The sequence below is a fragment of the Pseudoalteromonas luteoviolacea genome (assembly GCF_018100925.1).
GTDB classification, from domain to species: Bacteria; Pseudomonadota; Gammaproteobacteria; order Enterobacterales; family Alteromonadaceae; genus Pseudoalteromonas; species Pseudoalteromonas obscura.
This window is the reverse complement of sequence record NZ_JAGJEH010000001.1, coordinates 1-57,671: the sequence shown is the minus strand read 5'-3', so window position 1 is coordinate 57,671 and position 57,671 is coordinate 1. Positions and strand designations below refer to the sequence as shown.

Sequence of the window (57,671 nt, the reverse complement as noted above, 5' to 3'; positions counted from 1 at the left end):
ATCGCAAAAAGTCCATCTAAACAGGTGTTTTCATCCGCAAACACAGTAAAGCTTGTCGCCAGAGATAAAAGCGCCACCCCAAACTTGCTAAAATATTTGTCTGTTTTTTTCATCAACACACCATCAGTCGTTTCTACTACCTTACTGATACGCAAAAATCGAACCATTAAAATATTTGATTCCACAAACTACTGAAACTAGTAATGTTAAATTTGTCTTATATGTGTTCGTTGCCATCTAGTCATGAATTAGCCACAACAAGCATTTATGTGTCAATTTCACGTCCTTAGTTCGTGAATTCGATATATGGCGACTTTCTGATTTTAAGTTGTTGAATTGGTTGAATAGAAATGTTCAAAAAAAGATCTGACCGTAATATTGGAACAATGAAATCAGTATTTCTAAAATGCGAAAATTCAGTAATTAATTTTCTATTTTGCAATTTGCAATTCGCAAAATAGAAATTTTTCTCAAAATGCAAAATGACCTAGCCTTTAGCTTCAAAACTATTGGCTTGCCCAATTGTGCTTACTTTAATTGGCACCCTGAGTTAATTTTAAACGTCCCTAAATCGTCTACAAATAGAGTTGCTTAGCTACTCTATCTAAGCTGCCTAACTCAATCCAAGATAAATTAAGGACAACCATGAAAAAAATAGCATTGCTCTCAACCTTTCTCGCAGGTTTTACGGTCATTCACTCTGCTCTAGCACTGACTCAGCCTGAATTGAACCAGATAACCCAGCAAATTGAAAATAGGCTATCAGAAGAAAAAATCACTGGAATTTCAATTGCTGTAGTTAAAGACAACACGCCAATTTTGTTGGAAGGGTTTGGGTTCGCCAATACCCAGACACAACAACCTGTGACGTCAGATACCCAGTTTAGGATCGCTTCGATCAGTAAAACCTTTGTTACTCTTGCTGTTTTAAAGCTCGTTAATGAAGGTAAGTTATCTCTTGATGACAGTGTTTACAAATACCTACCGGATTTCAGGCCTAAGGTATTGCCAAACAACAATGGTAAAATAACTGTACGTGACTTGCTTACCCATCAAAGTGGGATCCCTTCGGGGTGGTATCGGGGTGATGAACCAACGACTACGCCAGATCAAGACCTAGATTTACTGGCCGCGTTGCTTAGCGACGAATACTTGGTTTGGGATCGAGGCACAATCTCAGCATACAACAATAATGCGTTTGCCCTTGCAGGTTTGTTGGTCTCAAGAGTTAGTGGGCAAAGTTGGCAAGCATACTTGCAATCAGAGTTTTTTGCTCCACTCGGTATGGACTCTACTTTAAGCCATCTGCCAAACGGGCCGTTACCGACAAAGATGGCTGAAAGTTATAGCGGCACACAAATTGAGCCAAAATATGCGGCACTAACAACCCCAGCAGGTGGCATGATCTCTACTGGTAATGATATGGCGCGCTACATGCAGGCAATATTAGATAGCTGGAATTACAACAGCCATGCAATTTTGCCCGCATCTTTGATTAAAACTGTTCGCGACGTCCAAAATGAACACGTGAAGCTAGATGGCGACCACCAAATGGGGCTGGGCTTCTTCATTGAGCCATTTAACGGCCATATCGCTATCAATCATGATGGTAGTTATCAGGGCTATGAAAGTTCAATGTACATAGTACCTGAATTAAACTTTGGCGTGTTTGTCACAACTAATAACAGAGTAGGTGCAAGTGCGGTTGAAGACATTGCCAAAGCAGTAACGAGCATGGTGGCTCAACAGGCACCAGGCCCGTTTGAGCACACATCAACGCCGCAATTAGATGAGTCCCGTAAAACGCTGGAAGCTGGTGTTTATGTGGGCACAAGCAGTGTATTTATCGAGCAAAATCCAAGTGGCGAGTTTAGTGTTTTCTCTGAAGGGTTCGGCTATAAGCCGCTCAAAAAAGTAGCAGCGCAAACTTATCAAGTTCAGGGAATAGACTACGATATAAAAATAAAGCCGACCGAGGCCATTGAAGGAGTTCGCTTTCTTTATGATGGAAAGGATTACGCACACGTATTTAGCAAGCTCGTAACTACGCAGTTGACCCCAGAGCTTGAGCAGTTACTTGGGTACTATCAAATCCAGTCCGACAACCCGATACTCGGCGATCTTATCTTAGAGTACGCGCCAGAGTTGCAAGCCTTAGTGCTTGTCTCGGTTAAACATGGCTTTACTCGTACAGTAAAGGTAGTGGGTGACAACTTACTACAGGTACAAGGATATGGAAGAGGCATTGGTACTGTGTTTGACTTTAGCCAGCCTGGAAAGTTAAACGGACTTGGCTATCAGTTTAAAAAAGTACCAGCACCAATTGCTACCAAATAAACCAAGCTACCCCATCTAGAAAAGGACCCAAAGGTCCTTTTTTATTCTATGCTTTCAATGGCATCGAAATATTGCGCTATCATCACGTCCGTCAACGCTGGCATTGGCAAATTGAGCTTTTCCAACGACTGCCAAGTTTTAGTAGCATCAATTGGTGCGAAAACACTCGACTCCTCTCTATGATGCTCAGCTGATACTTGCCGCATATCATCAGTAAACAAGTACTCTCCGGTGATTGCTTTTCCTGTTTCTTTGAGTGCAACTAATGCCGCGATAAAGTCCTTATAACTGGTCAGTGTGATAGGTGCTTCAAGTACTTTGTTGCGCGCGCGTACCAAATCGACAAAATAGAGCTCTCGAGAGTTTGATAGATGATACACCGGTAATAGCTTTGATTGGTATATCAAGGTACCAATGGCTTGTGCAACGTAGTTCACAGGTATAATACTCGTTTGAAAACGCTTATCATCAAAACACAGCCCAAGGTGTGAGGTTAATTTCATCAACATGGTTAGCCACTGTTCGTGGTCGCTTAAGCCCGTATTAACACATCCAGATATTAACCCCAATCGAATCACACTGATGTCAAAACCACGTTGCTGGGCTTGCTTAATCAGCAACTCTGATGCCCATTTAGTGGATACATATCCCTCACACGCTGTGTGACTTTGTAGCTCCAAAGGTGTTAGTTCATCTGCAACTTCTCGCTGTTTAAGTACCGCGGTCGTTGAAATGTGCAGTAAGCGCTTAGCCTTTCGGTGCTGCTGCAAGGTGATCAGTTCTATCGTACTATCAACGTTAGCTGGTTTCATTTGCTCAAATTGTGCTAGGTGATCCATGTACGTCGCCGCATGGATAATTAAATCAACTTGTTCGGCAACACGAGTATAACTTTGCTCGCTCATACCCAGCTTTGCTTGTGATAAATCACCCTCAACCGCATTGATCCGACCTGTAAATTCGTCGCGCCACAAATGAGCCTGCTTTAAGCTCTGCTCTATTCTCGCTTTGCCATGTATGCTATCTGATGCTCTCACTAGACAGTAAATTATTGCATCGGGAGCAGTAAGTAACTGTGCCAATAAATAACGTCCAACAAATCCAGTGGCACCCGTTAAGAATATCGTTTGTACACACTCTATATTGCGCTTGAGCGGAGATAAATGTACAGGCAATGCAAATTGCGAAGGCTCAACAAAACGCTTCGTTTTGGGTTTGAACTCTGACAGCTGGCGCACGGTTCTGTGGCTATATAATGACCGTAATGAAAAGGCTTGTCCGGTTAAGTGTTCTATCTTGTGTGCCAATTGCATCGCCAACATAGAGTGTCCACCCAGTTCAAAAAAGTCATCATCTATGCCTACTTTAGGCGCTCCCAATAGCTGCCTAAATAAAGCGCATAGCTGTAATTCAAATTGATCTCTTGGTGCTACGTAATTGCGTTGCGATTCAAAATGGACCTTGGGTAAGCGGTTTTTGTCCAACTTTCCATTTAATGTATAGGGAAGACTATCAATTTGAATATATTCACTGGGGTGCATAAACCTCGGAAGCTGCTGCTCCGCATTGCTGCGAACATCATTGAGTGAGAGCTGTTGATTAGTGCTACAGATATAAGCGACCAAATATGTGTGACCGTGGTGCTCTACATCAACAACCGCAACACTGTTGATGTCCGAATTTTGCAATAAAACGTTTTCTATTTCGCCAAGCTCTATTCTATAACCGTTGATTTTAACTTGATTGTCATTGCGTCCTAAGTATTCAAGGTTTCCATCTAATCGCCAACGTACCAAATCCCCAGTTCTATACATTTTGCCATCTTCACTGTCACTAAACGGATCAGGCAAAAAACGTTCATTTGTAAGTTCAAGGCGATTTAAATACCCGTCAGAAACACCTTCCCCTGCCACATAGAGCTCTCCGATCACCCCTATTGGTACTGGTCTTTTATGCCTATCCAGCACATAGACGTTGCGCGAATTAGCAGGTTTTCCAATAGGTACATTAGTCCCCGTAAACCCATGACAACAGTGCGTCGTCACAATGGTACTTTCAGATGGACCATATCCATTTATTAAGTATTCAGGGCAACTCTCAGATGCCTGCAATTTAGCGACAGTATCACAATTAGCTGCTTCCCCGCCAAAAATCAGATACTTTAGGTTCGCAAAACAACTGGGATCATAGCTATGTAGTCCATCAAATAGCGACGTAGTTAGCCACAATATCGTTATTGATTCACGCCGCAATAATGCGCGGATATCCTCGAAACTGGGTTGCTGTTGCTCGGGAATAACCAAAGTTGCACCATGACATAGCGCGCCCCAAGTCTCAAATAAAGCCATATCAAAATTCGGATTGGCTAGCTGAACTAGTCGATCTTGAGAGGAGAATTCAACATATCCATTATTTTGGATCAGAGACACCACACCACGATGAGATGTTTTCACTCCCTTCGGAGTCCCCGTTGTGCCAGACGTGTAAATCACATAAGCCATGGTATCAAGGTTTACAACTGACGCTAGATTATGAGCTAAGTTTTGCTTACTCATAACTTGCTGGAAAATAACGCAACCGCAACCCAAATCGCGGATCTTATCTACATGATGTTCGTCGGTGATTACACAAAGAGGCTGACAGTCCTGCAACATAGTGTCAATCCTATGTTGTGGGTAGTCTGGTGACACCATAACCACAGCCGCACCTAATTTAAGGACCGCAAGCGCACTGACAACCATGTCGATACCGCGAGTTTTAAATACCGCAATATGTGCCTGCTGTGGTAAATAGCTACGGTTAAAACAAGCCAGTAAGCCGTGTGCAAGCTGGTTTGCCCGGCTATTTAACTGATGATAACTCAGTGACTCACCTTTATACCTCAGTGCCGTTTGTTCTGGATGAATATTGGCTTGTTCTTCAAATAATGCTGGCAACGATAAATGGCGCAGAGGCTTTGAGTTCTGTGGCCTGCCCCATACATCTAAAAGCAACCTCTGTTCTTTTTCATCTATGACAATGAGTTCACTGAGCTTTGTGCTTGGCTGCTCTGTAAACTGCGTCAATACACGCTTATACATTTGTGCAAAACGCGTCACCGATTCACACTTAAACAAGGCACTTGCGTAGTTCCAATCTATTTCGATCTCTGTTTTGCTGTCATCGATAAGAATGGTCATGTCGTACTTAGCGGCCGTATAAGCACGCACATGTTCAAGCGTCATTCCAGAGGGCAGGTCTTTTTGAGCTAAAAATGCTTGTACACTAAATAACACTTGAAATAAGGGCGCGCGAGATGCGTCAAACTCAGTGCCTGTCGCCTGTACAATATCATTGAGTGGCAACGCCTGGTGTTCACGCACTTCAGAAACACTGTTAATTGTCAGTTGAAGCAACTCTCGTAATGAGACATCGTCATTTTGCAATACAACTCGGATTGGTAAGGAGTTAACAAAGAAGCCAATTAATGACTGTGTTTCAGGTTCATATCTATTTTCAAATGGCGTACCAAGGATCAAATCATGTTGCTGAGAAAGTTTGTGGCTCAGAGCAAAAAAGGTGCTTAACATCACATGATACAGCGTTGTGCTATGGGCTTTTGCACTTTGCCGAAGGGCTTGAGAAAGTGACTTATCTAACTTGATGTATTGACTCTTACCTTTGTAATCAAAGCTTTTCCCTCTTGGTGCATCATAGGGCAATAACAAGGTATCATTTCCAGCCAAATACCTTTGCCAAAAAGCGGTTAAATCCGCTTTTGTCGTTCCTTTAAGCTCTTCACGTTGCCAACTGGCATAATCTCTATAGCTGATCTTAAGTGGTAATACCTCCCCTTTACCCGCATAAAAATATGTCAACTCATTGAACAGAATGTTCAACGACCAGCCGTCAATCACAACATGGTGAATATTGAGCAGTAATTGTCGGCTGTCAGTTTTTTCCAATAGCACGAACTTAACAGGTAATTCCTCGCTCAAGTCAAAAGGTTCATTGGCAAAATACTTGAGACGCATTTGCAGCGCTTGTTCTGAATCCACTTTTTCATGGTGCAACGCATACTTAGATTCTGATATTTTCGGGTATACTTGCCGCGCGTCATTCCAACGATATTGGGTTTTTAAAATAGTGTGTCGCGCAGCGACTTGCTCAAACGCAGACAGGAATTTATCACAATCAAACTCGGGGCTTAGTTCAAACAAAAAAGGCGCATTGTAAGCACATTCGGCTTCCTTTATTCCTTGAATAAAAAGCAAACGCTCCTCGGCAAATGACAGCTGTTGCTCACTTGCTTTTGTGATAGAAGGCGTATTTTTACGACGTGCCAAGTGCGAGATCGCTGCAATATTTGGGTTGAGTAATAGCTCATTTAGGGTGATCTCCAGTTGCAACGTTTCTCTGCAAATTGCCAAAATGCGAAGAAACATCAACGAGTTTCCCCCCAGTTGAATCAGATCGTCCGCGATACCGAGGCGTTTGACATGTAATACTTGCGCAAATAACTTGCACAGCTCAATTTGCAAAGGCGTGGTTGGTGCCACGTATTGTGATTGGCTTTGTTGGGTAAACAGCTCAATGAGAGACTGTTTATCCAATTTACCATTTAAGGTCAGTGGAATGTGAGTTATAAAACAAAGACTGCTCGGTACCATATGCGCAGGTAGCTCTGCTTCAAGGTAATGCACCAGCACACTCTCACAATTTGCGTCGTTTTGATGGTGAGGCTCATTAAGCTGAATAAAACTTACCAGCTTATGTCCATTTGCAGCCGCAATGGCAAGTGTATGTGCTTGCTTTATTTCTGGAAGTGCCTCTAGCGTTTGGTCTATCGCCTGCAACTCTACTCGATACCCGTTAATTTTCACTTGCGCATCTCGTCGGCCAATAAACCGTATATCCCCTTGGCTATCAATAAAGCCCAAATCGCCAGTTTTATACACCCGCAGTGGCTTGTCTCCACAGTCCATCGAGACAAACCGCCCCGACTCTTGTGATTTGTTCAAGTATCCTAAAGCCAGTCCAGAACCTGCTGTAACGATCTCACCTACACAACCATGTGGTAAATACGCCCCTTTGTCAGACACGATGGCTACCGCAGTGCCATTAATCGGTAGTCCAATGGGCAATGGCTGGTTGCTCGACCAAGTTTTTGGAATTAAAAAGGTGCTTGTAAATACGGTATTTTCTGTAGGGCCATAGGCATTTACAATCTGTATATCTGAATTGTTTTGGTACACCAGTTTTACCTTTGAGGGTAATACTACGTCCCCCCCGACCAGTAATTGCTTTAATCCAGAAAACAGACAAGGGTCAATGTCGACTAGGGTATGAAATAATGCGGCCGTTAAAAAGCAGGTATTAACCTGCGTGCTAAACAATGTGCCTAGATTTTCAGGTGTTACACACGCCTCTTCCAGCATATAAAGACAACCACCGTTTAGCAGAGCCCCCCATATTTCAAACGCAAACGCATCAAAACTTTGGTTGGCAATACACAGCATATTGGTGTTCTCATCGAGCACAGTAAAGTTTGGATTAATGACTAACCTCGTGATCCCTTGATGTGAACACACGATCCCTTTAGGCTTTCCCGTCGAGCCCGAAGAAAAGTTGATATAAAAAGGGCTGTCAGCAGCTACCTCTGCACCTTGATAAGCTTTATCCGAACGCGAACGCAATTGCTCTAAGGTAAACTGCCGACAAACCAATGTCGATTTGAAATCAAGACAGATCACTGCCTTGGCGCCACTTTGTTCAACAACAGTGTTTACTCTTTCTTCAGACTCTTTTGGAGAAACAGGGATATACACAGCCCCCGTAAATAATATCCCCACTATTGCCAGTAAAAGGTCTATATTGCGGGGCAGGATCACTACAATACGGTCCCCAGCGAGCATTCCAGCTGATTGCAATGAAGCCGCAATACTTTCTGCCTGCTGCTTTAGCTCCCGATATGTTAGCTGCCGCTCTTGGCAGCGCACAGCCACTTTATCGGAATAAAGCGAGGAAACCTGAGCAAATAACTGCAAAGCACTTTTATCTTCTTGATAGCTGTTTTTTATTGCTGAAAATTCCGGGATGCTGGCAGGCGTTCCCACTAGATAAGACGCAAAGATTTCTGAGATAACTTTAACGGACCGTTCACTTATTAGCTGGCCATTCCAGCGCCACGTGAAAACAACTTTTCGATCTAAAAGCCGAATATCAATACCTATTTTTTGTTTTTCTGTGAGGCTCGGTGAGTGATTTTCCGCTTCCTGCAAACCCTGCCATACCACCTCACATTCAGATTCTAGATTGTAGGAATTCAAAGCGCTTGTATCTAAGTATCCAACTTCAATATCTTGACGATATAATTTGGTAAATTGCTCAAGCGTTAATGACTTTCCCTGTGCGGTACTTCGGACAGGACATACTTGAAAGCCATCGGCTGAGTCCTCTGGTAAAAACACTTTAACTAGGTTATCAGCTTGGCCTGAATATGTTGAAAGTGCCTGATTTAACGCGTAAAGAACCCGGCTTTGTAATAGGAACTGTGCTTGTTTTGTGCTGACTTTCGGCTGTTTTAACTCACTATATTGCCAGTATTGAGTAAACACTCCTCGCTGCTCACAAGGCAAGCACATGCTATGCAGAATCATAGGTTCATACCCAGACAACCGCGTTCGCCAATGAGTATCTTGCAACTTAATGTAATCGATTAGCCGCTGTTCATATTGATTTATCAATGTAGCTTGTTTGTCGGTGGGAGGAGTGTTTGACTTAGTGACAAGTCGCTCGTTTTCAAGAATCAACTCAATGCCTGATGCATAGAGTTGCTTTAACACATTTTTAGCTTTCATAATTAATCACTACGTTTTTTCCTTGTTAATTTCTGTCCATTGCCGATTAAGGAATGAACACCTCAATATGCCAACACATTAAAATAATAAAATTTTTGCAACAAAATAATAACTGTAAGATTTCAATTCAATGGAGCAGGTCACTCGATGATTTGCGGATAAATGACTAGTTGATGAGTAAACAAAGCATGTTTAAAGAAGCGAGCATAGACTTGCTCTTAAGCTGGGTTGGCGAGGCAGTGGCTAATTTTGAGGGAGAAAAGAAGATTTGCAATGTAGCGTGCTTGCTACATTGCAAAATTTGTATTTAACCGCGCTGCTCTAACAGGGTAACAACGCTTTGCTTGAGCTGCTTTCGGCTAAGACATATTCCACCCAAAGCAATTGTCATCACTATCGCAACTGACTCAAGGAATAACATAAAGTCGTTAGGTCGATATGCGAGGCCGAAACCCTGCTGATAAATTTGACCAATGAACAGATAAACTGAAGCCAATGCACATGCTACAGGTATCACGGTTAATATTGCCCACTCCGTGATCAGCATGTTTCGCCCCTGCTTTTCTGTCAGGCCAAAACTTAACAGTAAGCCGTTTTTCAGTTTGTCGCGCTGCAAATGTGTCTGTATGGAAGCAACCACAAGCAAGTTGCTCATTATTGCGATGAATATTCCGTATGCTAGCGTCAAGTACATAAATGTCTGAACAGTATTACGTACTCTTGAAATCAATTCTTCGACCCGCAACATACGAATACTAGGATGCGCTTGCCAGATCTTACCTAAGCTATCTAAACCTGATTGAGGTAAATCTACACTGCCCATATATAGAGTCGGCTCACTCGCAACCGGCACAGCATCCTGATGAACCACAAACCAAAATGTGATCATGTCGGAGCCAGAGCGGTAGTGATGCACTGATGCTATATTAAACTTTTGGCTTTGTGTGCCCACTTGCAAGGTCAACACATCTCCTAACGCAAGATTTAACTCATCGAATACCTCTTGCTCCATTGAAATTGACGGTAAACCTTGTTCATTCGATGGTTGCCACTCCCCACTGACAACATTGATATTGTCAGGCTGACTTACTTGCCAATGTAAATTGATATCACGCTCGAGACGCGTTTTAGAGTCACTTGATGGCGCATCTATTTGTGCCAGCAATACGTCATTCACATGGGTTACTCTCGCACTTTGAAATGCTTTAAATTGCTTAACTTCACCACCATGTTGTATAGAGAATTGAGAAATTGCTTGTTTTTGAGTGAAATTAGCTTGTGTGACAAATACATTACCTTGATCTTCAAACAGCGCTCGATCTAGCACCCGATTTACATCTTGACCGACCCTCAGACACAATAGTAAGAGTGTTGCGCTGAGTCCCAGAGCCAGAATTTGGATGATTTTTACACTCATCCGCTGTTTCATCAAAAGCAATACAAATGCAAACACGCCACCCCTACCAACCAGGCAGCGATTTGCAAGACTCAGTATTCCCCAAGTTAGGGTGAGTAACAACACTAAGCAGACCCCAAGCCCAGCCAATAACAAGCCAGTCAAAATCCAATTGTCGGTATTGAGCAAAACAACAGCCAACAGTGATAGCAAAGGACACAAGCCGCTAACAACAAAAGCAACAGCACCATCTTCTCGTTTTTCCAATAGGTCCCGCACAGTGCTTTTAAGTAATTTAATCCAATTGGGAATTGTCAGCAGGCAGTAGAGTAATACACTCATTAGCAGCGCATGACCTATTCCAGTCACTCCCCACATCAGCTCAAAAGTCTCAAATACATTCTGTTGGATTAACTGCTCAATAAAAGTTGCACCAATCATTGCGACCAATAGGGCTGGTACAAAACTGAGCAACAAAATGCCGATCATTAAGACCATCACTAACAGAGGTACGTGCTGGCGTTTCACGCCATTGGCCAACATAACCGCTAACACGCCTTGTATTGGCTCTATATGACTTCTTTGGCTCAACCACAGACACAAACATGTCAGCAGCACGATGACAAAGCTAATAAGACCCATGAAGTTTTGTACTCTTTGCCACGCATGTGCCATTGGATAGTTATTCAGCAGCTTGCTGGTAACCTTTAAGTCGGCGCTACTTGTCTGCAGTTGTTTGAGATGAGTTGATTTAAAATCGCTATCGTGATTGACCAAAACCTGACGCTCTTCTGGCTGCATGTTGAGTGCGACCAAGCTCCGCTCGGACACCAATGCTCGCCTGTCGCTACTATAACCTTGAATGATCCTATCAGGCTCATTCAGTAAAAGTGCGCTCACAATCAAGGTTTCACTTCCTAAACGGATCTCATCGCCAATGCGTACATCAAGCGCTCGCGCTAAATGCGGTTCTAGCCAGATCTCCCCGAGCTCCGGCCCTTTAGATATCTGTGACGTAGTAAGTTGCTCATTGGTTGAGATAGTCACTTGTCCAGTTAATGGGTAAGCACTATCGACCGCTTTTAATTTCGCATGACTATAAGCACCGCCTTGGCTTAGTGTCACTTGGTAACTTTGTATAAATGTCTTTGAGCTAGCATGATTAGTCACCCATTGCGTTTCAGAATCGTGCCAATCACGAGTTACTGAGAGCTGAGTATCTGCACCCAACATGGTTTGCAGATTGTGATTAAGATATTTGTCTACACCTTGTCCAAGCAAACTTGTCAGACTTAGATATAAAAAGAGCAAAGCCAAACTCAATAAAGTAACAAGGTGCTTGCCTTGACGAACCTGCAAAAGAAATATTTTGATAAGCATTATGCTAGAGCGACTCAGGCTAAGTTTGGACTCGCGCTCAGCATCTATGATATGCGCGTCAATCATAGCTTTAAATCTCCACTTTCAAGATGATAGATTTTGTCTAACTTTGCTGCCAAATTCAGATCATGAGTAACCACGACCATGGTGGTGCCTGTCGACCTTGCTCCATTTTGCATATGTGAAAAAACCTGCTCAGCCGTGTTTTTATCTAAGTTGCCGGTCGGCTCATCTGCAAAAATAATTTGAGGCTCGCTGCAAAGTGCACGCGCTATCGCCACGCGCTGTTGCTCTCCGCCACTGAGCTTGGTAACCGGCTGATGTGCTTGCGCTTCCATTTGTACGAGCTTCAATTTCTCAAGAGCTTGTTGCTGTGCACTTTTTTCACCGCGTAATAATAAGGGCAACGCCACATTTTGCAGTGCATTCAACTCTGGTAATAAGTGAAAGTGCTGAAACACAAAGCCCGAAACGCTATTAATTTCAGCCACATCCTGATTTCTTTCTTGATAGCTGATCTCCCCAGTTTGCAGCGTCTCAAGCCCTGCCAGTAAAGAGAGCAATGTTGACTTCCCTGAGCCAGAAGCTCCCACAATAGCAATCTGCTCTCCTGCTTCTACAGACATTGAAACCGCTTTTAGCAAGTGTAATGGCTCACCGTTTACCAACTTAATGGTGTGATCTAATTGACGTACGTCTAACTTAACACCCATGTCCACTCCTTAAATACATTCGTTGTAATTTTGATAAGTGGATTTTGCGTCAGGACATGTGAAATGCCTGTGAAATAACCGTGGCCTTTTTTAACACAAAGATATCGTCCACACTTTGAAAATGAACAGTCAATACATTGAGCTGGCAATATCAAAGCACCTAGTAAAACATTTCTATAACCGCCAAATTAAAATAAATAATTTCATATAGTAATAACTATTTATTGTTACCTCTTGTTACAATTAATTATTTGATTTACTTTCTCTACCTGAGAGAGCTTGAATTGTAAGCCCAGAAAAAACTGCTGCATTCAATGAAATGTGATTGGATATGCCACATTTCACTCTCTTAAATACAAATAAAATATAATTAAGGAACCAAAAATGGAATGGTATATATCCGTGTTGAAGAATTACGTGGTATTTAATGGACGAGCGAGAAGAAAAGAGTATTGGATGTTCTTTTTATTCAACTTTATTTTTTCTATCGTATTTGGCTTTTTAGATGGCGTGCTCGGCACATCATTTTTAAGTATTATTTATGCTCTAGCAGTACTTGTACCTAGTATAGCAGTCTCCATTCGTCGTTTACATGACACAGGTCGCTCGGGATGGTGGATTCTGATAACTCTATTACCACTGATAGGTGCCATTGTGCTAATTATTTTTGCGATTCAAGAAGGCGATCAAGATAGCAACGATTACGGCCCCAACCCTAAAGGTGTTGACCAAGCCTTAGCCTAAAGCTACGCCGCGCCGTTTGCTAAATAGATGCAAGTGGCGCAGTAAAATCGCGCCATGAATAATTTAAGCTAAGTATAAAACGACCTCAGTTCCAACTCATGCCAATACACCTGCCTAAAACTCCAGATAATAAGTTTTCTTCCCCAATTAAAAAATGGCACTCATAGCGCAAATTAAATATTGCGTAAATAAGGACTTTTAGTACTTTCTTGCTATCATGTTGCGTATAAAAATTTGCGTCATACCACTGCGTAAATAATGTCACTTGGAGTTTGGAGCAATACTAGTGTCCTACGATGTAACTTTTCATTGCATTTCGAAAAAAGAAATACAGAGGTATGTTTTTGATATTCTTGAACACCCTGGGTTGCTGCAATCTAGAGCGACAGAAGTGAGTTCAGATAGCAAAGTTCAAGAGCAGTTTCTTGAACTCTTTAATGAGTTCATTATTCCTTGGTATATGGATGAATCGACTCCCTCCGGTGAACCAATAACGGCTGAAAACTTTGCGGCTTATTTCTCATTTGCTATTGCCAGTGTCGCAGGTTTTCTGCATCCATATTGGTATGCTCGAAATTCAGCGATTTGCTTCTTGGCCGAGGAAATACCTTCTATACACACACTTTTCCAAAGCTTTTCTTCTCTCGAAGACTCTCCGCTAGCGAAATTCGATGCCGATACATCGATGCTTATGTCAGGTAATTACAGTGCAAGTGGGGTACTACAAAATGTCGGCGCATTTAAAGGGTGGCTGCTGGAAAATCAGAGCAATATTGCAGAGCTAATTGATGAAGACGGTTTAGACTCTTTATTGAGAGCGCTGAATTATTGTATCGACAATGGCTTATATCTTATTGAAGCAGCAGAAATAATCGAGCCAATATCTGGAGAGTGCCAATCAAACTATGGTAATTTGAGAGCACATTTTTTAAAGAATATAGATTTGCCAGCAGCGCCCAGAACAACTCGCTCAGATGAGCATTCAACGAACACTTGCAAAAAATGTGGCAGTAACATTGGTTTCATCGATGTATTTAAGGCTGGTTTACCCACAATGATTACATGTGGTAAATGTGGAAATTATGTAAAATTCAATATCAATCCGTATATTGATTACCCTATTATCATTTGTCTACTTATTGCTTTCGCAGCCATCACTTTTGTTAGCGGAGACTATTTAATCACCAACCAAGTGCTGCCATTCAAAGAAAAATATATCTTCGCTGGCACAGGCATCACTTTTGCGGTCATTTTTGAGATATTGTTTGGCGTTTGGCTATTGAAGTTCAAAAAAGTTATTGGGTAAACATCACTCATACAGCTGCAAATTTTTTACTAAACACAAACAGGCTAAGGCAAGTGGGGTTTCTCTTATCGCAAACCCCACTGTTTCACCTTGACTGAAAAACAAACGCCACCATGTAAAGATTCTATCGGCACATAGTGCGTGGTATAATCCGCCTTTATTTCAAAATAGATGATACTTGTTTTGTCTCAGCCTCTTTTTTCTAGTTTGTCACTTTCAAACGCCCTATTAGATAACCTAACCTCTCTTGGCTATACAGCCATGACGGAAATTCAAGCTCAAACACTGCCTAAGATCTTGGCAGGCAAAGATCTTATCGGACAAGGAAAGACAGGCTCGGGGAAAACAGCTGCGTTTTCGCTTGGCTTGCTGCATAACCTCAACGTAAAACGTTTTCGTGTACAAGCGCTCGTTGTTTGTCCTACTCGAGAACTGGCAGACCAAGTTGCTGTCGAAATTCGTAAACTCGCCAGAGCTATCCATAACATTAAAGTACTCGCCTTATGCGGTGGTGCACCCATGGGTCCTCAAATAGGTTCATTGGAACATGGCGCTCATATCGTTGTTGGCACTCCAGGTAGAATTGAAGAACATTTACGAAAAGGCAGGCTATCTCTAGAAGAGGTAAATACTTTCGTCTTGGATGAAGCTGATAGAATGCTCGAAATGGGCTTCGAAGATGCCATTAAATGTATCCTAGAGCACTGCCCTACAAAACGACAAAACTTGCTATTTAGTGCGACCTACCCACCTAGAATAGAGCAGCTAGCAAAGCATATTATGCAAAACGCTGAAAAGGTCACTGTTGAAGCAACCCATGATCACAGTTCAATTGAGCAATACTTTTACGAAGTACAAGATAATGATGCACGACTGGTTGCTGCGCAAAAGTTACTACTGCAATTTCAACCAAGTTCTGCTGTCATTTTTTGTAATACTAAGGCCGAATGCCAATCTGTTTGCGATAACCTCAAACAAATAGGGTTTGATAGTGCCGCTCTTCACGGTGACCTTGAGCAAAAAGACCGAGACCGTACCCTAGTACGATTTGCAAACAAAAGCCTGACGATCTTGGTTGCCACAGATGTCGCAGCCCGCGGAATTGACGTTGATCATGTCGACATGGTGCTTAACTATCATATTGCACACGATCCAGAAGTGCATGTTCACCGAGTCGGTCGTACTGGACGCGCAGGGAATTCAGGTGTGGCATGCTCTATAATGAGTTACAAAGAGTCTCACAAAGTCAACGCATTGGAAGACTACTTAGCGCAAACCATTGATCCGATTAACCTACCCAATGACGATGTGTTTGGTAATCAAATTGCACGAGCTCCGATGGTTACATTACAGATTGACGGTGGAAAAAAAGCCAAATTACGACCTGGAGATATCTTAGGAGCTTTGACAGCGGACAAATCAATACAAGGCTCTCAAATCGGTAAAATTAAGGTAACAGCAATCACCTCGTATGTCGCCATTGAGCGTAAACTCGCCAATAAAGCCTTGAAGATTATTTCAGAAGGAAAAATGAAAGGTCGTCAATTTAGAGCAAGGAAAGTGACTCAATAACTCTCATTACTAATAGCGATACGCCGCGGTAATAATACCCATATCGCGCCGTATCTCTATTATTCATAAGTATTTACCACTCAAACTCTTTTATTTATTGCTGATTATTTACTGGGATAAACTGATATTAAACAGAAAATTGAACAAATAAATTATTAAAATCAACCCCTTTTCTTATGCAAGTTTTGCAATTGAAACCAGCTACTCCCAGTCATAAAATAAAAACAAATATGTAGTAGAGAGTTTCATGGTTTTAGATGCCACCACTTTTTTGTTCTTCTTGAGTGCCATCGGCGCAGTCAACTCGTTGGCTTTAAGCATTTACTTATTCAGGTTAAAACCCCTTAATCTAGTTAATAAATTATTGGTCGGTGTGTCCCTCATGGTTTGTATTCGGATGAGCCAACCTTTATTCTTTTATCTAGAGCAAAGCAATACATTCTTGCAACTGGGCTTAACGAGCTATTTTTTAGCAGCTCCCTTATTGTTTGCGTACATAAAGCAAACTTTCAAGCTAAAAACGTCAAAAAATATTAACTGGAAAATTCATCTACTTCCCCCAACTAGCCTTGCTCTTATTATTGGCATCACTTGGCCGTATGACTATTACACCTTGTTATGGAGTGCACACATTTCCACTGTTATTGGGTATATCTGGTTTGGCTATTTATTTGCTTCTCTACTGGCTATTACTCCTGTAGTTATAAATAAATCTTTAGATATCACGGCAGATCAAAATGGTCGAGTTGCAATCGTTGTTTTGTGCTGCACTACTGCACTTTGGCTAGCGTATATTTTTAGCACTTACACATCCATTTATGTAGCCATCGTATGCTTTTTACTCTCTACTTACCTCAGCCTTGAAGTTTTGATGGCAAGAAGACTCAACACAACAAAAGAAAAATACGCCAGTAAAAAAATACCACATGATTTGGCAGCCCCTATATTATCGCGGCTAGAAAAAATGATGGAAGAAGACGAATTGTATAAATGCCCAAACCTTAGTTTGTCTCAAGTCGCAAATAGACTAAAGGTTTCTGTGCCGCACCTTTCGCAAGTTTTAAATGATAACTTGGGCGTTTCATTTACATCCTATATTAATCAGTATCGAATAACACTGGCAAAACAACTTTTACGTAAAGACACGAGCATGAGTTTAAAACAAATATCTGAATTGTGTGGCTATAATAATCAGTCAACATTTTATATCGCATTTAAAAAGTTTTCAGATACAACCCCTGCTAAATACCGAAAAAAAGCCAAACAATCGAGTCCTATCGAATAAATGCTAGGTCGGTTGTTTAAAATCACAATTGAAGTCAGACACCCACAATCAACATTTTACCTTGTGCCATTCCCTCTCTTTCACAACATAGGTCAATACGGCTATCAAGTGGGTAGTTGTAGAGCATTTCAAGTTTTGGATGAAGGCTATTGACACACTTACAACTCCTCACAAACAAACTCATTTTGCTTTGATTATCTAAAAATGCGTAGGCAGTTTTTGCTAACGCCTCTTTGCAGGCATTCATAATTGACTCGTTTATTTGATTCATATGAATCGCTTTTTGCGCTTCCTCTTCTGGGATCACTTCAACACTACTGGCCAAAACGCACGTGGCATATACATCAAGCACGCAGATCACACGCACTTTCTGGCTACCTCGCTCTGCATATACAACCATAACACAAGGTAATTTACTTTCATCCAAAGACTGAGAACGTATGGGTTTCAGTGTCAATGATGCATTGATATTTTTTTGCATCAATCGCTCCAAGAAATCCGTTTTAGGTAAAGCAAGCCCCTCTCGCAGCGGGGTCTCTTGCTCTACCATTAACTCTCGAACTTCAAGTTCCTGGACTATTGGCAGCAAAATTTTCCGCAGCTCACTATCAGCAAAAGGCTTAGATAAGAAAAATGCACAGCCCATCGACTTGGCATAATTAATTTGCTCTTCGTCATCAACCGTTGAGATCATACCCACAGGCAATTCAGGATACGTTGCGCTAACCACCTTAAGTAACTCAATACCTGACTTATCTGGCATATGCCAATCAGTTAAAATAATATGAGGTTGCCACAACTCTATGCGTTCAAGTGCATCATCAACACTATTTTCGCAAGAAATAAATAATTTCCGATACGTAAACTGCTGAAGTGCGCGCCTGATAATTTCGCATGTCGCATGGCTATCATCAACTATCAGAACTTTCACATTCACCTCAAACTTAAAATTTCCTATTCAGTATAGGCAGAATTTCCCAGTAAAACTAAACTTATCTTATTGATAATCAATGAAGCGATGAATAGCTGCCATGCTGCCGATAGAAGTTTACCAATATATAGCCTTAAATTTTGGTCTGCTAATTTTAGCGGCTTGGTTTTATATTTTGTTGTTGATTTTAAGAGAGTTTAGACAATTCGCAGCGGTATTTATGAACGCTAGCTCAAATAACGCCGGATCTGAAGAGGTGGTCGCACTGTGCAAAGATTCTGTGGAGCGCGCCACGCAGTTCAATCAACAACATGAACAAACCATCTCTGAGCTTTTACACGTACAAGCAAATCTAGAGCAACAGCTTGCACAAATTCGCGCCTCTACCGCCGATCATATAACCAAAGAAGAGCAAGCTTCTATCAATGAACTCAATAAAAAACTCTCACGCTCTCACAAACTGATCAAGCGCCTTAAAGGTGACTTAACCATCAGTGGTAAAAAACTAAAATACGCCAAAACAAAATTGGAAGATCAATTCCAGTCTGTGGGTAGCTTGAAGGAAGAGAACAGCAACTTACATAAAGAAATCGCTCAATTGAAAACGGATATGAAATCGGCTCAAGTCAGTGGAGAATCGCCAAATGAACTAGAGATCCAAGCGTTAGTGCAACAGTATGAACGCCAAATTGCCGAACAGAATCAGCTTATTGACCAACTTTCTGTCGATTTACCAGAGCAAAGCGACGGGGTTGACGCCAAGGCCATTGAAGCTGAACTACAACAAGCCAAACAAAAAATTAAACACCTGACTAAGGAAAATAAATTCATTGAAAGTCGTTATCTAGAAGCGGTTAAAAAAGTCGACGACATCAACAATTAATCAAACAGACAAACCGAAAAATACGCATAAGGCAAGCCTACGCTTGCCTAAACTTAGTTATGGTAACATCAAGTACGATTGATGATTACCTCTATATAGAGATCGCATCACCTGACATTACTTTTAATAAGAAAGGTGTAAAGCCCACGATCCCAACCAACATCAATAGTGTCAGCACACATAAACAACCCGCAGCCAACCATTTTACCTTTTGATTTTGCGTCTCACTGGCAAAGAAATACAATTCAGCCATTGCTAACGGGACCACAAAGCAACCAAAAGTCCACATAGGGAAAAACGGGTCGCCAAACGCCGGGGCAAGGCCCATAGTTGTACCAGTGATTAAGTAGCTAAAGACACCGATCCTTAAAATCCACTGCGCATTTGACACCAAAAATAAACGAATTGCCCATTTCTTGTGATTTCGAATATCTTTTTTAATCGCTGTTTTGGCGCAAAAATAAGTAAAAGTAAGAATCAATATACCATTGATACTGGTCCCAATGCCGTCAAGAGTGATTGGGTGCTGATCTCTGATCCATACCAAATAGAATCCTGATATAGACAAAGCAAACACGGTTAACAAATATAGATAACCATTTATTTTGTGAAATTTTGGAAAGTAACGACGCATTTGCGGCATCAATTGCAATGCCCCACCAAACGCCACAACCCCGGCTCCAATAGCATGTGCTGCAAAAGCTGCGTTGCCAGCAAAGTCACCCGCTTTGTATGGTGTTTTACCAAACACTTCCCACACGTTCCATATCTCCATATTGTTGTTGATAACTGAAAACCCGTAAAACGCGATAATGTAGTAAAAGAAAAACCACTGACCCGCTAACACAGCAAGAAACCAAAAAGTCGTTGAGTATTTCAGCCATTGATTAGCCCGTTTTGAGCTTGCTTTACTGCCCTGTACAGTCGGAGATTGCGACGCGTTGCTTGATATATTTAAAGACGTATTTTCCATTGTGTTTGCCCTCATAACGTTGGAACTGAGTGCAATTTTGCACTGGCCATCACGTAAGTGCGCCCAAATGGGCCGATTAATACGTTTTTGTAAAAAAACATCGGAAGACAAAAATTATAAGCTTTAAAAACAAACAGATAAAATTTTGTAAATAGAAAGACATACGACGACCATACTCAATTAAAACTTTTTAATCGCCAAAATTAATCACTAAAAACCATGAAAAGTACAACAATATTGGGGGTACAAGTGGCGTTTTGTAATTAGGGCAAGGTACGAAATTGACTAAAAGAAACAGAGCCAATAAAGCCTCGCCACTAATGTATCCATTATTTTCCAAACGCCTTGTTTGCCACGCCATAAGAGACGCTTAGATTTACGGGAAAAAATGTGTAGTTAGTAAAGTACTAGAGATAACTTGGTCTAATTAAACACCAAAACAATAAAGCACAGTGTCGAGATACCCTATCAAGACTCAAAAACCGGCTTGCTATTGTTTAAGCTTCTTTATAAGGAGGCAGCTTCACGCTGCGCTGTGAAGTTTATAAAGTGCTATCGCGACTCTATATCCATAGCACTGGCGTTTAAGAGGCATACTCAGGTAACTGAACTATCTTAGTTTTCAATTGCTCATAAAAAAGGAGCCGAAGCTCCTTTTTTAGTGTTTATCGCACCCGCTTGTTACTCAGCACACTGACCAGCAGCGCCGGTAAAAACGTCAGGCTAAGCAACATCGAGAACACTATGCCGCACAATACGATAATACCAACACCCCGGTATAACTCAGTGCCATCTCCTGGTATAAACACCAAAGGTGCAAGACCAAATAATGTGGTCGCAGTCGACATTAATATCGGTTTAAGTCGCGTTGCAACCGCCTGTTTGACTGCTGCAACAACTTCCATCCCCTGATCTACAATCAACTTTCGAGTTTGATCTACTATCAAAATAGGGTTATTTACCACAGTCCCCAATAAAATAAGGAAGCCCAACATGGTGATCATATCAAAGGGTTGGTGGAATGGTGTCATTCCAAAATTTGCCAGCAACACATTAACGCCATTTACGGAAATCAACCCCAGTAAGCCCCCTGCCATACCTAATGGCACAGTGGCTAGAATAAACAATGGGTAACTCCAATGCGTAAATATCGCCACTAATAACAAATAACTCAGTACTAAGGCCACAATAAAGTTGCTCGATAACGAGGCTTGTGTCGCTTCCAATTGGTCGGCCGCACCACTGATAGAAACTTTAGTACCTTGCGCAATTTTCCCTTGTTGCCAAAGAGTTGGTAGTAACTCGGTACGCACAATCTCTTCGGCGGTTTCCAATGCCACATCTCGAGGTGGAATGATATATACAGTCACCGTTCGCTTGCCATCTACACGGCGCAAGCTATCACTGTTTTTACTTTCCACTAAATCAGCCAATGCGCTCAGTGGCAACACATCCCCAGATGGCGTAACAATGGGTGAAGTGGCCAGTTGCTCAATGGTTTGCTTTTCCTTTTGATGACTGAAAATAAACATATCTATTTTGTCATCGTTCAAAATAAACTCATCAACATACGCACCGTCACTCAATGACGAAATTGTATAACCAAATTCATTTGGACTGATCCCAAGCTCAGCAAGCCTTTGCCATTTGGGTTTAATCTCAATAAGCGGTTGATCTAGGCTCAGTGCCCGAGGGTCTGAGTTAATTTGTGGGTTTTCAAATGTTACTTGAGCTTGCTCGTATACTGCTTCAGCTGCGCGGTACAAGTCCGTTAAATTGCTCCCAGCAATATCAACCGCTACTGCACGTGTGCCACCATCATTACTTGAAATAATTGACCCCCTAGCAGAGAAAGCACGCATATTTTCATAACTTCTGAACTTAGCCGTGATTGCATCCATCATAGCCTGGATATTATTTGGGTCCGTCGGAGCACTTAAAAACCAAATACGGCCAATAGATACTGACATCGAGTAGTAAGCCAGTGGCGGCATGTCCGTCTCGCCTTTATCAAATGCGTCACTCGATGCATTAATATGGCCATTAAAATAAACACGCAGCTCATCACCTATCTCTTTCATTTCTGACAGGTTATAACTTGGCGGTGCAATCATCATTGAAAACGCTTTAGGTTCTTCACCTTCAGGTAAATATTCAGCAGCGGGCATTAAGGCATATGCAGCACCAAGTGTCACAACCACAAAACTTGCAGTGATGGCTGTTGCTCTGGCTTTTGATGCCACGCAAAACGACACCAGTGCAAGCCAACGCTTTGAAAGTGTGACAGTTTTCATCTCATCTTTACGATTAGGTAAATTTGCCAATGTTGTCGGTACAATAAAAATAGCCACCAGCATAGAGGCAATAATTGCAGACGATACGGCAATCGCAATGTCGGAGTAGAGCTGACCAGCTTCTTGTTGAACAAATAAGATTGGCGCAAATACTAACACTGTTGTCGCAGTCGAAGCCAAAACCGCAGGCCAAACTTCTTTTACACCTTTAATTGCAGCGTGCAATTTACTCGTGCCGCGCCTGTTTGCTTGCACTATGGCTTCAAGTACTACGATGGTATTGTCGACGGTCATACCAATTGCAAAGGCCACTCCGGCAAGCGAAATAACATTAATGGTACGGTCAAATAGCGTTAAGCCTAGGAAGGCTGCAACAGTACAAATTGGTATGCCCATCACGCCAACCAATGTGGCACGCCCTGAGCGTAAAAATAAAAACATCACCAAGGTTGCGAGCAACGCACCTAATGCCAAATTAGTCCACACATTTTTAAGTGAGCTTTCAACATATTGAACATCGTCACTCATTAGGATCAGCTCTAAGCCATTTTGCGCTAACAATTCTTGGTTAATTTGCTCAATCACTGGCAGCATTTGCTGCTTAATATCAATAACATTTGAGCCACTTTCACGACGTACTGACAACCTTAAAGTACGCTCACCATCTGAGTATGAAATACCACGTAATTCAAAATGGTCTAGCGACACAACGGCAACATCTCGGAGCTTGGTGATCACACCATCGCGCTCAGAAATAATCAAATCATCAAGCTCATTCAGCTGCTCAAAACGTCCAACCATACGTAATAAATAACGACTTGGGCCGCTTTCAATGTCGCCTGCCGATGCATCGCGATTGCGCGAACGGATGGCATTTCTTAAATCTGTTACACTTAACCCACGTTGGGCCAAGCGACTAGGATCAACATTAATCTGTACTTGTCTAGCTGCACCACCACCAACACCTACCTCTGACACACCGGGTATACTCTCCATTCGTGGCCTTACGAAATCTTCGGCAAAATCTCTGAGCATATCGACATCTAAATCAAGCGGATTTCCAGTTTGCGGCTTTAGCACAAAATGCATAAAAGCATTGGACGAAAAAGAGCTCGAATACAACCTTGGTTGATCAACGTTTTCCGGATAGCTGGGAACTTGGCTAAGGGCATTGTTGACACGAATCAAGGCGTCATTGACATCAACACCAAACGGAAACTCCAGTTGGATCCGTGCAGATCCCATTTGAGAATAGGACACCATGCGTTTGAGGTTTGGCAAACTGCGTAGATATCGCTCTTGCTCAACGAGGATTTCTTTTTCAACATCTTGTGGCGTTGCACCTGGCCAGCCTGTTTGAACCGTTATGGTTCTGACTTCAAGGTCGGGGATCATCTGTACTGGAATTTTTAACGCTGTCACCAGCCCCAAAATACAGATAATCAAAGAGATAACGGCAACTAAGGTACCGCGTTTAACGGCGCTTTCAATCATATCTGCTAGTCCTTACTCACCGTGATCTCACTGCCATTTTTTAGCAGTTGAACAGCAGTCATAATAATTGGTCCGCTTAGTACAGTGCTATCGCCTGACACAACTGAAATAAGTACTTGTTCACCGCGCTGCTCTAGTACTCTAACCGTATGGCGAGTAGCGGAGTTTCCATTGGCAACAAAGACACTCAAAGCGCCATCTGGATGATACTTAAGTGCCGACTTTGGCACCCATACTGCTTGAGTACCTGTACTAGGCAATTCAAATTGCGCTTGCGCCGACATACCCGCAATAAACGATTCTTGCTTAGGTACTTCAACATGAACAACAAAACTACGAGTTTGCTCATTAATAACCGGCACAATTGCTTGCACTTTTGCCGCTATAAATTTGCTTTGATCGTGATCTGGCTGAATAACTAATTCATTTATATTATTGTTTGAAAAAGCATTTATATATTCTTGAGGTACCGCGACTTTGAGTCGTAAATCTCCTACAGAAACCAGTGTTAAAGTATGCGTCTGCGTTGTAACCCATTCACCTAAATCGACATTACGCTTCATCACAACACCGTCAAAAGGCGCAAACAGAGTTTGCCTTCTTAGTGTTTCCTTATCCATTGCTAAAGCCGCTTTTGCTTTTGCTAATGCTGCTTTTGATGCAGCGACATCAGCACGACGCTCTGCAAGTAAAGTCGGTGCTACAAATTGCTTTTTGGAGAGAGACTCAACCTCATCAAGTTGGCGTTTAGACTCTAAAAGCGCAACATCAGCGGATTCAACTGACGCTTCACTTTGCTCCAATCTCAACTTTGCCAATGTCGGATCTAGTTTTAAAAGGGCTTGACCGCGTTTAACTACATCGCCTACTTCCACCAACAACTCGTTGACAACGCCGGCCTCTAAACTCGCAAGTGTGGCATTTTGTTTCGCTTCAACGGTTCCGCTCAAAGTCAGTTTATTTTTATACTGAAGATCCTTGGCTTGAAAAACCGCAACTTCTACTGGCGTGCTCCATGTTGATGTTGACCAAGCCGCAAGAACGGATAAAGCAACAACGGATATAAACGCAGGAATACAACGCATTTTTGCACCTCAAATGATAATTGTTTTTAAAGAAGATACTATGAAAGCGTTTTACAAACGCTTAAATTGCGACAAACCCACTAATCTAGCAGATGATAGCCTTCAATTTATTCAATCATCGGTATATTAGTGCGCTCACCAATATAGTTGCTCGATGTGTCAATTTCCGTGTCTAAAAGAAAACAATTAAGTTTTAGAAGTGCGATATATCATAAGATGGTTAGCTATTTTCACCACAAAAATAGCTAACTTGCATTTAAAAACACGTAGAGAAATGAGGCGAGGACTTGCCGTGCCTGAGGCGCGGTTAAATCAACTTTTGGCTAATTTCTCCCAACCCATTTTTCAATTTAACATTTGCCAAAGCGCCATTAACCATAGTGAGATTGGGCGCTTGGTGGCTGACATCAACATCATACAGTACAGGAATTTCAAGCTCGCCCAATGATTGCTGCAAAGCGATTAAATCGTCGTACCCTTCTCCACGTGTCACTTGTGCTGCATTTCGGCCGACTAAAATACCCGAGGCATTGTCAAATGCACCTTTGAGTTTCAAACTTTGAAATGCCCTAAAATACTGTGTCGGGGTTAGCTCCCCATTCTCAAAATAGTATATAACTTTATCTTCTCTACTGATTAGATTTTTGTGAGGCAAGAAATAATCAGAGCCATACAGCACCATATGCGTGTCTATGCACCCACCGATTAAACGGCCTGTAAATTCAACTTCATCATGGTACGCATTATTTAATATTTTCCACTGGCTTGGTTCTGATAGATTAAAAGCAGCTGTCGGATCCTTACTATAGTCTGCATGGCGTCGTTCAAAAAATTGCGCAGCCGCTTGCTTGAATTCACCGCCAATGGGGGTGGCCAAATGCTCGAATACTTTAGCTGTTAATTCGTCAGTTTGATTCAGTCCCAACTGCATTAAGTTAGTGCAGTGGCACGTTGCCCAGCCTAGTTTGCAACTGATTGATGTTAGAACTGTACTGATATCTGAAAAGCCCATAAGCCATTTTGGTTTAGCGGTTTTCAATCGTTGCCAATCTAACCTGGGTAATATATCCATCGCAATTTCTCCACCCCAAGGCGCCATAATTGCGTCGATACTATCGTCGCATAAAAATGCCATAAGCTCCGCTACCCGCGCTTCAAGTGGTGCACTGACATGCAGTTTATCTTCTCGCAAACATTGGCCTTCCAGTACTTCAAACCCACGATTTTTCAGATCTTGTAAGACGATATTTAACCTCGGGTGACAAGGTGCAGCAACACCCGACGAAAATGCGGTGACAGCAATTTTGCTGCCTGAAGATAACGGAGATGAATACAACATTTGAATTCCTATTGCTTGTTATTAAAAATGAACACCTAGCTCAAGCTACTTAATAGAGCCAACATACTGAGTTTTAAGAATATACGCAACTTGATATTGTATGTTTCGGCGGCTTTGTGGTCCCCTCCAATTCAACGCTCATTAAAAAGCGTCCTGACAGCCAAGTCGGGTCTGCAACTTCTCACCTGACTTTTGTAAATTAGCGAAACACCGACAACTTTTTCTCCTCATTTTAGCAATTCAACTGTACGAATTTCACCCATTTACTATGCTTATTGAACCCAATACTGATTCAGAAAACCTGCACAGTTTGTATCGTGTGTTTCGGAGGAACAAGAACATGTTTTATTCACGTAAACGGATGCACCTTATACTCACTTGGGTGTTAGGTATATCGATCACCGGATGCGGAGGGGGTGGTTCTGATAGCTCCCCTTCCACACCTTCTACACCAAGTACCCCGCAAAATAGTGCACCAACAGTCACTATCAGTGGTGAAAGTTCTGTACAAGAAAAAAAAGAAGTTACGCTCACAGCCCAAGCCTCTGACAGCGATGGCACAGTAAACACATTTGCATGGCAAATTGTTGCTGGACCAACAACAACGTTATCGAATGCTGCCACCAATACTGTCACTTTTACAACCCCTGATATTTCTGAAGACTCCACAATGACGTTGCGTGTTACCGTTACCGATGATGACAACGCATCGGCAAGCGCGGACTTCAACCTAAGCGTCGCTAGAATTGTGAAGTCCGTAACCATCACTGGACTTGTTACAGATGAACCGATCCCCAACGCGGCACTGACAGTATACGTGGGAGATCAAAGTTTTGAACTCGCAGCAGATGCAACTGGTGCCTATACCTATCAACTCGATGTTGACGAGTCTATGGTAAATGATTTGGTGAGGATCCGAGCCAAAGGCGGTAGCACACAATCAGACGTCGAATTTTACTCGCAACTGCCGAGTTTTTCGGCGATTGAAAGCCAAGCTGGTGAAGATGGAGTCTTAAATAAAGATGAAAATTTCGGTGTCAATATCACCAACGTCACCACTTCTGAATATGCGTTAATTACCCGAGAAATCGGCACGCCTGAAACCGAATCAGCACTCAATAACGTATTGGTTGGGATTGATGCGGATGAAAAGCTCACACTCGCCGCACTGATAAAAATTGTGGTAGACGGAGAAGGTGACAACCAATTTAGCCTACCTTCAGGCGTAAACTCTACTTTTGAGCTGGTGTCTTCGCCAACCGCCGTCACCGAATTAACAGACACCATAAATGATAAAAATCCAACACTAATTGAAAGCACTAAAAATGACATAAAACAAGATGGTGATTTAGTTGATAACAGCCAGTCAGACTTTAATGGCGACTACTTACTTGGCTCTACCAAAACGTTCAGTGAGCTATTTTTTGAAGCCACGTTTAACCAAGACAATACAGGTACATTCGCCGATTATTCCAGTGGCGATATGACATGGAGCCAAGATGACAATGGTCTTGTTTCCCTCACATTCGCGCCGGGTGTGATGAGTAAAACCTACTCATGCAAAGACAGCAATGGCAGCTACTTCTCTTGCCAATACAAATACAAAAGCGCCTCGTTCACTGTGTATGATGAAAGCCCGGTTGCAAAAGCCATCAGCATCACCTTTATTGGCGATGAATATTCCACTGATAGTACTGGTAACGAGGTCTTGGTAAACAGCGATGTAAGTCGCGCTATGGATCTCTCAATGATAGGGAAAAACCAGACCATCACACCAGTTGCAACTAACTTTAGCGGCAACTGGTATATCAACATGATGTACATTCTTGATAATGGAAGCTTCGCCAGTAAAGTGACCTTTAATCAAGATGGTACTGGCAGTGCACAAATGCCAGCAGATACTAGTCGAGCATTCACTTGGTCAATTACGGATAATATATTGACAATTACCCTAACAGCAACGGATGAGCTTACCGCAAAAACTTTCAAGTATTGGCTAATCAAAAATATTGAGTCTGGATTCCAATTTTGGGCGACCACGGAAAAAACCGACACAGAAAAGTACAGACGGCGCTCTGGCTTGATGATGCCTGAGCAAGAGGTGACATTAGCTGAGAATGACATTTTAGGCCGCATTAGGCCCTACTACGGCGTAGCTTATGCTCAAGACTACTTTTTCGACAATTACATTAACGGCATCTCGTATTCATTTCTACAAAAAGGTTCACACACTTGGAGTGTATCTGGTAGGTCACTAAATATAATGAATTATCAATATGGTATGAGTTACAGCTTTGTGCGTCAATGCCCTGAAAATGCCACTAGCGATATGTGCAGCGTGTATGACCATCAAAGATATGAAGTGATCAGCGTACACGGTGATACTTGGTATGTACGTCAACACTTTGAGGTTGCCTTTGGTAATTCATATGAAAATTCAACTATTTTAAAATACAAAAAGTCCGCCTCTACGCTCGATAAATTTGAGTATTATTGGATGAACCAACGTTACTTATATTTCATTGAAAATCAGCAGGTACTTTCCAACTGGTTTTATACCACGACAAATGAAGACGGCTCCACTAGCCGCAAAGTACAGCTTGGTACGGGAGATCAGGCAGATTACTCCATTGCTGATGGCAAGTTACGCATCGACCAAATGGGCTCAGTGGGTGTTACTGAAATCCAAGAATTTGATAGGGATTACATAAAAGTATGTGCTTACTTCGAAGGTACCAGTTGCGAACTAGGCGAAGTGAGAAACCTCTATTTTGAGCAAGCAAAGGCATCGCAAAATAATCAGATCCCACCGCCGGCGAGCATGCAATACGCCATAGATGGTGCTTGGTACCAGCCTAGCTCACCAAACTTCGTCATAATCATCAGAGATGGCGTTTGGGTACATATGGAAATAGATACAACCGATGATCCAAGCGGTTCTACCGGAATGGAAATAGGGTCACTCAGCTGGGATGAAACCAGTAAGGATCTCTCTGTTGATCTAATCATCGACCAGAACGGCGAGTTTGGTTATGACCCAAATTTATCGCACAAAGCCAGCGTTGAAGGTAATACAATGACCTTGGAGATCTCCGGTGAGTCACCCGTCGTGTTTGAGCGGTTGCTTGATGAAAATGACCCCAGAGTCGGTGGATTTGTTGAGTACCCACTTACCACCAGTAAAATTTGGGTATCGGTGTTTATGCCAGACAACAAGTTTTTTGAAGCCGAGTATGACCCAGCAAACTCTGACGGCCCGGGTATCAACTACGGCTCTTATACCTACAATACCGATACAGGCTTGGCAGAGCTAACCTTTGAGGTGAATCAACTCGATACCGATGACGTGTCATTCTTTATGCATCAGGCGGGTCCAGATGTCATCCATTGGAAAGACAATGAAGAGTTAGGTGCCGTGGTTCGCACCAAATCGAGTAGCGACCAACCTTACTTTGACAGCATGAAAATTAGCTATGAACGCTTTGCCTTAATTAATGGCAATACCACCAGCTATCTCGACTTTAAAAATGACGGAACACTGGACTTTGTGAGCCAAGGTAAAAACAGGGCATTTACGTGGAAAATTATCCTTGGGCAATTGCATTTACAAGCCGTCACGCCAAGTGCCGGGTTGGATGTGGAGGCGTATGTGATCACACCCACAAGCATGCTCGACGATGGTTGGAATGTTGACGTCATAAAACTTGAGCATCCAACTGACTTTACTGACTCAACGAGCCCTGAACATCATTCAAGATTTAGTGGCAGTATGCGCAGATAACAGCGCAACATATGTTTGGCGCGGTACTTGTGCCGCGCCAACTTAAAGCGATACACAAAGGTATATATATTGCTTAATTTTTCATAGTTGCGTAGTCGGGTTGTTTACTATGAAATTGACACAGGATGAGTTAAAACTACTTCATGAAGTTGTCGAAAGTCACAAAATCAGTGAAGATGAATTAATAGACAGTAATGAATCTTTACCTGCATCTGAAGTCAAACGACGTCTTTATCAATTGTGGTTGGTTGAGCCGCTTGCTTTATACCTCGCCCATAACCAATACGCAGCAATAAAAGCGCTCAATATTCAAAGTGTTTTACAGGGTGATTTGGAAAATGAAAACGCTGCCAAAAATCAAAAAGTGACTACGCTGTTGGCGCTTATAAACAAGTTGCCCGAAATTATTGATACCGGGAAATGCCCAAGAAATTGGCGGTTTTTCCCATCGCCCACCATTACTTTGGCACTCACGTATCCGAAAATTGTCTGTCCAATCCAAAGCTTGTCTTTGTCAGGAGCTTGCATTGCCTCTTTTCCACTGAGTGGCAGTGAACATTTGCAGCACTTTACCAACAAACACGCTTATTTAGAGCTTGCGGATAATTTACATATTCATGTGTTTTTGGAACGCGCAATCGCCAGAGATGAGCACTATATTGCCCTACAATTTAACCAGCACACTCGCGACAATCCTATGTTGAAGCTACTGGTTATCAGCCACTTTTTGCAATCTCAAATCTAAATAAGATTGCGGCATATTTATGCCGCAATCAACAAGCTCGGTTGAAGTCTTAGAGCGTCTGGTACAGTACTCTGGCAGCCAACAAAATAAACGCTGCGCCGAGGATCTTCGATATAACACCTTGCTTTGAGTTTAAATTAAAGCGGTCATTGGCAGATGATGCAGCAATCGAAACAAAAATAAACCAGATAGCGTCTATGATAAACACGGTAAAGCACATTAAAAATGCCACGGTAAAAGTCATCGCCTCTGGGTCTATAAACTGAGAAAACAAAGCAACAAAAAAGATAGCCGTTTTTGGGTTAACAAATGCAACCGTAAACCCTTCTTTTGCCGCAATATACCACTCAGTTTTGGTCGCAGTTCTGGTCTCTGTACCGTTACTCGCAGAGGGTTTGCTGGTCAAAATCATATAACCCAGATACGCTAAATAGGCTGCACCCACATATAACAGCGCTGTATATAACGCAGGAAACTGCGCAATCAAACTTGCCAATCCCAACACCGACAATGCCGCGTAGCTGCCAACACCCAACGCATGCGCCACACTCGCAGATATTCCTGCGCTTGGTCCACTATTTATGCTGTGTTTCAGTACAACAGCCAAACTTGGTCCAGGTGACATAGCGCCTAATGTGCAGATCAGAGCCAAACTGAGCCATGCTGATAATTCCATACTTACCTCCAATAAATGCAGGCGGCGAGTTTACCTAAATTAGCGGCTAGGTGTTAATAAAAAATTGCCAAACTCCACTGTTTTTCAGACAAATCTAACGTTCTTCATCATCAACGCAGGGAATTAGGTTGCATGCACGACTGAGCTAGGTCCACTTTTGCAACTAAATTATTAAATGTGCATGACGAAGTCCATATACATTTTGGTACATTTTTTAGCTCCTTATTTTATTGAAAGCTGTGTACGATAAAACCTCCATAACACGGAGGAAAACACATGTCTGACAATTTAGAAACCTTTAAAAGTCACGCAGTACCACTAGGTAAATTATTACTCCAAAGCTTTCCTAACGGAGCAACCCCTACATTTAGTAACGTACACCCCGACGCAAATGCGCCCACTGAGCAACAAGAAAACGCACTTAAAGAAGTCGTACACTTCTTTGTCAACGAAAAGCTTGCTCGTCAAAGTACGGTACAAATCACACAAATCGTCCTAACCAAAGCCGGACTCAAGTTTCTTGGCCAAGAACTAGAAGCGTTAGATCTTAACGATAACTAATGAAAAGGCAGCTCTGTTACCTGCCACACTAAAAACAAAGGCGCAGCTTACTAGCTATTTGGCTGCGCTATTTATTCGCCATATCAGTCAATTAATACAATCTTTTAGAAACTTTATGTGTTACCGCTATCTTAAGACCTGTTACATATCACACTTGTAGTTTTGGCTTCTAGGTCCATGAGCTAAAGCGAGTATTTATTTTTACCGAAGCACTTTTGCTTCCCTCGGCTAAAACCAGCATTAGCTAACCTCTTCCATACTCAATAGTTAACTTGTCGCCTGTACGGTGATTGGGATGCTTTCAGAGACCTTCCTGCTTTTTGAGCTGCTCTATTAAATTCATGACCGTGTTTTTATCTTTTATTAGGCAATAAAAAACCCCGCATTTACGGGGCTTGTTTGATTAGATTCTAAATCGGTTCCTTAGGCCTAGACCTATAAGAAATATAAATATAAATGAGAGGAAGGCGTGCAAGTAGCTTAGTAAATTAAACCACCTTATTCGTTTGTCTTGAAAAAGTAACTCAAGCCCAACTTCTCTGGCGCTTTTTGATATTGATAAAAAGGGAGTTACGGTAGCGATGGATTGCTCTGTAGCTAGAGTGTATTTGTCTACAGTTGTGAAAGACTCATTATTTGAGCTGTTTTATATGTAATAAGATGTAATAGAACCACAAAATTATACAAACTAAAGTTAGACAACTTATGAACTGGTTTCTTAAAGGATTCAAAAATGTCTAAAGAATATAAAGCCATTATTTCGAACAGATCTTTTCAACAAGAGTAATTTGTACTTTCCGATGGCAACGAGCCACCAGTGGTTTATGATAAAACCCAAAACGCAGTGCCAAGTGAGGCGACGTGTATTCTAAAAGCCCCCTGTCCTAATTTTGTTGTCAGCGTAACAAACTACAATGGCGATCCAGACTTGGGAGATAGCATCAAAGTAGATGCGGAAAAAGGCCCTGTTGAAGTGATATTTGATGAAACACGAACCTTCACACTGGTTCCCTCATACAACCTTGCTTAAAAAAGTGTGGTGCACCGCTGTGGTGCGCCACACTAACAACGCAGTTAGCTAATCAACTATAAAGGATCTATTTTTCTGCCCGCAATAACCAAAGCTTTCTAACATTTAACGTTGGAAATCAGGCCTACTCTTTAAGCATGCCCAGACTGATATATTACAGTCATCAGATCTTATTCCTTGAGTTATTGCTGGGGCTAAACTGCGTGCACCTGTCACATTTATGGAGCAGTTACAGTATTCCCTTATTAAAACTCCAATGACACACTCCTGACAATAGCTGACACTCCTTTTTGCTTTAATTACTGCATCAACAACAAGGAGCAACTACCATGACTCAAAATATCATTGAAATTGTCACTTTTAAGTTAAACTCAGGCGTCACTATCGAGCAGCTGTTAGAAAAGAGCGCGGCATTTGAGGAATTTGCCGAAAAGCAAAAGGGGTTTATTTATCGTTCGTTGGCCCAACAAGCAAATACTGATACATTCATCGATATTAGCTATTGGGAATGTATGGAAGACAACCAGCACATGCAACGTGCATTTGAAGAAGTTGAAGTGTGCAAAGCATTTTGTGCGCTGGTCGATAAAGAGTCTGTTGGCATTAGCCATCATGGGATACTACAGCAAAGTGAGTGTACTGCTTAATTAAACGAAGAGGTAAATTGTGCATAAATCAGAGCGACTATTTCAGCTGGTTAACCATTTAAAAGGACGTAAAGTGGCTGTCACAGCCAAGCAACTGGCTGACAGGTTAGCCGTGTCTGAGCGCACAATTTACCGCGATATTCAAAATCTACAAACATCAGGTGTACCCGTCGAGGGGGAAGCCGGGATTGGCTATCTTATCAAAGATTGTGATCTGCCGCCGATGATGTTCTCTCCTCAAGAGTTGCAAGCTTTACTCATCGGTAGCCGAATGCTGCAAGCTTGGACGGATCCACAACTAGCACAACAAGCGCACTCGGCCATCGCAAAAATCGAAGCGGTGTTGCCACCTCACTTAAAGCAACTAAGTGACAACCTGCCGTTTCTTGCAGTCGGTTTTACCCATGCTGAAAAAGATCAACATCACAGTCAAATGATACGCTCTGCCATCGAATCTAAGCACCAGCTTTGTTTGAGTTATCAAGATGCGAAAGGCCAGCCGAGTAACAGAACCATCGAGCCATTGGGCCTTGTTTACTGGGGCGGAAAATGGACAATCATTGCTTTTTGTTTATTGCGACAAGCGTATCGAGAATTCAGATTGGACAGAATAGATAGTCTTGAACAAATCGATGTGCAATTTGAGTTTGAGCAAACCAAAAGTATGGCTCATTACATTGAAATCGTCCGTTCAGAGCAATGCAAAACTTAAGTTGCTTAGTTTTTCTTCTTATAAGACCTGTAGCTGCCCCATTAAACAATGCAACAAAATTCACATCAAACACCAAAAACAAAACCATAAAAACACAATTTAAAACAATAAAAAAACCCAAAAACCACACAAAAAAAACAAATAAATAAATCGATAACAAACATTAACTTTAGCAACTTTTATTAAACGCAAATGAGAGTTGTTATCATTTGTCATCACTGTTAGTATGCGCGCTCTCTGCGAATAAACAATCATATTGCGAAGTTTGGAGTGTAATATGCAATTCTCTCGTTCACTGAATTCAAAAAGTGTTCTGGCAACAGCTGTTAAAGTTGCTTTACTAGGTGGTGTTGTTGCATCAGCGCATGCTGCTGACAAAGCCCAAGACGATATTGAGCGCATCAGCGTTTATAACAAACATAACGCACTGATCTTAGAATCAGGTACTGCGACCAAATCAAACATGGCATTAATGCAAACACCTGCTGCTGTGGTTATTGTTGATAAGGATTTACTTGACTCTCAAACAGCAAATACGCTGCAAGATGCAATCAGAAACGTCAGTGGTTTTACTCAAGCTGGTAATAACTATGGTATCGGTGACAACCTTGCGATCCGTGGTCTAGGCGTAAACTACACTTATGACGGCATGTACGGCGGTGCAAGCCTTGGTAACAATTACAACCCAACTCGCTCTATGACAAACATTGAAAGCATGGAAGTACTTAAAGGTCCTGCAACAGGTCTTTACGGTATTGGTGCGGCAGGTGGTGTTGTCAACTTGATTGAGAAAAAGCCACAGTTTGAAGAAGCTTACGAAATCAGCACAAAAGTAGGCAGCTGGAACACATATGGCTTGATGCTTGATGCAACCAATGCCATTACTGACGACTTAGCATACCGTGTGGTTCTTAACCACGAGCGCAGTGATGGCTACCGAGATCTGCAACAGGACCGCGATGAAGTCTATGCGAGCCTTAAGTTTGAAGCGTCGAACGACCACTCACTACTATTTTCAGCAGCCTATATAGATGATGCAGTTCAAGTAGACTCTGTTGGCGACCCTGTTCGTATCGTAAACTGGGATAGCATCAGTGGCGATCCAAGAAAGCTAACAGGTGCTGACTTACCAAATGAAAGTAAGTTTACTGACGAAAATGGTATTGTTGAATATTTAGGGATCCAACTTACCGACGCACAGCGTGAACAACTTGCTGCTTCTATTTCTACAAGTGATGGCCTTAGACCAATTGATTTAGGTGATACGAGTTTAGTGTCTCCGCTTTCAACGCCTAATGAAGGTAAAGAGTTGCGCTTTAAGCTTCGTCATGATTGGCACTTAGGTGAAGAGTCAACACTTACCCAGCAAGTGTTATGGCGTCAATATGATTCTGACTTAGTGCGTCAAACAGGTTCATACAACTATGTTTACTGGGAACGCTCAGGTAACATCAATACAACACCACGAGCGCCGTTAGTCACAGAAGATGGTCAGTTGCATCCTTTTGCAGCACGTCGTCAAGAGTACCGCCGTGCAGTATCTGATGAACAAACTTGGCAGTATTTTGGTGATCTGCAAATTGGTTGGAACTTTGGTGATATCAGTGGTGAACATCTCATCAGTGCTAACTATGAAAACCGAGATATGTCATTCAAACAATGGTCTGCTTATGATGCCGATGGTAACAAATCAGGCAATGCCATTCCTTACATTTTAGATATCCGTAACCCTAACTGGGGGGCTGGCGAATTTATGGATTACGATCCTATCGTAAGAAGTAATTATGATAAATCACTGACTGCTTACGGTATTGGTGCACAGGAAGTTCTATATTTAACGGACGCATTAACTATGCGCGCCGGGGTCGCATACACCAAAATTGAGCAAGAATACCAGCATTTAGGTACGGCTCGCGCACAAGGAGTAGAGCCAGAAAACGATACAGATGACTCAGGTATGACTTACACATTTGGCGTTAACTACCAAGTAATCCCTGAGCTATCAGCGTTTATTAATGTCGGTAAAGGCCGTACTGCATTTGGTGTGCTTTCATCTATCAGTAACAATGTATCTGTACCAAATCCACCTGATTCAGAGTCAGAAACACTCGATATCGGTATTCGCTTTACCGCATTTGATGAAGACTTACTAGGTTCAATTGTCGTATTTGATACCAAACGTACAAACTTACGTTATGCAAATCCTGAATATGACGAGCAAAAAGGTCCTGAATTCAATGCCGGGATCCCTCGCTACAAATATGACAACAATGAAACAACCAAAGGTGTTGAGTTTGACTTAAACCTAGCGCTGGCTGAAGCATGGAAATTGAATGTCAATGCAACGTACCAAGATGCAGTGTCAATTCGTCATCAAGAGATAGATCCGGATAAAAGGGAAGCCCCCAAAAAAGGGATCCCTGAAAAAATGGCTGGCACATGGTTAACGCATACACTTCCTCAAGTGATGGGCGGAGAGCTAGAACTAAGCTTAGGCATGCAATACGTTGGAGAACGCACGGTAAACCACCCTTCTTTTGGTTTGCCGACAGCAAAAATCGACAGCTTCACACGTTGGGATATGTCTGCTGCATATTATTTAGACAGCGTCCACGTACAGCTTAACATTGAAAACTTAGCTGATGAAACTTACTACAGCAAAGCGCTGTTCTTAGGTGGTTTACCTGGTAACGAGCGCAACGCTAAACTGACTGTTAACTATCAGTTCTAATTAGCGACAATAAAAGGCGGTAAATTGCCGCCTTTTAACATTCCAGAAATCATAAAGTAATTTCGACTCACCTATAGCCTCTAAATAACGCTGTCTAAATTCCATTTTTCAATATTAATGCTTTAATTACCAAGCCCCTGCTCAGCGCTAGCTACTTTTGGTCTATAAGTTGCTTAACTTACATCGTATTAATCCCGTCTTTGCCGCCTATCGGTAAAGTTTCTATTTCGCTTTCTAAAGGCACGGAAATGAATAGCATCTCAACGTTAAATCAAAATCGGATCTTTCAAACCCAGCAAAATACAGATCAGCAAAGCATTGATAAACACTCGAAATTTGCATCACTAATGCAAGACGTACTCAACCCCAAACCAACTACCACCGACCCCGACCATGTGATGCCTGTATCACTTAATACCAATAATGAGGAAATATCGGAACAAGCCAAAGCCTACTACGAACGCGCACTTGAAAACGCTAAAAATAAGGTTGATCCAGATTTAGACGAACGCTCATACGCAATTCAGCTTTATCAAGAGGCGACAATCGGGATCATGGAGATGCCCATTGAAGTTGAGATAGAGCAGCATGAGATTAACGAAGCGTTACTTTTCGGCAGTTTAGGCATCAACTTTTTGCAATATAAAGAGCTTGGTGTACGAATTGAAATGCTTGATCTGATGGAGCAAGACATAAACAACTCCACCGATCTGCGTGCTTCAGACAAAGAAAAGCTCACAGCAGTAATTGACGATAAACGCAGTATGCTTGAAATGCAGCGTGAAGAGATGCTGTCCGGCACCTATATTGAGGAAGAACAGGAGCACAGAAAATCACTTCAAAAACGATTTGATTCCATTGACTTTAGCAAATAGTCGCCTCATAAAAAGTTGCCACAGCCCGGCTGTAAAGTGGCAATTGCACAACCCAGTGACTCGCTGATCTGTTGTTAATTTTTATTGCACATCCAATTATTAGCTTCCACTTTATTGCCACTTTTATATTCATCCATGTTTAATAATACGCTGTTTTATATATTAATGTTTTCCGGTTTACCTTAAATAACAAACATATAACAACACATGTGACGGAGCAATTCTAAACTTATAAGTAGTGGTATGATCATAGAGGTGCGTATGATTAAAAAGTTCGTGTTGGCCGTCACTATTCTTGTCTTTGCAAGTTTTGCTTTTTGGCTATATCAGGACCTAACCAATGAAGACCGTAAATTTGCGGTGCAAAATAGTGCGCAAGCACACGCAAACCACTTACTGGACTTTAAAAGCCATATTTCTCAAATTAAAAGACCCCAAGAGTATTATCAGTTTCCAATACCTATCAACGGTATTGGGCCTAATACCAACTTATACTCTGGTCCCAATCAATACCCATTTTACTGTATGTCCCGAGACTCCTTACTTGGCCAGCCTGAAATAGACAATCATCAGGCACTCGGTATACCTGTATATAAAGATGATAAAATTATCGGATACAGTAAAGATTGTGGCGTCAAAACAAGAATTAAATACTACACATTGGTCAAAAACAACAATGTTTTTAAAGCTGTAAAAATAAACGATGTGAATACTGCAAAACAAACTAAAACGCCTTTATTCAGAGTCGAACAAGGAACCATTAATCGCTTTATCTATACGATTGTCATGCCCATTAAAAGCGTTGAAGTCGGTGATCGGCTCGCCAAAAGTAAATGGAATAAGCGCCTAGTTTATCAATTTAATGGTGGCTCAGGGATCGGGTTTAGACAAGGCCGACAAAAAGCGTCTCGAGTCATGACACGACAAGCGCAACAGTTGCTGGATGGCTATGCAGTTATTAGTTCAAGTGGCAATAAAACCAGTTATACCTATAACATGCTATTGGCAGAAGACACCGCGCGAAGAGTAAAAAAACAATTTACAAGCTTATATGGCAACCCCCTTTACACTGTTGGTGTAGGCGGTTCTGGCGGTGGATTGGCACAATACTTAATTGCGCAAAATAGCACTGGTATTCTGGATGGTTTAATTCCACTATACAGCTATCCAGACATGATCACCCAAACCGTTTACGCACTGGATTGCGATCTACTTAATAATTACTTCACCTTCAGAGCACAAGACAAAAAGGCTTGGCGCAACTGGGAGAGGCGCCGACTTATTGAGGGTATGAATGCCATCAACGGTTTCCCGCAAAAGGGCGGGTTTTTGCAGCCGATTAATCAGCTCATGTCTGGATTTGTACCAAGCTTCCCCAAAGGCAGTAGTGAATGCATTAATGGCTATTTTGGCCTTTCCGCCTTTATAAACAATCCCAGACAAGGTTTTATTAGAGAACACTTTACACAATACGTTGTAGATCAGACTAACTGGAGTTATTGGCAAGACATGTCACATGTATTTGGTGTCGATGAACATGGGCTTGGCCTCAGCACTTGGGACAATATTGGCGTTCAATATGGGTTAAATGCACTTAAGGACAAAAAAATTACGATTGATGAATTTTTACACCTCAATGCCAATATTGGTGCATGGAAGCCCCAACACCAAATGCAACAAGAAGAAATTGTCTTGCCACTCGGTCACAAGCTGCCAATCTGGCTCACTTTATGGGGCAACCACAATATTACCACTCCTATTAATGACATCGCACCGAGACATAGCGGTTCAATTGAAGCCATGCAACAGGCCTATCATTCCGGACAAGTGTTTATTGGCCAAATTGACATTCCTGTGATCGATGCGAGGCACTATCTGGAAAACGAATTAGATATGCACCATATGTCTGCCTCTTTCTATAGTCGTTTACGCATTGAGCAAGCACGCGGCCACAGCAAAAATCACATTATCTGGGTCGCGCACAAAGACTATAATCCGACTAAGCAAGCGTTCGATATGATGGACACTTGGTTAACCAAATTACAATCGTCGAGTAGTCAGGACGTGCTTGATGCGAAGCCAGATAATTTGGAAGACAGCTGCTTTGACCAAGATGGTTCCGTATTTGCTTCTGGTCAGGGCGTTTTTAATGGCAAATGGAATAATAATTTGGAAGGTGCGTGCCAAGCCCGTTTTCCTATGTTTAGTACAAGCAGAATTGAAGCTGGGGGTCATTGGGATGGTGCAATGTTCAAATGCCCACTTATGCCAGTGAAAACAGCCATTGAAAGCGGTGTATACGGAGTCATTGATATGTCCTTATATATCGACGAATTACAGCGTATTTTTCCTCAAGGAGTATGTGACTACAATGGCGTTGATATGGGCATACCACGAGAATACATTTCGAAAAAAAACAATACCATGGAAGATACTGAGTTAGAGTCAAGTACAGTGTTATTGACACAAACAAGGAATTAGAATCTAGTCAGAAATACACGGAAAAAGTGGAAACAATTGGTAAGGCGTGCAGATAGTAAATTATGAGTCAGGCAGGAACTTTTGTTTGTTCATCTATTTATCAATAGCCATCATAAGTGGTGATCTCATCAAGATTGCCACAACGTGAGTAGCTGGTCACAAAAAATACAGAAACGCATTTATTGGTTGAGATCTGCAACAAAATTACCTAACCGATAAACCTAAAGTACCAATATGGTTTTATAACCATATGTAAATTCGCATGTTTTATGCTTTTAATATTGCTAAATGCAAAAATCCATTTTATATTCATATTGTTCCAATAAAGTGAACTAGATTTTTACCTGAACATGGAAGTTCAACTTAACTTCTCTGCATAACATCTCAAAAGCGATTAAATACACAACACATTTAATTTGTTTAAAATTGTTATATTGTATTTTAGTTTAATTAAAAGAATACTAATATTAGGTACACTTTTTTATCGCGGGTACCAAAATGAAAATAAAATCGTTCGCAGCTATACCTCTTCTACTTTTAGCAGGATGCTCCACTGATACCACAGAATCTAAGAATGTCGAAACAGAATCCATCTGGGCCGATATATATGTTACATCACAAGGCAACGATAGCCGTGTTATTGCTGAGCTCAATGTCAGCAGCAGACATGGCAGTAATATTAAGCTGACTGGCAGAGACAGGCTAGAGGCCAATGCCGCAGGTGTTACCAAGGAATTAAAAAGAGACGATGACTTTTTTGATATTGATTATCGTGCTGTGTTCAATATTTCCGAAGAAGGCACTAGATATGTAGTGACCCTGACGAGAGATTCATTTGGCGACGCGCTAAAGACCACGCTGATTATGCCAAAGCCATTTACGATTATTACCCCTCAAGAAAACCAATCTTTTCATAAAACAGATACACTTGAAGTTAGTTGGTCAGATAACAAACAAAATAATACCCAACTTGATGCAAAACTTACAATAAGATGCAAAAAGAATGATGGTAATGAGGCCAGTGTTGTTGAAAATTATATTGATACCAATGATGACGGCAGCTTAAGTATAGACTTAGCGTCGCTTGAAGGTCTAAATGACTCTGTGCTCAATACTAAAAAGTCATGTGAAGGTGAAGTATTCATGGAGCGCTTTAACCACGGTACTCTAGATAGTCGATTCGCTGACAGCAGTCGAGCGCGAGCAATTCAACAACGTTATTCTAAAAAGTTTGAAGTTCGCATAAATTAGGAATGGCTATGACCATAAACAGCCTGATCTGACATTTTACTTTTCAAATAAAGTTACCAGTTTAATTAAAGTCTCTTATACAAACCAAACTGGTAACTCCAATGGCTCTTGCTATCCGCCTGTGATTAAACACAAAATCTGCTTACTCAACTTCACCTCAGTATAAAGACGTATGACTGAGTTTATTTAACTGTTGCTTGCAAGTAAAAAAACCTGCCGTGATAAAGCTGCACTCAATCAAAGCCATAGAGTAACCAAGGTAAGAAATCGAGTTAGTCATTGTTGCATATGCTATGCAACTCCAAAGAGGTCAGGCTTCAAAGCAGATTTGGATGGTTCACAAGAATAATGAATAAATGAGCGACTCCATCAAGGTAAAACCTGCTGTCGCAGAACACCGATGGAAACGCTCTTTATTAGTAAAGCAGTTTGGACTGAAAAGAACCTAAGTTAGAACTGACCTTACAACTACCCATTTTAAAACTGGTTATCGTTAGTTCAGTTCTAAATATCGACCAATTCCCACCAGTCCAAAAAGCCTATTCAATGAATAAGCTTTTACTGTTAATGGTATTTAATTTTGAACGCAGTACAATCTCGCCTGTTGGTCACAAGTTTGATTCGAATGGGATCTCCACGTTGAGTCTGTGCTATCCACATTACCAATCATAGAGCCATCTCGAACATACATATCCCACATTCCATATCTTGAAGAAAACCCGCCACATGCTTGCCAGTTATGTCTCGCGCCTGACGAGACCATGTTTGTCCACGCATAACCACTAACTTGATTACCATTTTCATCAAGGTTAATTGGAACGTTCAGGCTAGTCATTTGTGAAAACGAAGTCAAATTCGCTGCGGCTACTTTAAGATCAGGGCGGTAATAAGTAACCCCACTGTTGAAAAAGTATCCACTACTTGAATAGTTTCCAAGTATTATCGCATGATAATTCCCTTTCGGTAGCAAATTACTCGCATTAGCGGCCGCTTGACACTTAGCATCTGCACCCACAGTACCTCCCAAATCGGCGGTGTATGTCTGACTAGTAGCAAATATGAACTTCAAATCAGCCGGAGCGGTCCCTTCTAAAAATACAGTCCAATAATCTGTATGTGAATTTGGTCTGATCCCCTGATCATTAGGTACATCTTTCAATGCAATATACATGTGACCAGTAAATGGGAACCTTGTTAACTCACCCGCTTCATATGAATGCGATTCTGTCCATGTGATTTTCGCTGGGTTGTACTTCATGACATGTAAAACGGCATTATCAACATCAGTTTGGTTAGCTTTTCCTGCCAATGCGGTATCCATATCCGCCTTGTTAGCTTTCAGGCCAAGCGCTGTATCTACCGTTGTTTGATTTGCTTTACCCGCCAAAGCCGAATCCACATCCGCCTTATTTGCTTTCAACGCAAGTGCATTATTTACAGCTGTTTGATTGGCTTTACCTGCCAAAGCTGAATCCATATCTGCCTTATTAGCTTTCAACGCAAGTGCATTATTTACAGCAGTTTGATTGGCTTTTCCTGCTAATGCTGTATTTACGTCCACTTTATTGGCTTTCAGACCAAGTGCTGTATCTACTGCTGTTTGATTGGCTTTGCCTGCTAATGCCGTATCCATGTCCGCTTTGTTGGCTTTCAGACCAAGCGCCGTATCTACTGCTGTTTGATTGGCTTTACCTGCCAATGCCGTATCCATGTCCGCTTTGTTGGCTTTCAGACCAAGCGCTGTATCTACTGCTGTTTGATTGGCTTTGCCTGCTAATGCCGTATCCATGTCCGATTTGTTGGCTTTCAGACCAAGCGCTGTATCTACTGCTGTTTGATTGGCTTTGCCTGCCAATGCCGTATCCATGTCCGCTTTGTTGGCTTTCAGACCAAGCGCTGTATCTACTGCTGTTTGATTGGCTTTGCCTGCCAATGCCGTATCAAAGGTCGCTTTGTCCACTTTAGTTTCAAGTAAGCCTGTTACCGTAATGCTGTCTGCTTTTGATTCTAAGCCAGAAGTGAATTCAGCTTTTGTCACATACACGGTCATATCTGGTAAATCAGCTTTTAGTGCAAACTGAGACTCATCATAACTTGCGCCTTTCGCAAGTAACTGCCACGGCTGCTGCAGATTACCCTGAGGGTCTGTCGGAGGTACAGCTACTGTGTTTTGCGTTGCAATATATGCACTTCCCATATATGTGATCACATCGCCTGCAACAAACTCTGTAACTAAATTATAACCGCCAGCAATAAACTGAATACCAGTATCACCTTTAGATGCAAATAACACCCATTGTGCTGATCCGTCTTTCGGTGATAAGTTTGCTTGCTCACCAGCTGGGATAGCAACTTTTGCAATGTAAGCACTACCTTCAAAGGTAACAACGTCATCAACTGAATAAGCGGCAGTTGAAGACCAAGCACCTACGACTTGTAGGCCTTTATCACCCTTTTGGCCTTTTTCACCAGGTTCGCCCTTTTCACCTTTTTCGCCATCTTTACCATTGGCACCATCTTTACCATTTAGGCCGTTAGCTCCATCTTGGCCTTTTTCACCAGGTTCGCCCTTTTCACCTTTTTCGCCCGGTGCACCTGGAGCTCCCGGTGTTCCTGGTTCACCTTTTTCACCTGGTGCACCCTTTTCACCATCTAGACCATCTTTACCGGCTAAACCCGAGCCAACGCCATTAAACAATAGCAGCCAACTGTTGTTAGTATTTGATGGTGGAAGGTTTGGCTCGTCACCCTCAACTACAGCCGCGATGACTAGTCGAGCAACATAAGCGTTATTTTCATGAACAACAACATCGTCAACTTGATAGCCTTCTGTCGCACTCCAGCTTCCTTTGATACTTAAGCCGCGATCACCTTTATCGCCTTTGTCCCCTTTGTCCCCTTTTTCACCTTGAATACCCTGAATACCTTGGTCACCTTTTTCTCCTTGAATACCCTGAATACCTTGTGCACCAGGATCTCCTTTGTCACCCTTCAGGCCTTGTAGACCTTGGTCACCTTTTTCACCTTGGATACCTTGCGCACCAGGAAGACCTTGAATACCTTGAATACCTTGCTCACCTTTGTCACCTTTTTCACCAGCAGCACCAGGTTCACCAGGAAGGCCTTGAATACCCTGTTCACCCTTAGCTCCGTCTAGGCCATCTTTACCTGCCAGACCTGAACCCACACCATTAAATAATAACAACCAACTATTATTGGTGTTAGAAGGTGGTAAATTAGGTTCATTTCCTTCAACCACCGCAGAAACTGCGATTCTGGCGACATAGGCATTGTTCGCGTGTACAACAATATCATCTACGTTATAAGCCTCTGTTGCACTCCAATTGCCTTTGATGACAAGACCACGATCACCCTTATCACCTTTGTCACCCTTATCACCTTTATCGCCTTGAATACCCTGAGTACCCTGAATACCCTGCTCGCCTTGTTCACCTTTCTCACCGCGAAGACCTTGGATACCTTGAATACCTTGAATACCTTGAAGACCGGTATCACCTTTGTCACCTTTTAAGCCTTGTAAGCCTTGGTCACCTTTCTCACCAGGGATACCTTGAGCACCTGCTTCGCCTTTGTCACCCTTGTCGCCTTTATCACCTTGCAGACCTTTTTCACCTTGGGAACCAGCGTCGCCTTTTTCACCTTGCAGGCCTCTTTCACCTTGAAGTCCTTGCTCACCTTTAGCGATAAGCAAAGTCCAAACTCCTGGTGAGGCGATCGGTGCTAAATTGATGCCTCCTTCAGCTGGTGCAGCTACCTCAACAATAGAAATATATACACTGCCTTCAAAAGAAACTACATCGTCGATAGCATATGCTGCACTGCCACTCCACTCACCTCTGACTTGCAAGCCTCGGTCACCTTTTTCGCCTTGGATACCTTGAACGCCTTGTTCACCTTGAATACCTTGCTCGCCTTTTTCACCGGGCACACCTTGGATACCTTGTTCACCTTGGATCCCCTGAATACCTTGAATACCCTGGATGCCCTGCTCACCTTTTTCGCCCTTTTCGCCTTTCTCACCAGCAGTGCCAGGCGCACCCTGTTCACCAGGCAGACCTTGAATACCTTGCTCACCTTGCTCGCCCTGAGCGCCTTGCTCACCTTTAGCGACTAATAAACTCCACACATTTGGCGCTGATACCGGGTCTAGATTTGTCTGTTCATCTTCTGGCGCACTTATCGCAGCTACCGCAATATAGATACTCCCACCAAAAGAAACGACGTCATCCACTGCATATGCCGAAGTGTCACTCCACGCACCTTTTACCTGAAGGCCTTTATCACCCTTTTCCCCTTGGGCCCCGGTATCACCTTTTTCACCCTTTTCACCTGGGGCGCCTGTGTCACCTTTTTCGCCAGGTGCACCAGTATCACCTTTTTCACCTTGCGCACCAGGTTGCCCATCAGCACCATCTTTACCATCAGCACCATCTTTACCATCAACGCCGTCTTTACCATTAATGCCGTCAATACCATCCGCACCGCGCAGCCCTGTTGTGTCTCCTTTCCATTGACCATTTTCGTCAATAATCACGTTACCACCGACTGAGACCGATGTAGCATCAACTTCACCTTCAACTTTACTGGCGATATCTGCGTAATAAGCACTTGGCGCTGTATCAATGCTCAAACGCGGTGACATTTCTGAATCATCACCGACTGTGATCCCAAGTTCTAGGTCTTTGTTTTTAAATACTGCTGCATCAATCGCATTGTTTTGGCCAAGTCTGATTGAGTATGCACCGTCGACTACGTCAACATTTTCTGTCGACTCCCAAACAACCTGATCTTGTGAGTACAACTTAAACGTCATTGAAACCGTGCCGTTCACAGCTTCCTGAGTATTTGAATTAGTTAATGTACCTTGATGGTTAAGCTGAGCGGCAATTGCAGGCGCAGACATAGCGCTCACAGCTGCAAGGGCAACTGCTATCGCATTTTTAGTAAACATATATTCCCTTTATTTATTCTTTAATTTAATTAGTTCGTTGCGGCATTCGACAAGCTATAGTTTTCAGAGCTTGCTTTTTTAGTAACAATAGAGACTGTCGCGGCTAAATCATGTGCACCTGAAGTTGTTTCCTGGATGCGGCTGCTACCTAATTTAGATTGCTTCACAGTATGATCTGCGACTCCTTTATCGGGGTCTGGATTCGGTTTTGGATCCGGTTTTGGGTCCGGTTGAACAACAGGTTGGTTGCCTGCGTCATTTGACGCTTTATCACCACTACCGCCACATCCTGAAACGCTAAGACAAGCGAGTAGCGTCAGGGCGAGATAATGTAATTTATTCATTTTCGTTGTTTTCCTTTAATAAAATAACGTTCATCAATGAACTCGGTACTTTTGAAAGTGAGGGTGTATTAGTTTTGCTATTTATTCTCGTAACTTCCCTCCCGTGTTTACTGATAAAGCTTGATTATTGTGTGGGTTTATCTCTAAAGCGCGCGCTTTATACGCTTCAGCTTTATCATTAAGCCCAATTTGAGCAGCAACCTCGGCAGCTCGAATTAACATATATAAATTGTAAGGATATAGTTCTATTGCATGCTCTAAGCTTTTTAACGCTTTTTCTTCGTTACGCTCCATTATCAAATACAGTTCAAACAATCTTAGTGCCGCAAAATAATCATAAGGATTCACTTCAAGTGCATGCTTCACCCTATCTGTTTCACCTAGGCGGTACCCTGTAGTCGACAAGTTTCCTGATATTGTTTTTAAGGTAGACAAATAGCCTAAAATTATGATTATCGGTAGATATAGAAGAACGGGTTTTATTTCCAAACTAACAGTTCTGGAAAAGTAGTTATTTCCTCTCAAAAGCATAAGCGAGAATAAAAAAATCGAAAAAAACAAACTTGCAGGAGTTAAAAATACAGAGCTAAACATAGAATGGAAGTACAAGGAGAATACAGCCATAAAGATCCAAGCATCTACGTAATCCCCTTTCAACAAATTTACAAACGCCTGAACGAAAATAAAGCCAAAAATTACTAAAAATAAAGAGCCACCTATAAACCCAAGTTCACTGTAGAATTTTAACAATATGTTATAAGGTGTTTTCAATATACTTAGCTCAGTAATATAAGGAGAAGAGTTTTCTGTGCCCGCTTTTGCGTATTTCTGGTGAATTAATTCAAAGCTGTTTACGCCGACTCCATGCGGATTGTCCTTGATCATATCTAATGTATTCAAAAACAAATCCTCTCTTCCAGTGTCCAATGACTGAATCGATTTAAACTGCCTTTCCAGTTTTGATAAACCCAACTCATCAATAGCGTTAAAACTCACTATCGCGCACAAAAATGCAACTGAAATTGAAAAATACTTAATAGGTATTTTTTTTGTTTTGAGCAAAATAGTACATATGACCACTATTTCTCCCAGCAACAGCCCTAGGATAGTGCCCCGAATGTTTGACTCAACCAACAAGTGCATTAGAAATGCCAAACTGATAAGGCCACACAGCAAATGAGGGAAAGATTTACGCTTACTGTAAATAGATAAAACCAGTATTGGGATCCAGATATTTAATACATGACCTAGGTAATTCACAAACCCTATTGGAGAGAAGTTTTGGCTTGAATAAGGAATGTCCAACCAATATCTTTCGTAAATCGTAGCAGCGCTAAAAAATATAGAAGTATATAGAACGCTATCAGTTAGTATGCCAAATAGCTTTTCTTTAGAGAAAGAAGAAACGATTATATGTATCGATAAGGTATAAGCTAAAAACCTACAGATAAACAACAGGGATTCAAACGTGTTTGGAGCCCAAGCTAAAGAAACAAGCATGTATAAAACTAACATGCTAATTGTTACACCTATTAAATTAAGCTTAACAGCGTTGCAAGAGCGGATAGCATATATAAAAACAAGAGTACAAAAAACGTCAAAAGCCATCCATTTAGGATGATTATATTGGTAGTAAAAACCCTCATAATACGCAACCGAAATTACACATGAAAATATAATTACGAAGGTTTTTAAAGCTACTGAATTCGATAAGTATGAACTATCAAAAAGAGCAGAACTCATATATCGGCGCATTAATTCCATTTAAAAACATCAGACCACTTTAAATTAAGTGAGTTTATACACTTTAGTGAAATTAAGATCAACAAAAAACAAATTAATCGTCGTTTATATTAATCTTTTCATTGCCAATATAAGATGTGGAAAATACTACCCAAGACATACTACAAATAATAAAAGAACAAAAACCACAAAACACCCACAAAAACACCCCAAAAAATTCACACTGATAACAAAATCAACACATAATATTAGATTATTCTTATTGACGCTTATTCAACAACCTAGAGAAAGAACTCACACTCTTAGATACTTAAGTGAGCCGATGCAAACGATTAAACTAATACTGGGGCTGTAACCTTTAACAATTTTATGTAACATTAATTACATATAAGCACCGTCATTGATCGATTTTAAACAAGAGGTAGGAGAAATTCTGACACTCAGAATTAGCATGATACTTAAGCTGGAAAATGCAATTAAAATTAGACTGTCAGTGAGCGATTGCTCTCTGACAGTCTAGTTAACTTAAAATTGTACTCCGACAAACAACGAAAAATCACTGATGTTGTTTTCACTAATATCAAAGTAACGATATTGAACTCCTACCTCAAGGCGTTGATTGAACTTATATCCCAACTCAGCCCCCATAAAAGCATTTGTTTCACCCGCTTCATAACTTTGCAAAAAACGATTATCTCGCGTGCTGTTTATCTTGTATTCCCAGTCAAATGCACCAACAAATACTTCACTTGAAATATTATTCCAGGTAAACAAATCGTAGTTGACCTGCACAGTAAACCCTTCAGGTAAAACGGGTGCTATGCGCGACACCGCAATATGAGCCTCGGCTGGAGACAAACTCGTCCCTTCAAAATCAACTCGCCCTTGTCCTAAATCAACATACCCAATACCAACATGCCAACTCGGTAATAGCTCGTAATAGCTACTAACTGACCACGATTCACTTGTATCGTCCACATTCTTTATTTGTAAACCGGAGTTATTATTATCAACTCTATCACTGGCTCTCGCTTCGCCTAAAGTCCCCTTTAAAGTCCAGCTATCTGCATACGCAGTGTTAGAAAGTAAACAACTCATTGAAACCAAAGCAAAGCTAGGTAATATTGCTTTTCGTCTTCGTATTATTAACGCAGAAAGTATCACTATTAGGCCTCCTCCTAGGCTACCTGACGATTTATTTTCAATATTGACAGCTTTGTACGCAGTTACCGTCACCTGCGCCATCCCTTGAGATATTGCCCCTTTGCTATCCACAACTGTGTAAGTAACGATATCGACACCTTCAAAACCGGATCTGGGTGTATAGGTTAATGTCCCATCATCATTGATGCTTACGGCGCCATTTTGCGCAATCGCTTCTATGATTGAGAACGTATCACCATCTACGTCAAAGTCATTGTCAAGTACATTGATGGTTATTGCAGCCCTATCTGTTGTCGAAGCTTGGTCAAGCTGAGTCCTTGGTGCTGAATTCACCGCTAAATTAACTGTAACTGTGCTACTTGCTGTACCTCCTTGGCCGTCAGTAATACTGTATTGAATTGTGGCTAATCCCACAAATGTCAGTGGCGGAGTATAAATCAGCTTATTGTCTTCAATTATAACCACGCCAAAATCGACTGAGGCACTCGTAATAGTCAGAGCATCTCCATCGCCATCTGAATCATTCGCCAACACATCAATTTGAATTGATTGACCAGCCCCTACTGTTAACTCATCAGATATCGCAACTGGTAGATTATTGCCATTGCTGATCACCGCGACACCTCCTGGATCAATAATACTACCATTGGCAATGCCATCATCATCATTGGGGCCACCATCCACAATTTGTAGTTTTACGCACCAATGCCCCTCAGTTAAGCCAGCTTGCCACACATCACTACCCGGAGGAGCACAATAGCCAGGCTCTCCTAATGACGAAAATATTTTATTTTGCTCATCAACTGCAAAATCAACCCACTGGGTGCCTTTCAACTTGCGATATACAGCATTGACTGGTATCGGATTGCGCTGCGGAATAACAATGCTATAACTGTCTCCAGCTTGAGGAAGGCCAACAGCGATAAAATCAAATAGGCCACCTATATTTGTTGCCACATCATCCGCTTGAACTTCTTCTGGTAGCAACTGCACCCCACCGGTACTATTTTGTGCAATAGTCACTCCTTTTCGAATACATACGCCCGGCTCGCCTTCAATTAAAAATTGCGAAGACTCAGTCACCTGCTCTTGCATAACGTTACAATCGGTGATTGCATCTTGGTAATCGGGAATACCATCATTGTCAGAATCTGTGTGACCTTCTTCGTTGTCTGGGATCAGGTCTCCATCTGTATCTTGGCCAGTCAAAACTGCCAATTCGGGGACCACTTCTAGATATATTTGAGCGGTGCTTGAAAGACTTGGCTGCCCATTATCTAATGCCGTAATCGAAACACCATAAACACCTGTTGTCAGCGCCTGTGGGGAAAATACAAATTCATTTTCGACAGTGCTGATATTTTGTAGTTCGGTATTTAACGGTGCCCACTGCAATGAAACTGTATCGCCTAAGTTAGGATCTGTAACCTGTGCGGAAATGGTTACTAACTGTTCATTGGCAGTCACAGTGGTACGTCGCTCATTATTTTGAGAGGCACTTAATTCGATATCAGGTGCGACATTATCTTCAACAATGGTAATTTGCGTGGTGAATTTGGCTCCTCTATTTAACGTTTCATCCAACGTCACAATAATGGATTCGTTACCTTCGCTTTGCCCGTCTTCAAAAATATTGAATGTGATATGTCCTTCGATGCCCGAATTGATGGTGATTGAACCATCGGATAATGTATGGTCTGCGCTCGTTGCAGATCCAGAAATTGTATAAGGAACTTCCACAGGGTATTGAGCAGCCTCTCCATTTAAATAAACGCCTAAAGTAAAGCTCTGGCCTTCTGAAAGCAGAACATCTTTAGCCAAAGAAATTAACGGGTTGACGAATACATTCTGAGTTGCAAATGTACTCAAGCCATTGCTGTCCTCAGCTCTCCAAGTGGCAAGGTGCCGGCCAGGAGGGAACAACACGTTATTGTCGACGAGTGACACACCAATCACGTTGCCATTGCTGTCGGTAGCAGTGGCGTTCCCCAGGTTCACTTTGGTAAACAATGCGGTTGCGTCTACATTCACATCAGCCGGTACGGTGATTGAGGGTGGCGTGCCCTGTGCATCATTTCTATTTACCGTAAGCTCAGCTATCGCGCGACTTATCTCCCCCACTTCATCTTTAACAACATACTCGATAATAACGACACCATTGAAAGAAGCTTCTGGTGTATAAATAAGCTCACTTCCTTGGACCTGCACATTGCCCACTGAAGCCTGTGCACTCAACAGGGTAAGTGAATCACCAATATCAACATCACTGTCGTTACTCAAAACAGCCAAGCGGTAAGTTCCAGTAGCCTCATCAAAGGTTTCTTCAGAATAGCGGTCATCTTGCGCCTGAGGTGCGTCATTGACATTGTCTATCGTCATCACAACAGTCGCAATATTAGACAACGCCCCAGCTTTGTCCCTGACAGTGTAAGTGAAGCTATCATTGCCCACTTCATTTGTGCTGGCACTGTAGACGATACGGCCTAAGCTATCGATGGTCGTTTGCCCTTTTGTCGGCGGCGTGACTACGGTCACAGTTGATACATCAAGTTCATTGTTACCATCTACATCTAGGTCATTACCTAAGACATTGACGGCAAAAACCCCCTCTTCATCAAGCGATGCAGTATCGTCAGTGGCTACTGGAGCATCGTTGACCGCGTCTATTGTGAGTGTGACAGTGGCTGGTAAAGAGCTTAACCCTTCACTGTCAGTTAAAGTATATGTGAAATTAAACTGACCATTTTGATCTTGTACAGGGTCGATTTGCAAGCGGCCATCAGCCAATATTGATACGATTGCAAAATCAAACGTTCCGTCATTTTGCAATGTGATATTCGCGCCATTGAAACCCGCATCTTCGACATCATTATCATTACTCAATACGCTTAGAGTGACTTGTGTATCTTCTAGTGTATTAATACTGTCATCAGTCGCAATTGGCGCATCGTTCACTTGACCAATATTGATAGAAACACTGCCCAATTCAGATACTGTGCCATTGCTATCAGCTATGGTGTAAGTAAAGCTGTCAGCCCCTTCTTCATTTTCAAACGGCGTATAATTTATGGCTCCTGCTGCGTTGTTAACTACTACACTTCCTTTGACGGGCTGTGCTACCAGTGCTATCGCGCCGGTGGGAATGCCATCTTCAACATCTGTTGCAAATGCTCTTACATTGATACTTGTTTGCTGTGCATCTTCTTCAATATTTGCATTGATCGCTTGTACCTGAGGCCTATCATTTACGGGGGAAATGACGATCGATACCGTCGCTTTCTCCGAGTTATTTGACGTTTGATCAGATACAATATAGGTAAATAGGTCAGAGCCATTTACATCTAAGTTGGGCGTGTAAGTCGCTACACCATTTTCAATTGAAACAGCACCAATTGTTGGCTGATCAACTACGATTGCCGAAGAGGCCACGATATCCCCTTCAGGATCCGAGTCATTGTCCAGCAAGTTGATGGTAACTGCCGTGTCTTCATTCGTTTGCGCACTGTCGTCTTGCACGATAGGTGCTTCAGAAACTGGCGCAATTGAAATACTTGCGGTGACAACATTTGACAATGTCCCAAAGCTGTCTTGAATTCGGTAAGTGAAGTTATCGTTTTGTGTTTCGCTATCATCGTGCTGATATGTGAAACTACCATCAGCATTGATAGTAAGTGTGCCGAATGATGGCTGACTGATATCAACAATTGATAGAAAATCGGCGCTATCAAGGTCGTCGTCAAATACAAAGTTACTGCTGAGTAAGCCATTGCTAGCATCAACACCTAATGATCCACCTTCATTGACGTTGAAACTACGGTTAAGACCGACAGGTGAGTCATTGGTATTATTGACCGCAATATCAAAGGCCGCCAATGTCGCTGACGCTTGGCCATCACTCACTGACACCGTAATGTTTGTATAATTACCGACATCATGATCTTGTGGTGTACCTGTAAGTGCGCCTGTTGAAGGGTTAAAGCTAGCCCAAGCAGGCGCATTTTGAACACTGAAACTCAACGTATCGCCATCAACATCGGCCGCTACAGGCGTAAAGCTATACGCACTGTCTTCGTCCACAGATGTTAATGGAACACCGCCGATAGTCGGCGCATCGTTGGTATTATTTACTGTAATTGAAAACGCAGTTAGTGAAGTCGAAAGCTCCCCATCAGATACGCTGATCACAATATTGTTATACACTCCAACATGGCTATTCTCTGGAATGCCTGTTAACGCCCCTGTTGCGGTATTAAAACTAAGCCAGTTTGGCCTATTTTCAATCGTGAACGACAGAGCATCACCATCTTTATCGTCTGCGGTTGGCACAAAATTATATGTGCTGTCTTCGTTTACCTGCTCACTCGGCGTACCCGATATTTCCGGTGCGTCATTGATGTTATTAATGGTGATATTGACCGTCGCAAGGTCGGAGTCAATTTGCCCATCATTGACTTTAAACGTAAAGCTATCCTCGCCAAAGTCGTTTAGATTACCCGTGTAGGTCACAACATTATTACTGAGTAGGTAAGTCCCCCTATTTGGTTCACTTACAATTTGATAGGTCAGGCTGTCATTATCGATATCCTGAGCACTCAAAGTAATAGCAATGGCAGTTTCTTCATCCACATTAACTTGTTGACTTGTCACCGTTGGTTGGTCATTAATGGGATTTACGGTCAAGGTTACACTGGCAGCTTCAGAGTCGTCAGTGCCATCATTAGCTACAAAGGTGAAATTATCGCCACCATTAAAATCTGACGTTGGGGTATATAACCAAGTTGTACCTGACTGCTGTACTAATGTACCGTTGGAGACACCCGTTAAAATTCGGTAACTCAGTGAATCATTTTCTTGGTCCGTGGCATTTAACGTCACAACTAAGCTGGCATCTTCATCTAAACTAAGGGCTTGCGCTTGTGCCACTGGAGCGTCGTTGACAGGGGTCACTGTCATAGTGACTATTGCTTTGTTCGATGTTGCTCCCGCTGTATCTTGAACTGTGTAAGTAAATGAATCGTCACCAAAGTAATGCTCATTAGGTGTATAGACGATAGCGCCTTGTGCGTTTGCAACTGCCTGACCGAATTGAGGTTGGTCAATAACCGTAACACTTGATAGATTAAAGCTGTCATTATCATCAACATCAGTATCGTTACCCAGAACATTGACTTCAAAAGACCCTTCTTCTTGCAAGCTCGCCGTATTGTCGTTCGCCACTGGCGCATCATTGACCGGTGTAAGCGTCACGTTGACTGTCGCCGGATCTGACACTAACCCTTCGCTATCGGTCAGTGTATAGTTAAACGTAAGCACACCGTTTTGATCTGCAACAGGTGCAATACTTAACTGCCCATCGGCTTGAATCGTGACCACCGCTTTTGCGTAATTTCCTGCGCCATTTCCTTGATCTTCAAGTGTAATGTTGGCGCCATTAAAGCCTTGATCTTCAACATCGCTATCGTTGGATAGAATTGATAACGTAGTGCTGACATCCTCGTTGGTCGTCACGCTATCTCCAACAGCTACTGGCTTATCATTTATTGCACCTATGTTGACCGTAACGGTCATTGGTGCAGACACGTCGCCAGCACTATCTGCCACGGTATACGTAAAGCTGTCTGCGCCCGTTTGATTTGCGCTTGGTTGATAAGTAAATGTCCCTTGCAGTTGATCAATTGCCACCGAACCTTTGGCAGGCTGTGAAGCTATTGCTAAATCTCCCGTAGGAATGCCATCTTCAATATCCGTGGTTTGAGCACGCACCTGAAGCGGATCTGAATCGGTATCTTCGGAAGTATTGATCACCAACTCTTTTGCCACTGGAAGGTCATTTTGAGCAGTAATAGTCACCGATACTGTTGCAGTGTTAGAAGTGTTTTGCTGTGCATCTTTTACCGCATAGGTAAACGAATCACTTCCATTCTCATCGCTATTTGGCGAATATGTTGCAACGCCGTTTAATATGGTGACTGTGCCTTTTGTTGGGGCTGTGATCACAGTTGCTGACGATGCTACGATATCCTGCTCAGGGTCGCTGTCATTGGCCAGCAGATCTAAAGTTCCTGAATTGTCCTCTGTCACTGTAAGTACGTCATTAACAGCCGTAGGCGCATCTGCGACAGGCGTTACCGTAATGGATACCGTGTAGGTATCAGAAACTGAATTGGATGCGTCTTTGACTCGGAAAGTAAACTGATCTGCGTGGTTTTCACTTCCATCATGTTGATAGGTAAAGCTACCGTCTGTGTTCAGCGTTAACTGACCAAATGACGGGGCTGAAACCTGCTCTACTATTAATGTATCGCCACTATCAGTATCGTCATCGGTTGCCGTACTCAACAAGCCCGCCTGTGCGCTAATACTTAGCAGCCCCGCTTCTTCTGTAGAAAAACTAAAGGCTGTGCCATTCGGTGCATCATTGACATTGGTTACTTCAAGATTAAAGCTCGTCAAGGAGGCTGTATCCGTTCCATCGCTCACGGAGATCAAAATACCATTGTACTGACCTACATCTGAATCCGCTGGGGTACCAGAAAGGCTTCCTGTGCCCGAATTGAAGGTTAGCCAATTGGGTAAATTTGTAACGCTATAGGTATGTGTGTCTTGTTCATCAGGGTCAACCAGAGTTGGGGTAAAGCTATATGCTTGCCCTTGCGCAATGGAATTCGCAGGATCCCCACTAAGTGTTGGTGCCACATTGTATTTTTTGGTAACTGTATCAGAGATAAGGCTAGCACTGTTCCCAGCCGCATCAGTGATAATCACCGCTAACGTTAAAGTACCTTCTGCTAAGTTACTGACATTAACCGCAGATACCTGAGCCGTAGCAGCATTAATATTCCCATTGCCCGTAACAGACTGATTATTTGAGTCTGTTACGCTGTAAGTAAACGTGCCTGTCCCCTCTAAACCAGTTAACGTAAAACTCAATGCAGATTCATTGTCACGGTTGATCAATGTCTGATCGATATCTACTGCATGCCCACTAGGAATGCTGGTATCAACACTCAAGATCAACTGTTGTGCAGCTGTATTGGCATTACCTGCACTGTCTGTAAATTTACTCGCATTAATGTCTAAAGTAGCATTGGCTTCTGTATTTTCGTTAGGCGTAAACACAACACTATATTGCGTACCAGAACTTGCCGAAAAATTACTTAGGGTGCCACCGGATACACTGATGTCTTCGACAGAAAAATCATTGCTGGTTTCGCTTAATGTAATTGAAACAGTCGCCGTTTCTCCGACTTTAAGCGTAGGATCAGAGGCGCTGAACGTCGTTACCATTGGGCTTGTAGTATCTAACGTGCTGCTGGCGGTCACTGCTGTGGCTGCATTGCCTGCGGTGTCCGTTAAGGTCACGGATAAAGTCAGCGTACCGTCATTC

30 protein-coding genes (1 of these 30 running past the window's edge) are annotated in these 57,671 nt (G+C 42.2%); 16 read left to right on the top strand and 14 right to left on the bottom strand.

Annotated elements, in window-relative coordinates; translation table 11 throughout:
- Window positions 1–113, bottom strand: the 5' end (the start) of a protein-coding gene (locus J8M00_RS00150) for a YncE family protein (RefSeq protein WP_211008360.1). 1,096 nt of this gene lie to the left of the window's left edge; the window shows 113 of its 1,209 coding nt (coding positions 1–113); its start codon is at window positions 111–113; its stop codon lies beyond the left edge, outside the window.
- 532 nt (window positions 114–645) lie between these two features.
- Here J8M00_RS00150 and J8M00_RS00145 point away from each other — a divergent pair.
- Window positions 646–2,337, top strand: coding sequence for a serine hydrolase domain-containing protein (locus tag J8M00_RS00145; RefSeq protein WP_211008359.1), 1,692 nt, complete (start codon window positions 646–648; stop codon window positions 2,335–2,337).
- Window positions 2,338–2,378: 41 nt separating this feature from the next.
- Here the strand turns inward: J8M00_RS00145 and J8M00_RS00140 are convergent, their stop codons facing one another.
- The 3 genes from J8M00_RS00140 to J8M00_RS00130 all read right to left on the bottom strand — a co-directional run bounded on the left by J8M00_RS00140 (window position 2,379) and on the right by J8M00_RS00130 (window position 12,665).
- Window positions 2,379–9,176: a non-ribosomal peptide synthetase gene (locus tag J8M00_RS00140; protein WP_211008358.1), complete on the bottom strand. Its 6,798-nt coding sequence runs from the start codon at window positions 9,174–9,176 to the stop codon at window positions 2,379–2,381.
- Between the two features lie 307 nt (window positions 9,177–9,483).
- On the bottom strand, window positions 9,484–12,018 hold the full coding sequence (locus J8M00_RS00135; protein WP_211008357.1) for an ABC transporter permease: 2,535 nt from the start codon (window positions 12,016–12,018) through the stop codon (window positions 9,484–9,486).
- Entirely contained in the window at window positions 12,015–12,665 is a 651-nt protein-coding gene (locus tag J8M00_RS00130) for an ABC transporter ATP-binding protein (RefSeq protein WP_211008356.1), read from the bottom strand. Before J8M00_RS00130 ends, J8M00_RS00135 begins: the two co-directional genes overlap by 4 nt.
- Window positions 12,666–13,049: 384 nt before the next feature.
- Here J8M00_RS00130 and J8M00_RS00125 point away from each other — a divergent pair, with 384 nt between their 5' ends.
- From J8M00_RS00125 to J8M00_RS00110, 4 genes are all read left to right on the top strand, one after another.
- A complete protein-coding gene (locus J8M00_RS00125; RefSeq protein ID WP_211008355.1) occupies window positions 13,050–13,409 on the top strand; it encodes a DUF805 domain-containing protein in 360 nt (119 codons plus the stop codon).
- A gap of 286 nt (window positions 13,410–13,695) precedes the next feature.
- On the top strand, window positions 13,696–14,715 hold the full coding sequence (locus tag J8M00_RS00120; RefSeq protein ID WP_211008354.1) for a hypothetical protein: 1,020 nt from the start codon (window positions 13,696–13,698) through the stop codon (window positions 14,713–14,715).
- Between the two features lie 183 nt (window positions 14,716–14,898).
- A complete protein-coding gene (gene dbpA, locus J8M00_RS00115) occupies window positions 14,899–16,287 on the top strand; it encodes an ATP-dependent RNA helicase DbpA (protein ID WP_247687165.1) in 1,389 nt (462 codons plus the stop codon).
- A gap of 397 nt (window positions 16,288–16,684) precedes the next feature.
- On the top strand, window positions 16,685–17,572 hold the full coding sequence (locus J8M00_RS00110; RefSeq protein ID WP_211008352.1) for a helix-turn-helix domain-containing protein: 888 nt from the start codon (window positions 16,685–16,687) through the stop codon (window positions 17,570–17,572).
- 34 nt (window positions 17,573–17,606) lie between these two features.
- Here the strand turns inward: J8M00_RS00110 and J8M00_RS00105 are convergent, their stop codons facing one another.
- Window positions 17,607–18,503: a response regulator gene (locus J8M00_RS00105; protein WP_211008351.1), complete on the bottom strand. Its 897-nt coding sequence runs from the start codon at window positions 18,501–18,503 to the stop codon at window positions 17,607–17,609.
- A 100-nt stretch (window positions 18,504–18,603) separates the two neighbouring features.
- Between J8M00_RS00105 and J8M00_RS00100 the strand changes: the two genes are divergently transcribed.
- Window positions 18,604–19,386 (top strand): chromosome partitioning protein ParA, encoded by a 783-nt coding sequence (locus J8M00_RS00100; RefSeq protein WP_211008350.1) that lies wholly within the window; start codon window positions 18,604–18,606, stop codon window positions 19,384–19,386.
- Between the two features lie 91 nt (window positions 19,387–19,477).
- On the opposite strand, the gene J8M00_RS00095 is transcribed toward J8M00_RS00100, so the two are convergent.
- The 4 genes from J8M00_RS00095 to J8M00_RS00080 form a co-directional block, all read right to left on the bottom strand.
- A complete protein-coding gene (locus tag J8M00_RS00095) occupies window positions 19,478–20,359 on the bottom strand; it encodes a DUF2306 domain-containing protein (protein WP_211008349.1) in 882 nt (293 codons plus the stop codon).
- A gap of 665 nt (window positions 20,360–21,024) precedes the next feature.
- Window positions 21,025–24,147 carry an efflux RND transporter permease subunit gene (locus J8M00_RS00090; protein WP_211008348.1) on the bottom strand — a complete coding sequence of 1,041 codons (3,123 nt, stop codon included), beginning with the start codon at window positions 24,145–24,147 and terminating at the stop codon, window positions 21,025–21,027.
- A 5-nt stretch (window positions 24,148–24,152) separates the two neighbouring features.
- Window positions 24,153–25,232 carry an efflux RND transporter periplasmic adaptor subunit gene (locus J8M00_RS00085; protein WP_211008347.1) on the bottom strand — a complete coding sequence of 360 codons (1,080 nt, stop codon included), beginning with the start codon at window positions 25,230–25,232 and terminating at the stop codon, window positions 24,153–24,155.
- Window positions 25,233–25,539: 307 nt separating this feature from the next.
- Window positions 25,540–26,571, bottom strand: coding sequence for a S66 family peptidase (locus J8M00_RS00080; protein WP_211008346.1), 1,032 nt, complete (start codon window positions 26,569–26,571; stop codon window positions 25,540–25,542).
- 340 nt (window positions 26,572–26,911) lie between these two features.
- On the opposite strand from J8M00_RS00080, the gene J8M00_RS00075 reads away from it, so the two are divergent.
- Together J8M00_RS00075 and J8M00_RS00070 are read left to right on the top strand one after the other, a co-directional pair.
- Window positions 26,912–30,352, top strand: a complete 3,441-nt coding sequence (locus tag J8M00_RS00075) for a PKD domain-containing protein (protein ID WP_211008345.1) — start codon at window positions 26,912–26,914, stop codon at window positions 30,350–30,352.
- Window positions 30,353–30,461: 109 nt separating this feature from the next.
- Window positions 30,462–31,097, top strand: coding sequence for a hypothetical protein (locus J8M00_RS00070; RefSeq protein ID WP_211008344.1), 636 nt, complete (start codon window positions 30,462–30,464; stop codon window positions 31,095–31,097).
- A gap of 49 nt (window positions 31,098–31,146) precedes the next feature.
- On the opposite strand, the gene J8M00_RS00065 is transcribed toward J8M00_RS00070, so the two are convergent.
- Window positions 31,147–31,773, bottom strand: coding sequence for a LysE family translocator (locus tag J8M00_RS00065; protein ID WP_211008343.1), 627 nt, complete (start codon window positions 31,771–31,773; stop codon window positions 31,147–31,149).
- Window positions 31,774–32,049: 276 nt separating this feature from the next.
- On the opposite strand from J8M00_RS00065, the gene J8M00_RS00060 reads away from it, so the two are divergent.
- The 8 genes from J8M00_RS00060 (at window position 32,050) to J8M00_RS00025 (ending at window position 42,061) form a co-directional block, all read left to right on the top strand.
- Entirely contained in the window at window positions 32,050–32,334 is a 285-nt protein-coding gene (locus J8M00_RS00060; protein WP_211008342.1) for a hypothetical protein, read from the top strand.
- An 817-nt stretch (window positions 32,335–33,151) separates the two neighbouring features.
- The gene (locus J8M00_RS00055; protein WP_211008341.1) at window positions 33,152–33,364 is read left to right on the top strand and encodes a hypothetical protein; all 213 of its coding nucleotides are present in this window, start codon (window positions 33,152–33,154) and stop codon (window positions 33,362–33,364) included.
- A 329-nt stretch (window positions 33,365–33,693) separates the two neighbouring features.
- Window positions 33,694–34,011: a hypothetical protein gene (locus tag J8M00_RS00050; protein WP_023398189.1), complete on the top strand. Its 318-nt coding sequence runs from the start codon at window positions 33,694–33,696 to the stop codon at window positions 34,009–34,011.
- 19 nt (window positions 34,012–34,030) lie between these two features.
- The gene (locus tag J8M00_RS00045; protein WP_211008340.1) at window positions 34,031–34,723 is read left to right on the top strand and encodes a helix-turn-helix transcriptional regulator; all 693 of its coding nucleotides are present in this window, start codon (window positions 34,031–34,033) and stop codon (window positions 34,721–34,723) included.
- 277 nt (window positions 34,724–35,000) lie between these two features.
- Entirely contained in the window at window positions 35,001–37,454 is a 2,454-nt protein-coding gene (locus tag J8M00_RS00040; RefSeq protein ID WP_211008339.1) for a TonB-dependent receptor, read from the top strand.
- A gap of 248 nt (window positions 37,455–37,702) precedes the next feature.
- Entirely contained in the window at window positions 37,703–38,329 is a 627-nt protein-coding gene (locus tag J8M00_RS00035; RefSeq protein ID WP_211008338.1) for a hypothetical protein, read from the top strand.
- 261 nt (window positions 38,330–38,590) lie between these two features.
- Window positions 38,591–40,810 (top strand): DUF6351 family protein, encoded by a 2,220-nt coding sequence (locus tag J8M00_RS00030; RefSeq protein ID WP_247687164.1) that lies wholly within the window; start codon window positions 38,591–38,593, stop codon window positions 40,808–40,810.
- 498 nt (window positions 40,811–41,308) lie between these two features.
- A complete protein-coding gene (locus J8M00_RS00025) occupies window positions 41,309–42,061 on the top strand; it encodes a hypothetical protein (RefSeq protein WP_211008337.1) in 753 nt (250 codons plus the stop codon).
- A gap of 574 nt (window positions 42,062–42,635) precedes the next feature.
- On the opposite strand, the gene J8M00_RS00020 is transcribed toward J8M00_RS00025, so the two are convergent.
- The 4 genes from J8M00_RS00020 to J8M00_RS00005 all read right to left on the bottom strand — a co-directional run bounded on the left by J8M00_RS00020 (window position 42,636) and on the right by J8M00_RS00005 (window position 57,646).
- Window positions 42,636–47,033: a hypothetical protein gene (locus J8M00_RS00020; RefSeq protein WP_211008336.1), complete on the bottom strand. Its 4,398-nt coding sequence runs from the start codon at window positions 47,031–47,033 to the stop codon at window positions 42,636–42,638.
- 29 nt (window positions 47,034–47,062) lie between these two features.
- Window positions 47,063–47,377, bottom strand: a complete 315-nt coding sequence (locus J8M00_RS00015; protein ID WP_211008335.1) for a hypothetical protein — start codon at window positions 47,375–47,377, stop codon at window positions 47,063–47,065.
- An 81-nt stretch (window positions 47,378–47,458) separates the two neighbouring features.
- Complete coding sequence (locus tag J8M00_RS00010) at window positions 47,459–49,120, bottom strand: DUF5957 family protein (protein WP_211008334.1); 1,662 nt, start codon at window positions 49,118–49,120, stop codon at window positions 47,459–47,461.
- Window positions 49,121–49,645: 525 nt separating this feature from the next.
- Window positions 49,646–57,646 (bottom strand): tandem-95 repeat protein, encoded by an 8,001-nt coding sequence (locus tag J8M00_RS00005; RefSeq protein ID WP_211008333.1) that lies wholly within the window; start codon window positions 57,644–57,646, stop codon window positions 49,646–49,648.
- Window positions 57,647–57,671: the final 25 nt, after the last annotated feature.

Coding starts and splice junctions, on each gene's coding strand:
- J8M00_RS00145 (WP_211008359.1), top strand. CDS start 646: ATGAAAAAAATAGCATTGCTCTCAACCTTTCTCGCAGGTTTTACGGTC.
- J8M00_RS00140 (WP_211008358.1), bottom strand. CDS start 9,176: ATGAAAGCTAAAAATGTGTTAAAGCAACTCTATGCATCAGGCATTGAG.
- J8M00_RS00135 (WP_211008357.1), bottom strand. CDS start 12,018: ATGATTGACGCGCATATCATAGATGCTGAGCGCGAGTCCAAACTTAGC.
- J8M00_RS00130 (WP_211008356.1), bottom strand. CDS start 12,665: ATGGGTGTTAAGTTAGACGTACGTCAATTAGATCACACCATTAAGTTG.
- J8M00_RS00125 (WP_211008355.1), top strand. CDS start 13,050: ATGGAATGGTATATATCCGTGTTGAAGAATTACGTGGTATTTAATGGA.
- J8M00_RS00110 (WP_211008352.1), top strand. CDS start 16,685: ATGAGCCAACCTTTATTCTTTTATCTAGAGCAAAGCAATACATTCTTG.
- J8M00_RS00100 (WP_211008350.1), top strand. CDS start 18,604: ATGCTGCCGATAGAAGTTTACCAATATATAGCCTTAAATTTTGGTCTG.
- J8M00_RS00095 (WP_211008349.1), bottom strand. CDS start 20,359: ATGGAAAATACGTCTTTAAATATATCAAGCAACGCGTCGCAATCTCCG.
- J8M00_RS00090 (WP_211008348.1), bottom strand. CDS start 24,147: ATGATTGAAAGCGCCGTTAAACGCGGTACCTTAGTTGCCGTTATCTCT.
- J8M00_RS00085 (WP_211008347.1), bottom strand. CDS start 25,232: ATGCGTTGTATTCCTGCGTTTATATCCGTTGTTGCTTTATCCGTTCTT.
- J8M00_RS00080 (WP_211008346.1), bottom strand. CDS start 26,571: ATGTTGTATTCATCTCCGTTATCTTCAGGCAGCAAAATTGCTGTCACC.
- J8M00_RS00075 (WP_211008345.1), top strand. CDS start 26,912: ATGTTTTATTCACGTAAACGGATGCACCTTATACTCACTTGGGTGTTA.
- J8M00_RS00070 (WP_211008344.1), top strand. CDS start 30,462: ATGAAATTGACACAGGATGAGTTAAAACTACTTCATGAAGTTGTCGAA.
- J8M00_RS00065 (WP_211008343.1), bottom strand. CDS start 31,773: ATGGAATTATCAGCATGGCTCAGTTTGGCTCTGATCTGCACATTAGGC.
- J8M00_RS00060 (WP_211008342.1), top strand. CDS start 32,050: ATGTCTGACAATTTAGAAACCTTTAAAAGTCACGCAGTACCACTAGGT.
- J8M00_RS00050 (WP_023398189.1), top strand. CDS start 33,694: ATGACTCAAAATATCATTGAAATTGTCACTTTTAAGTTAAACTCAGGC.
- J8M00_RS00040 (WP_211008339.1), top strand. CDS start 35,001: ATGCAATTCTCTCGTTCACTGAATTCAAAAAGTGTTCTGGCAACAGCT.
- J8M00_RS00035 (WP_211008338.1), top strand. CDS start 37,703: ATGAATAGCATCTCAACGTTAAATCAAAATCGGATCTTTCAAACCCAG.
- J8M00_RS00030 (WP_247687164.1), top strand. CDS start 38,591: ATGATTAAAAAGTTCGTGTTGGCCGTCACTATTCTTGTCTTTGCAAGT.
- J8M00_RS00025 (WP_211008337.1), top strand. CDS start 41,309: ATGAAAATAAAATCGTTCGCAGCTATACCTCTTCTACTTTTAGCAGGA.
- J8M00_RS00020 (WP_211008336.1), bottom strand. CDS start 47,033: ATGTTTACTAAAAATGCGATAGCAGTTGCCCTTGCAGCTGTGAGCGCT.
- J8M00_RS00015 (WP_211008335.1), bottom strand. CDS start 47,377: ATGAATAAATTACATTATCTCGCCCTGACGCTACTCGCTTGTCTTAGC.
- J8M00_RS00010 (WP_211008334.1), bottom strand. CDS start 49,120: ATGAGTTCTGCTCTTTTTGATAGTTCATACTTATCGAATTCAGTAGCT.